Genomic DNA, 57,671 nt, shown 5'->3' with positions numbered 1-57,671 from the left:
TGATGATGATGGTGATGGTCAGGGGATTAATGATATAACCGCGACAGGTAGTTTAAGCTTAACCATTGTTGATAAATATAATCAGGCTGTCGCCCGTAATGAAGTACTGACTATTTGTAAGTCGCCGTATAAATTAACCTTATCTAATACTAGTGGTACATTAAAAACACGTTATGGTATACCTAATGAAAGCCGTTTTAGTGCCAGTAATGCCACTTATTATATTAATCCTAAGGCAACACCAGTGATTTGTTTTGTCAAGCCTAACTTGGTTAATGGTTCTTCATATTACACTGGTCCTGCTAACATTTGGAACCCTAATAAAGGATTTCTTACTCAGTCAGTTACGCCATCGTCTTATGGTTTAAACTTTCCGACTACTGGCGCTCATAATTTGTTTTTTGATTTGGATATTGCAGGTAATAATCAGGCCTTATATTGGAAGGCGGTTTCTCCTAATGGTGATATTAAGGCTAAGATGACCAAATCAACAAAAAATAGCGTTCGTGTCACCCTAACTGGTCCTGCCGTTACAGACTCTTCGCAACAGCGTTCAGATAATCCACGTCGTATCAAAAGGCCATCTTTGCCTCAGACTTTCGAGTTAGTTGGTCGTGATAGAAAAGGTAAAGCGGTCGTCAAGTATGGTTTTGTATTAAAGCAGTGGTTTGTCAATCGTGGTAAGGTTTATTACACTTATTCGAGTACATCGTCGTGGTGTACAAAAATTGGAGATTATAGGGTGCCTAAGGTTAAGGATTTAACTAATACGGTTTGTCAGGATTCAAATTCTTGGGGGTGTCAAGATGCTGTCGGTGTTAAATCATCATCACCTAATAATATATACCAGCGTCATATTGAAGCAGGGTTCTTCTCGGAATGGGGGAGCATGTACACTTACACAGGTGCTGGCTTTGGTAGTAATTCTTATTGGACGAGTGATGCAAATAGTAATAACCCGTTTGTCGTTTTTCTCGCACACGGGTTATGTGTATCACTTTAGTTCGAGCTACTACGGGCATTGCCTTTGCTAGGCAATTATTTTTTAATGTCCTAACGCTATTTTTCATATCTTCAACTCAACAGCTCAATGACTAAGGACTAAAAAATAAGGATAGGTGCAATGGTGCTGACAACTGAGAGAGATTAGTATGGCAAACAGGGTGTTTGGCTGGGTTGTAGTTAGTCAGGAACAAATCACAGTCAGTGCGTTAACAGCGAACGAAGGCGGAATGCAGTTACATTGTGACCATTTTCGTGGTCGCCGCGTGAGTTGGTAAAGAGAGTTCGGTCAAATGCTCTTTACTTGGATGTAATCTGCGTGAAAAATAGCCACCAAACATCAAAACATCCGAAACTAAAAGATCAAAAAATTTGAGGAAAGGGGTTTTTTAAAACCCCAAAATCCTTTATATAAATAATTTTAATTGTTATTAATTATTTATTTCTGATTTTCTGCTGGATTACCCGAATAAGGTAATATATTATTTTTTAAACTGAATGAGAAATCCTTTGTGCTGATCTCGCCAATGATTTTATCGCTATCATAAAGGGCTAATAAAAACTCAGCCATTTGATCAGCAGAATGATATTTAGCAAAACTTTTATCATAATCATATTTATCAACATTATTGGCTTTTTTGCCAAATTCCGTTTGTGTTGCGGCCGGAGCAAGTACTTTTGCTCTTAATTGAGCCTTAGATTGTATCAGTTCTTGAGCAAGCCCTTCAGTGAATGCATTAACATAAAATTTCGTGGCACAATAGGTAACAGCATTTGGCACAATAGTATAGCCACCTCGAGATGATATATTAATCAACTGAGTATTTGCTTGATCTTTATATTTACGTACATAAAGCGTTGATAGAATGGTTAATGCTTCAATATTTAAATGCAGCATTGATTCAATCTTTGTTAAATCTTGATCGTTTACACTGCCATAATGACCAAAACCGGCATTATTAACCCAAGTTTCGATAAAATAATTATCTAATTCATCAAATAAATTATAATTAGACTGTATGTTGGTTAAATCGTAAACTTTTATAATAACTTCAATTTTGGGATTTATCTCTGCAATTTGTTGCTGTAATGATTCTAAATTTTCTTTTCTTCGAGCAATTACGATCAGATTTTTGTTTCTTTTGGCAAATGCGATTGCTGTTGCATAACCTATTCCTGAGCTAGCGCCAGTGATAAGAGTATATTTTTTATTTTCCATTTTTAATCCTTTTGTTACTTAGATTGGTAGCTATATTTTAATGAGTTGACATCACTAGATAATTAGCTGACATAAAAATAGTTATGCAAATTTAATCAGCAAAACTTTGTTTAATGATGATTATATGCTCACTAAATTTCCGTATTTAATTGAAGATCTATATTATATTCATTGATAAAATGACAATAAATAATATAAAAATTGATTTATTAACAACTGAGGGTTACTAATATGGATTTAGTTAAATGTATGGAAGCATTTGTTATAACAGTAAAAACAGGCTCTTTTGCTGCAACGTCAATTTCATTAAATACCTCCCCACAAATGATTGCTAAATATATTCTTTTTTTAGAAAATTATTTGGGTCTGAAATTGCTTAATCGAACGACAAGATCGCAACATTTAACTGAATTTGGCAAACAGTATTATGAACGATGTTTGTTTATTCTAGGTGAAATCAAAAGCACAAAATCATTAGCCCAACAATTTAGCCAAGAGCCTAAAGGAAGGTTAAGGATTAGTGCCCCGATTAGTTATGGTCAATTTAATTTGATTCCAGTAATAAGTCGCTTTATGAAATGTTATCCGAAAGTGAATATTGATATGCAATTAAGCGATCGTTATGTTGACTTAGTTAAAGATGATTTTGATGTGGTGTTTCGAATTGGCTCGTTAAATGATTCAAGTTTAATTGCTCGTAAACTAAGTGACTTACAGCTGATTTTTGCTGCTTCACCAAGCTATTTAGCTCAGAATGGCATACCATCAATACCTGATGATTTGAAGAAACATCAATGCTTAATTTATCAATATGTCACTCCGACCAAAAAAGATAATTTTTGGCCATTTACTATCAATGGTAAGTTAACTAATATCGCTATTTCTGGCGCATTTCAAAGTAATAATACCACTGCATTGGCTACAGCGGCTATTGAGGGATTAGGTATCACGATGTTACCTGAGTCGGTACTAAATGAGTCTATAAAACAAAGTAAGTTGATTCCTATTTTGCAAGATTTTTTACCTCCGCCCAGAGAAGCTCATCTTTTATATACAGCAGATAAGCAAAGGTTACCTAAACTTAATATTTTTATTGAGTTTATGGTTAATGCTCTGTCTTGATAAATATTGCGATACACTTATTAATTGAATTAAATTAGATAAATTAATCACCCAAAATAGAAAAAGCGATCTTATGATCGCTTTTTTATGTCTAATTTAACTTTATAGTTGATTATTTTATTGTTGCAATTGTACTAACTTCTTTACCTAACATGTTGTTTAAGTAAACTAAATCATTTGCAGTTAAAGTACCAACAGAATATTTCAGCTGTAATAAACTCGTTAAATAGTTGTATTTAGCATCAGATAGATTTCGTTTTGAGCTATAAAGTTGTGTGGTGGCATTAAGTACATCAACAATAGTACGCGTACCCACTTGATAACCAGAAGATGTAGCTTCTAATGAACTTTGTGCAGAAACAACCGCTTGTTGATATGCTCTAATCGCACTAATAGATGATGAAATATTGTTATAAGATGAACGAACTTGGTTAATCACACTACGATTAGTACTTTCAAGTTTTTCACTAAAACTGACAAAATTATGCTGTGCTTGTTGAACTTGTGAAACGGTCGCACCACCAGAGAAAAGCGGTAAACTTACGCTTACACCAACTCTATTCTCTCCAGAATATTTTTTACCAGCGGTATGTCGTTGATAATTTGCATTACCATAACTATCAGATTTATTTAAGTTAGTTGATGCATCAAGACTTGCTGTAGGCATAAAACCTGATTGTGCCATTTTTATTTGATCACGAGCAATCTCTTGATTTAACTTCATAGTTAATAAGTTAAGATTGGCTGTTTCAGATTGTTTTAGCAATGTATTAATTTGTGTTGGCGCTTGAGTTTTAAAGGTTTTGGTATCAACACTTGCTAGCTTAGAGTAAAAGCGACCACTAACTTGACGCAATGCTTCAATAGCGTTATTTAAGTCATTTAATGCATTAACTTGTTGTGCTACCGTTAAATCGTAATTTGCTTGTGCATTTTGTACATCTGTAATGGCAACTAAACCAACTTTATGTTGTTGGCGAGTTTGCTCTAATTGACGACCAATTGCTTTTTTCTGTGCATCGATAAAGCTTAATGCATCAAGACATTTAAGTACATTAAAGTAAGCTACAGAAGTGTTTAAAATTAATGTTTGTCCTTGATATTGATAAGAAATATCCGCAATAGTTGCTTGTTTTTTCGTGATATCTAAAGCTTTCCAATTAGAAAAATTAAAGATACTTTGCGATACGGCGACTTGATATAAGCTACCACTTTTAGTTTTAATACCGCTGTTGTCTCGACGCCCATGCGCTACCCCATAAGAAGCACTTAGACCCACTTGCGGGAGTAAACTTGCACGAGAACCTGAAATTGCTGAATAAGCTTTATCTTTTTCAGCCAATGAACTGCGTAAATCTGGATTGGTTTCTTTTGCTTGTTCATAAACTTGAACTAAGTTTTCAGCAAACACAGTTTGACTTAATGCTAAGCCAATTAAAAAGGTTAAAGTTTTTTTCATCAATCTTTCTCTTTAAAAGCAATAAAATAGAATAATATTTTTCAATTGTGTAATTTTAACAGATAATTAGCATATAGAAAGTGCCCATATTGGTTATTCGCACTTTTTATTAAAATTTAGCTTAAAATCGAGAACTTAATATGAAATATAAATCTACCCCAGTAATTTTTAACAAAAAAGATGTGTTTAATTTAACTAAACGAATTTTATATAAAGGTTTTTTCTCGTTGTTTGAATATCGTTTTCAATATCGTAAGTTTGATGGTTCTGTAAGCGAAATGGTTTCGCGTGAAATTCTAGAACGCGGTCATGCTGTGGTGCTTTTAGCTTATGATGATAAACGAGATGAAGTTGTCCTTATAGAACAAATTCGTATCGCAGCTATTGATACTCAAGCTAGCCCATGGATATTAGAATTAATTGCCGGCATGATGGATCATGATAATGAGTCGACTGAAGAAGTAGCAAGACGAGAAGCGATGGAAGAGGCAGGTATTGTTATTGGACAATGTAAGCCGATCATTAGTTATTTAGCTTCACCTGGTGGCTTAACTGAGCAGTTGCATATTTTGGTTGGTCAAGTTGATTCTTCGACCGCAAAAGGTGTACATGGTTTGGCCGAAGAAAACGAAGATATTAAGGTTCATGTAGTAAGTCGTGAACAAGCGTATAAATGGGTTGAAGAAGGAGTAATTAATAATGCCGCTTCAATTATTGCACTACAGTGGTTACAACTTAATCATCTAACACTAAAGAATGAGTGGAAATAAGCAGTTTTTTGTTAAACTAAGCAATTATTACTTTCCTAAAAATAGAATTTATTTTACAATTTAGTATAACATCATGATTTAAAATAAAAATTGTGATGTTGATCACAATATCAATTCTATTACTGGCATGATTTCATATAATAAATGATAGAGGTAGATTTTGGAGTCACTTTTGAAGCTTCAAATACGTAATAAGCATTGTGCAAAAATACTGCATATTACTGATACACATCTGTTTGCTGATGATAATGGCGCACTACTAGGTGTTAAGTCAAATGCCAGTTTTTTATCAGTTATTTCTGAAATTGAGCGCAGTAATAAGAAGTTTGATTTGATTGTTGCAACGGGTGATTTTGTCCAAGATGGTGCTAAAAAATCATATGCACGCTTTGCTGAGCAAATTCAAAAATTTGCTACACCGTGTGTTTGGTTAGCCGGTAATCATGATAACTATAGTTATATGCAAGAGGTATTTTCGAATTATCAACTTGCTGAAAATAAAAGTATATTACTCGGCGATAACTGGTTAATTGTGTTATTAAATAGTCAAGTTGTAGGGCGGGCTTATGGAATGTTGCCTGAATCTGAATTGCAGTTTTTACAAAATACCTTAACTGCACATGCCGATAAAAATGCACTAGTATTTTTGCATCATCATCCGATTTCCTCAGGTTGTGATTGGCTGGATGAGCATATTTTAAAAAATAGTTACAAACTCGAAGAAATCATCAAGCATAATCCTATTATAAAAGGAGTAGGTTGGGGACATATTCATCAACAACAAGATCATATTTGGCATAATTGTCATGCATTTTCGACGCCTTCTACATGTTTTCAATTTAAACCTAATTGTTATGATTTTCAGTTATCTAATGAAGATGCACCTGGGTGGCGAGAAATTGTTCTTAATCAAGATGGGGTGATTGAATCTAAAGTTTTTCGTATCGCGGATAATCAATTTCTACCTGATATATCACAAAAAGGCTATTAAGGGCTCTTTTGCCTGTTAATTATCTAAAATTACCTAGAGTAAAGGGGCAAAAAAGTAGAATAATCTTTCAATCACACGTTGCCAGATTGGTCGTTTATTCCATTTTTGGATATTAATTTCTTCTGACTGTGATAAATATTGTTTTAGTAGCTGTGATAGTGATTTGGCAAATTGAGCGTCATCAATTACAGTAGTGATTTCAAAATTTAACCATAAACTGCGCATATCTAAATTAACCGTTCCAACAAGGCTAAGTTGATTATCAACTAGAACACTTTTTGTATGTAATAAATTATCATTAAATTGATAAAGCTTAACGCCACTATTTAATAATTCTGAAAAGAAAGCGCGACTAGCCCATTTAACCATTAATGAGTCGTTCTTTTTCGGCGTAATGATAATAACTTCAACTCCACGTTGGGCGGCAGTGCAGATTGCATGTAAAATATCATCACTAGGTACTAAATAAGGTGTAGTAAAAATAATTTTTTCTTGAGCAGAATAAATTGCTGTCAATAACACTTGATGGATCATGTTTTCGGTATAACCAGGACCAGAAGGAATAAGCTGCATAATATGTTTCTTTTCTTCTGGTGGTTCAGCAAAATCCGTAATTTGCGGTAGAGCTAAATGTTTCCCTGTTTCAAGTTCCCAATCACTCGCGTATATAGCCCCCATTAAGGTGGTAACCGGTCCATTCATTCTAATCATGATATCAACCCATTCTCCAACATGCTTGTTTTGTTTAAAGAATCTAGGGTCAACAATATTCATACTTCCGGTATAGGATATATAATTATCTATAATGGCTACCTTACGGTGTTGACGCAAATCAAGTCGTCTAAACATAAATCTTAATAGATTAACTTGTAATGCCTCTATAATGATAATACCTGCATCACGCATTCTTTGACAGGCTTTCGATCTAATAAAATGTCTACTTCCTGCTGAATCAATCATTAATCGACAGGTAACGCCTCTTTGTGTAGCTTGTATTAGTGCTTGTTCAACATCATCCGCTTTACCGCCTTCATTCCAGATATAAAATACCATTTCTATATTGGAGTTTGCATTATTGATATCTTCAATAAGACGATTGAAAATGGTGTCGGTATCACTTAATAATTCAATATGATTGCCTTTTATACCGTCAAGTCCTGTTTGATGTTTACAAAGTTGAAAAATAGGCTTACTAACTTGACTGACTTTAGAGGTAAAAATATCAGGAAAAGCGCATAATTGCTTAATAAATTTGGTGATCGTTGGGCGCATTTTTTGCGCACGCTTAGCTCGCTGTTGCCCTAAGTGGGTCTCGCCTAATGCGAAGTAGAGAATAATGCCAATAATAGGTAATATATAAATGACCAACATCCATGCAATCACGTAAGTAGTTGGTCTTCTTTTGAAGACAATACGTAGCGTGGTCGACACAATAAGCAACCAGTAAACGAGAAAAATTAATGTACTTATTAATGCATGGAATGATGTAAATTGCATATTTATCAACTATAAGTTAAGTTTAATTTGCTAATAGGATCTTTGGTACAATCATAATTTTGAAATATTTCTGGCAAAGGTTTTGGATTATTGTGTTTATCTACAGAAACATAGGTAAAAGTAGCATCAGTGATACGAAAACGCTGTGTAGCAATTTCTGAATCGGTTACTTTTTTAATCCAAACTTCAATCTCGATGGTAATCGAGGTAGTGCCAGTTTTTATACAATGAGCATAACAGCATACTACATCGCCAACCATTGCCGGTTTGTGAAAAGTAATACTACTTGCATTAACTGTCACTACTCTTCTTTTGGCAATTTCTTTAGCTAAAATACCTCCAGCTAAGTCCATTTGCGACATGATCCATCCGCCAAAAATATGGCCATGTGGATTAGTGTCTGCCGGCATAGCTAAGGTTCGTAATACTAATTGTCCCTTAGGGATGTTGTCATTTTGTGTCATGTTGATAATACTCCTACCTATATAATTTTATCCGTTGTCAGTGGCCTTACTCATATTTCGGTAAATATAAATACCCGAGATCAAAGACATTATTAAAGATACAGCCGGTAAAATAAATACTTTAAAAATCCAGAAGAAGTCATCTGTTGCATAATATGTTGCAATTAAACTGAAAGTTCCACAGGCAATAAAAAATACAATCCATATTAGATTCAACTTATTCCAGACTGTTATATCAAGCTGTATCTCTTTACCTAACATTTTTTGTATAAGATTTTTCTTGAAAATAAACTGACTAACAGATAAAGCAGTAGCAAATAAAAAGTTAATAATGGTTACTTTCCATTTGATAATATTAGGTTCGCGAGTTAACAATGTCACGCCACCAAAAATCATTACCATCAGATAAGATATCAGCTCAACTTTGTCAATTTTTTTATACATAACAAGAATAATTAAAAAGGATATTGTTGAGGCAATCATTAATGCTTGGACGCCGACAAAAATATCGTAAATTGTTAAAAATATAAAAAATACGATAAGTGGGATAAAATTTAAAAGCTGCTTCATGTGATTATTAACCTGACAGATAAAAGTATGTATTATTCTCAATAAGTAAAAAAGCCTATAAAATAGGCTTATTTTTTAGTATGAAGTTCGGGATGAGCTTTACAGTTACCAGCTTTACAATGTCCGTAAAGATATAAGCTATGAAAAGTGAGGGTAACGCCATATTGTTCTGCAATTTCTTTTTGACGTTGATTAATTGTTTCATCTCGAAATTCAAACACTTCGCCACAATCTAAACAAATTAAATGATCGTGGTGTTTTTGTGAAGCAAGTTCGAAAACAGCTCTGCCACCTTCAAAATTGTGTCGAGTCACAATTCCGGCATCGTCAAATTGATTCAATACTCGATAAACCGTTGCAAGGCCAATTTCTTCACCCATATCAAGTAGTTTTTTATAAAGATCTTCTACAGTAATGTGTTGGCATGAAGGGTCTCGTAATAATTCTAAAATTTTTAATCGTGGTAAGGTAACCTTTAAGCCGGCACTTTTCAGTGCTGCATTATTATCTTTATCATGATTCGTCATATTACATTCCAGTTGAGTTGTTTAATAAAACATATTATAAAAATATGTACGGAAAATAAAATAAATCACTTTGATAGATCAAATATTCATTTCGGTTTTTACTTGTTTCACCCAATTATTAATGCGTTCTTCGGTTAATTCTGGTTGACGATCTTCATCAATGGCTAAACCAACAAAATGATTATCATCAACTAAACTTTTCGATGCTTCAAAGCTGTATCCTTCTGTTGACCAATGACCAACAATTTTTGCTCCTTTAGGTTCGATAATATCGCGAATCGTTCCCATCGCATCACAAAAATATTCAGCGTAATCTTCTTGATCGCCACAGCCAAAAATTGCTACAGTTTTACCATTAAAATCAATTTGTTCCAAATTAGGGAAAAAATCGTCCCAATCAGCTTGAGATTCGCCATAATACCAAGTTGGGATACCAAAAAATAAGCAGTCATATTTTTCGATATGTTCTTTTGTAGTTTTTGCAATATCGAAAAGATCTGCTTTATCTGTACCTAAAATATGTTGGATTTGTTTAGCTACATTCTCTGTATTACCTGTGTCACTACCAAAAAAGATTCCAACTTGTGTCATATTTTTACCTTTACTGTTTTTACAATATCAATATATTTTTGAGTATATCATTGTCGGTAGTTATCAGCAATAATTCTCAATTACTATAAACATAAGTAATTATTTACTACACAATCTTTACATCTTGAATTAAAATTAGCCACTATTTTTGGCAATCAAAGCTTTGGGATTTATTTATGAACTTGCATGAGTATCAATCAAAACACCTATTTAAACAGTATAATTTGCCAGTGCCCGAAGGTTATGTATGTAACTCTATTGATGAAATACAAGAAACCTTGGCTGAACTTTCCTCGCAAACAACGACCAGCGTTTGGGTTGCAAAATGCCAAGTTCATGCTGGGGGACGAGGTAAATCTGGTGGGGTCATTTGTACTAAGGATTTTAATGAAATAAAGCTTTTTGCTGAAAAATGGCTAGGCCAGTATTTAGTCACTTATCAAACAACATCTAAAGGTCAACCCGTTAATCAGATTTTAATTGAGAAGGCCTCCAATATAGCTAAAGAGCTTTATTTGGGTGCAGTAATTGATCGTAGTAGCAAACGCATTGTGGTGATGGCATCGACCGAAGGTGGCGTTGATATTGAAAAAGTTGCTGAAACTTCTCCGCATTTAATTCACAAGATATCGCTTGACCCATTAACAGGACCATGCGGTTATCAAGGTCGTGAACTCGCATTCAAGCTCGGTCTTAGCGGTAAACTCGTCAACCAATTTGCCAAATTATTTGTCAATTTTGCTAATCTTTTTATCAATAATGATGTTTCATTAGCTGAGGTAAATCCTTTAGTTATTACTGATTCACAAGAATTAATTTGTTTAGATGCTAAAGTTGTGTTAGATGATAATGCTATGTTCAGACATCCTGAATTAGCAATATTAAGAGATACTACCCAAGAAGATGAACGTGAATCAATTGCAGCTAAACAAGGTATTAGCTATGTTTCACTGGAAGGTAATATCGGTTGTATGGTTAATGGTGCCGGCCTGGCGATGGCAACAATGGATATGATCAAACTTTATGGTGGTGAGCCAGCGAACTTTTTAGATGTAGGCGGCGGCACAACGAAAGAGCGCGTAGCGGAAGCGTTCAAATTAATTTTATCAGATAAAAATGTCAAAGCCATTTTAGTCAATATTTTTGGTGGTATTGTTCGTTGTGATCTTATTGCTAATGGCATTATTGATGCAATTAAAGAGATAGGTTTGACCGTGCCTGTTGTTGTTCGTCTTGAAGGTAATAATGCTGAGCTAGCAAGAGAGATTTTGGCTAAAAGCGAATTGAATGTTATCACAGCAAAAGGTTTAGTCGATGCAGCCCAACAAATTGTTGCTGTTGCACAATAATAGGATGGGTGGAGAATAATTATTATGTCAATTTTGATTAATAAAGAAACAAAAGTGATTTGTCAGGGATTCACAGGCAGTCAAGGTACTTTCCATTGTGAGCAAGCAATTGCTTATGGAACAAAAATCGTTGGTGGCGTAACGCCAGGTAAAGGCGGTACCATGCATTTAGGCTTACCTGTGTTTAATACGGTTAAAGAAGCTGTTGCCGCAACAGGTGCAACAGCAACGGTGATTTATGTCCCTGCTGCATTTGGAAAAGATTCGATTTTAGAAGCAATTGATGCAGGTATCAAACTAATAGTATGTATTACAGAAGGTATTCCTACTTTAGATATGCTTATCGTGAAACAAAAATTAGTCGAAAATGATGTTGTTATGATAGGGCCTAACTGTCCTGGAATTATTGTTCCTGATGAGTGTAAAATCGGTATTATGCCTGGACATATTCATTTGGCAGGAAAAGTAGGTATTGTTTCTCGTTCAGGGACTTTGACTTATGAAGCGGTAAAACAGACTACCGATATCGGATTAGGCCAATCAGTTTGTGTTGGAATTGGCGGTGATGCTATCCCAGGTAGTGATTTTATCTCCATTCTAAAATTACTTCAGCAAGATCCTAAGACAGAGGCTATTGTTATGATAGGTGAAATTGGCGGTAGTGCTGAAGAAGAAGCCGCTAATTATATCAAACAAAATGTCACTAAGCCTGTTATCGCTTATATTGCTGGTGTTTCGGCACCTGCAGGTAAACGTATGGGCCATGCGGGAGCAATCATTTCAGGAAATAAAGGGACGGCTGCCGATAAAACTAAAGCATTACAAGCCGCAGGAATCATTGTCGTAAATAGTTTGGCGGAAATCGGTGAAACGGTAAAAAAACTTCTTTAGTTTCATTTTTTTGACATTCATCAAGTTTTATTTTTACAATAATATTGTAAAATACAATAAATAACGACAGAAAATTTGTGGGTATTTAAGGATAAAAGGGAGCACGTTATGTTTGATATTGTAGAATTATCAAGACTTCAGTTTGCACTCACCGCAATGTATCATTTTATTTTTGTTCCATTAACGCTAGGTATGGCGTTTATGCTTGCAATTATGGAAACAGTATATGTGGTTAGTGGCAAGCAAGTTTGGAAAGATATGACTAAATTCTGGGGTAAACTATTCGGTATTAATTTTGCCGTTGGTGTTGCTACCGGTTTAACAATGGAGTTCCAATTTGGAACTAACTGGTCTTATTACTCGCATTATGTTGGTGATATATTTGGTGCACCGCTTGCGATTGAAGGATTAATGGCATTTTTCTTAGAATCAACGATGGTTGGTTTATTCTTTTTTGGCTGGGATAGATTAAGTCGTGGTAAACATTTAATGGTTACCTGGTGTGTGGCTTTTGGTTCTAATTTCTCAGCACTTTGGATTTTAGTTGCTAATGGTTGGATGCAATTTCCAATCGGTTCAGACTTTAACCCAATTACCTCTCGTATGGAAATGGCCAGTTTCTTTGAATTAATTACTAATACTGTTGCACAATACAAGTTTGTTCATACTGTTGCAGCAGGATATTTAACCGGTGCAATCTTTGTTTTAAGTATTAGTTCGTATTATCTACTAAAAAAACGAGATTTGCCTTTTGCAAAACGTTCTTTCGCTGTAGCAGCTGTGTTTGGTTTTATTATGTCAATTGTTGTCGCAATCATGGGTGATGAGGCTGGTCATGAGTTGACAACTGTACAACCAGCAAAACTTGCGGCAATTGAAGGTGAATGGGAAACTCAACCTGCACCTGCATCATTTAATGTTATCGCGTTCCCGTCACAAGAGAAGAAAGAAAATTTATTTGCTCTTGAAATTCCTTATATAATGGGAATCATGACTACTCGTTCCTTCGATACCCAAGTTACTGGTTTAAGAGATATCTTAACTAATAATGAAACTCGAATTCGTAATGGTATTCTCGCTTATACGAATTTGGAAAAAATTCAGAAAGGTGATCAGGATCCTACAGTCTTAAAAGCCTTTGAAGATAATAAAGTTGATTTAGGTTATGGTTATTTAGTTAAACGTTATACTGATCGTGATAATTTAACAATTCCGGAAGCGACAGAACAACATATTAAAGCTGCGACCGAAGATTCAATTCCTACCGTATGGCCACTGTTCTGGGCATTTAGAGGTATGGTTGGTTTGGGCTTATTAATGATTTTAGGTACCGGACTTGCTGTATGGACAACCTATAAAGGCCGAATTGGTGAAAAACGTTGGTTATATCGTTTACTTTTATTATCTTTACCATTCCCTTGGTTAGCATGTGAATGTGGTTGGTTTGTTGCTGAATATGGTCGTCAACCATGGGCAATTCAAGATATTCTACCAACAGGTGTCGCTAATTCCTCGCTAACCGCAGGTGAGGTATTATTTACTATGGTGCTAATTTGTGGACTTTATACTCTGTTCTTGGTTGCTGAACTGTTCTTGATGTTTAAGTTTGCACGATTAGGGCCTAGTTCATTAGGTACTGGTAGCTACCATTATGAAAAAACACAATCAATATCGGAATAAGGCATAGGGAGTATATACAATGATTGATTACGAAATTGTACGCGTCATCTGGTGGGTGTTGATTAGTGTTGTTTTAATCGCTTTCGTTATCACTGATGGCTTCGATATGGGGGTAGGAATTTTATTACCTTTTATTGGCAAAACCGATACTGAACGACGAATCATGATAAATGCAATCGCACCACACTGGGATGGTAACCAAGTTTGGTTAATCACCGGTGGTGCAGGTATTTTTGCAGCATGGCCTACGGCTTATGCGGTATCTTTTTCAGGTTTTTATATTGCGATGGTTTTAGTGCTCTGTTCGCTATTCTTTAGACCAATTGGTTTTGATTACCGTAGTAAACTGGAAAATTCTAAATGGCGTAATATGTGGGACATAGCAATCTTTTTCGGTAGTTTTGTGCCAGCACTTGTTTTCGGCGTCGCATTTGGCAATTTATTAGAAGGTGTACCATTTAGATTTGATATTAGTAAACGTGCTTTTTATGATGGTTCATTCTTTGAATTATTGAATCCATTTGCAATATTAGCTGGTATTGTGAGTTTGATGTTAATCGTTGCTCATGGCGGTGCTTGGTTGCAAATGAAAACTTCAGGTGAACTTTACTTAAGAGCAAGAAAAGCAACGCAAATAGCAAGTTTGGTTATGCTAATTGCCTTTGTATTGGCTGGTGTTTGGGTTGCATTCGGTATTCATGGCTATGAAATTACAAGTGCTATAGATCATAATGGAGTATCAAATCCATTAGCTAAAACTGTATCAACAGATTCTTCATGGTTAAATAATTACATGAATTATCCTATTTTATGGGCGGTTCCAGCATTAGGCGTATTATTACCATTATTAACTATTTTCTTTTCTAGTGTGAATAAAAATGGCTTAGTGTTTTTATCTTCTTCACTAACTATTGCTTGTGTATTACTTACCTATGGAATTGCAACATTCCCATTCATTATGCCATCAAGCATTATGCCAAACGCTAGTTTGACTATTTGGGATGCAACTTCTAGTCAATTAACACTTAATATTATGTTTGGTGTTGTGGTAATCTTTTTACCAATTGTTCTTTTCTACACTATCTGGTCTTACATTAAAATGTTTGGGCGTTTAGATAAAAACCATATAGAAAATAATAAACATTCACTTTATTAAGGATTAATTATGTATTACGTTTTATGGTTCATTGGAATAATTGCAGCTTGTATGTTAGCTGTTGTTACTGGACTTTTTGTTGAAAATTCTAGTAATGAAAAAGAAACTAACAATAAATAATATAATAAAATAAAAAATATAAAGGTGGCAAATTGTCACCTTTTTACTTATAAGTCTGAACGATATATAAATAATTCACAAATGATAATTGTTTTCATTTAACTATTTTTATATCATAGTGCAGCGAATTTCATATTCAGATATAATATGGTTAATTTTTTAGGCTAAATTAAATCGAATAATATGAAACAATTCAATTGGAATGCAAGAGTCTATTATGAAGACACAGATGCTGGTGGGGTAGTTTATCATGCTCGGTATCTTGCTTTTTTTGAGCGAGCTAGAACAGAAATGCTTAGGCAACTGGATATTAGTCAACAAAAGTTGCTGCAAGAAGGTATTGCTTTTGTTGTTAAAAAGATGGATATTAGCTACGACTTTCCAGCACGTTTAGATGATATGTTATCTATCAGCACTAAGATTGAACAAATTCGTAAGGCGTCTATTATTTTTAAACAGACAATTTTAAACCAGAATAAGCAAATTATCAGCAGTGCTGATGTGGTGATTGCTTGTGTCAATATGACTAAAATGAAGCCTTGTGCGCTTCCAAAGTCATTATTTTTGGAGTTAATTTAAGTGAATATTATTGATCTATTTTTACAGGCAGGACTTTTAGTACAAGGCGTTATGCTATTGTTACTCATGTTTTCTGTTATGTCTTGGGCTTTTATTTTTCAACGTAGTAGCGTTTTAAGCAAGGCTAAAAAACAAGTTGAGCAATTTGACAATAGTTTTTGGGCGGCTGATGACTTAAATGTGCTCTTTGATAAAGCAAAATTCAATAAAGAAGAGATCTGTGGTACAGAACATATTTTCTATTCGGGATTTAAAGAGTTTTCTCGTTTATATCAAATTAATCCAAATATGCCAGAAGCAGCGTTAGATGGCGCATCTCGTTCAATGCGTTTAGCGATGAATCGTGAATTAGATAATTTAGAATTGCATATACCTTTTTTAGGTACTGTAGGGTCAATTAGCCCATATATTGGTTTATTTGGTACTGTTTGGGGAATTATGCATGCTTTTATTTCACTTGGCGAGGTCAAGCAAGCAACATTGCAAATGGTTGCTCCCGGTATTGCTGAAGCGTTAATTGCGACCGCTATTGGTTTATTTGCCGCGATTCCTGCTGTTTTAGCTTATAACCGATTATCATTGCGTGTAAGTCGAATGGAACAAAGTTATTTGAATTTTATTGATGAGTTTTCATCAATTTTACAACGTCAAGCAGTAGCTGTTAGGAAATAATTATGAGCAGACGTTCACGTTATTCAACCAAATCAGAGATCAATATTGTACCTTTGTTAGATGTATTATTAGTATTGGTGTTGATTTTTATGGCTACAGCCCCAATAATAAGCCAAAGTGTTGAAGTTGATCTTCCAGAAGCAACAGAATCAAAAACTGTTTCGCCTTCTGATAATAAACCTATAATTATCGAAGTATCTGGGGTAGGGGTGTATGCAATTATTATAGATCAGAATCGACAATCGAATATTCCTCAAGAGCAAATTGTTGCGGAAGTTAAGCAGCAAATGTCGCTTAATGATAAAGCTGTTTTTTTAGTTGGTGGTGCGAAACAAGTTCCTTATGAAGAGATTATAAAGGCTTTAAATTTGCTTCAATCAGCAGGTGTCAAATCTGTTGGTTTGATGACTCAACCAATTTAACTTAATAATTATTAAATATAAAAATGTCAGCAATGTCTAGTAAGTTAAACTCAAAATTAAATTTACCGGTTATCATTTCCATTCTTTTACATGGCATATTAATTATTGCCTTGGGATATAAGTTTGTAAGTGATACTGGTGAAAACTATGGTACTATCAATGGTAATTCGATTGATGCTATCATGATTGATCCATCGGTTATGACCGAACAATATCAAAGACAATTGCAGACTAAAACTAATCAACAAAAAGCAGATCAAAAGAGTCAAGAACTTTTAGATAAACAAATAAAAGAACTCACTGAAAAAGCGGAAGCAGAGAAAGCAGCTGCAGAAAAAGCTGCCGCAGAAAAGGCAACTGCAGAGAAAGCCGCCGCTGAAAAGGCAGCTGCAGAGAAAGCTGCCGCTGAAAAAGCCGCTGCAGAAAAGGCAGCAGCAGAGAAAGCCGCCGCTGAAAAGGCAGCAGCAGAAAAAGTCGCTGCTGAGAAAGCTGCTGCTGAAAAAGCCGCAGCAGAAAAAGCCGCCGCTGAAAAGGCCGCAGCAGAAAAAGCTGCCGCTGAAAAGGCAGCTGCAGAGAAAGCTGCCGCTGAAAAGGCCGCAGCAGAAAAAGCAGCAGCAGAGAAAGCTGCCGCTGAAAAAGCAGCAGCAGAAAAAGCTGCTGCCGAAAAAAAAGCCAAACAGAAGGCTGAGCAAGCTAAAAAAGATAAAGCTCTCAACGATCTTTTAGGTGGGCTTACCTCAGGAACACCAAGTTCTGGAGGAGCTGCCAGTCGTAAAGGTGTATCCGATGGTGAGCTAGATAAATATAAATCGTTAGTACAAAATGCAATAAGTAATAAATTTATTAACCCACCAAATGTTTATCGTGGCAAAACTTGTGAATTACGAATTCAGATAGCACCTGATGGACTATTGCTTAATGTCACTTCAAAAGGTGGTGATGCTGATCTATGTAGAGAAGCGCTTGCTGCAACTAAATTAGCGGTTATACCAAAACCAGCAAGTAGTTTTTATAATGAAGTAAAAACCATGAATATCGAATTTCAACCAAAGTAAATAATTTAATAGTTATTTGATTTTTAAAATTTATTTATGTTATGTCATTTATTGATGAATAAATATTCCGCATCTTGATAATCTGATATTGAAAATTTACTAATCACCCCAATATATTCTCTATTCATTCCGAATTAAGTTTTTATGTAAAAGAAGGAGCAGAATATGACAACAATTGTCAGTGTTCGTCGTGAAGGTCAAGTCGTTATTGGTGGCGATGGACAAGTTACATTAGGTGAGCGCATTATTATGAAAGGTAATGCTCGTAAAGTTCGCCGATTGTACAACAACAAAGTGATTGCAGGATTTGCTGGAGGTACTGCTGATGCTTTTACGCTATTTGAATTATTTGAGAGAAAGCTAGAAATGCATCAAGGTCATTTAACTAAGGCTGCTGTAGAGCTAGCTAAAGATTGGCGGACAGATAGAATGCTTCGTAAATTAGAAGCACTACTTGCCGTTGCAGATGAAAGCGCATCGTTGATTATCACCGGTACTGGAGATGTAATTCAACCAGAAGATGATTTGATAGCGATTGGATCTGGTGGACCTTATGCTCAAGCAGCTGCAAGAGCCTTATTGGATAATACCTCATTATCTGCACATGATATTGTGCAAAAATCTCTATCAATAGCGGGTGATATTTGTGTTTACACAAATAACTTCCAAACTATTGAAGAGCTTAATTACTAATTAATCTGATTTAAGAGAAATACTACTATGTCTGAAATGACTCCTCGCGAAATTGTAAGCGAACTAAACCAACATATTATTGGACAAGATAAAGCAAAACGTTCTGTTGCCATTGCTTTACGTAATCGCTGGCGTCGTATGCAACTTGATGAAGCATTACGTCATGAAGTTACGCCAAAAAATATTCTTATGATCGGCCCTACAGGGGTAGGTAAAACTGAAATTGCTAGACGATTAGCTAAATTAGCTCATGCACCTTTTATTAAAGTAGAAGCTACCAAATTTACTGAAGTTGGTTATGTCGGTAAAGAAGTTGACTCGATTATTCGAGATCTTACTGACTCTGCTGTGAAAATGATTCGCCAAGAAGCTATCGAAAAAAATCGTAATCGAGCTGAAGAACTAGCTGAAGAGCGTATTTTAGATGTGCTTGTTCCACCAGCTAAAGATGGTTGGGGGCAAGTTGAAAATAATAATGATTCAACAGCTAGACAAGCATTTAGAAAAAAATTACGTGAAGGTGCACTTGACGATAAAGAAATTGAAATTGAAGTAGCTGGCGTCAATATTGGTGTTGAAATTATGGCTCCTCCAGGTATGGAAGAGATGACTAACCAACTACAGTCGATGTTCCAAAATTTAGGTGGTCAAAAAACTAAAGCGCGTAAAATGAAGATCAAAGATGCCTTCAAACAGCTAATAGAAGATGAGGCTGCGAAGTTGGTTAATCCTGATGATCTTAAACACGAAGCCATTGAAGCTGTTGAGCAAAATGGAATTGTATTTATCGATGAGATCGATAAAGTGTGTAAACGAGGTAATTCATCTGGACCGGATGTTTCTCGTGAAGGTGTGCAACGCGATTTACTACCACTTGTTGAAGGTTGTACCGTTTCAACTAAACATGGTTCAGTAAAAACTGATCATATTTTGTTTATTGCATCGGGCGCGTTCCAAACTGCTAATCCGTCAGATTTAATTCCTGAGTTGCAAGGACGTTTACCAATTCGAGTTGAATTACAAGCGTTAACTAGCGAAGATTTTGAAAGAATTCTAACTGAACCAAATGCATCATTGACAGTCCAATATAAAGCATTAATGGCAACTGAAGGCGTTAATATTGACTTTACACCGGATGGCATTCGTAAAATTGCTGAATCTGCTTGGCAAGTTAATGAACAAAATGAAAATATTGGTGCTCGTCGTTTGCATACAGTGCTTGAACGTTTAATGGAAGATGTCTCTTTCGAGGCCAGTGAATTGGGTGGTCAAACTATCACAATTGATGCTAAATATGTTAGTGATCATCTAGATAAGCTTGTTGCAGATGAAGATTTGAGCAAGTTCATTTTATAATAAAAGATGTTGTTAAATTAAAAGGTGAGTTAGATAACTCACCTTTTTTATCTTTATTATTTAGTTAATGAGAAATTTATTTCTTTAGTAATCCGCCTAATATATCGACTGCTTTAGACTTTAATTTGTCTTTGTCTTTGTCTTTGTCTTTATCCTTGCCATTGCGATTTTCTAATTTATCACGTAGTTTATCTAAACGCTGTTGTAATTTATCACTAAACACATCGGACAGTATTTGAGCTATATCTAACTGATAGCGTAAATTAGAAAACTGACCATATATACGTAGTGGTATAGTCACTTTCTGTAATTTGGCAATGGTGTCGCTTTTACTATTCCAACCACCAAGCAACTTGATATTTAAATTAACATCCAAATCATGATTAAGCATTCCCACTTTGCCTGAACCACTTATTATATCTAAGGTTTCTGAATTGGCATTGAGCGAATTAAGTTCTATATTACCTTGATTTAAATAAGCATTGGTGTTGATTTTATGAAACTCAGTATATTTCTTTTGATTACCCGATTTGTCATTGCCGTTGCCATATTTTGCAGCTGCACTTTCGATAATATTTTGAATATTAATGTTATTCAATTTAGCATTGGTAATGACAATATTCGCATTACCTTTGAGACTTTCTAATAATTTATTTGTTGTTAAGCTATTGGTTTCTAATATCCCTGAAGCATTAAATATACCATCTAGATCATACGCCATATCCATTTGTGTAAAAAATGAATTTAAATTAATATTGTTAATTTTGGTATTAAGTTTAATCTGCGGTGTTTTCTGTTTGCCGTTAGCAGTGCCAGTTGCGGTTATATGTCCGTTAGCAAAATCAAAATTTAAATCTTTAAATGTCGCTATTCCATCCTGATTATCAACGTTTAGTTTAACATTGTTCATGATAATTTTATTTGCTTTAATTTCCTTGATATTTATCGTTGTTTTGCTATCAAATGCATTAAGAATACTTAATTGATTATTATCTTTGGCAACACTAGAAACAACAGGTGAAGTTTGTTGTACGGGAATGTCTTTATTTGATTTTGCATTTTGTTGTAAAAAAGGCGTTAAATCTAATTTTTCTGAACTCAATTGTAAATCGACGTATGGTTTATTATCAAAACGAGTATTGATTTTACTGGTAAAATTATTGTCATTAACGGAAAAAACTAAGTTTTGGCTATTTAATTGCTTAGGGCTTTGTTGATAATTAAATACACCAGTTGCACTTCCTTTGAGTGCTTTGTTTGAACTCGCAATGCCGTTATAGCTGTAATCTAACTTTTTAAGGTCGATAATAGCTTTTTCTGGGAATTGAGTTAAATCGACATTGGCATTAACCGAATAAAATAGATCTTGCTGATTTTTATCAATATTTCCTTTTAATTCGATTGAAAGATTCTTATCGTTTTTTTGTTCTAATAACAAATTGATATTTCTGAAATTTATCAAATCATTATTATATTGTAATGCCACCGTACTATCGGCTATTTCAAATTTATTTAAGCTGAATTTCCAATTAGATACATTCTTTTTATTTTCAGATATATCTGTGTTTGGTTGCGATGAAGGAGTTAGAGTTTGGGTATATTTTTTAGCATTATCACCTTTACTTTCGTCAGTAATATTGATTAATGCTGATTTGATAAATACATTTTTAATCGCTAAATTTTTTGAAAAAAGAGGTAGAAGTTCAACATCAAGTCGCATATTGTCAGCAGTTAATAGCGGTTTTGTTGCACCGGTATCAGATAATTTAACTGCATCAGTTAAGATGCTGACCTGAGGCCAGATATGCCAGCGTAAATCACCTTCGATAGTTAATTCATAACCGGTTTTATCTTTTACTGTTTGAGATATATATCCGCGAAAATGATTTGGATCAACAAACACAATAAGGGAAACAATGCTGATAACAATAACCAAAATTAAGATAAATAGAATAACCAGTATTTTTTTTATCATATGAATGTTCCTATATTAAGGTTATGAATGTTATTAATCTTTATCAATACGACTGGCAACAGCGCCATGTTGGTCTTTATATTTAGCATCTTGTCTTCGATTATATGGCCGTGCGGCTGGGCCACTAAGGGTTTCAAAACTTAGTGCACCAATGGTCATGCCTGGTCTTAGTGCTACTGGGATTTTTCCAGAATTGTAAAATTCTAAAACGATCTGTCCATGCCAGCCTGGATCAATGCGATGGGCAGTAACGTGAACCATAAGTCCTAGACGCGCTAACGATGAACGCCCATCTAACCAACCAACTAAATCATCAGGGATGGTTACCGATTCAAGCGTTACGGCTAAAGCTAACTCGCCAGGATGTAAATAGAAAGCATCACCTTCAGATAGTATCATCTCTTCGCTCATGACACGCTCTAAAACAGCAGAAACTTCTTCTTTTGGACCACTTAAATCAATATAGGGGGTAGTATGTTCTTTAAAAGTACGAAATTGATTACCAAGTCGAACGTCAACAGTTGCACCATTAATACAACTTAGTTCTGGTTGTGGCGTGATTTTTAATTTACCACTATCTAAATATGCTTCAATATCACGGTCACATAATCTCATAAGTTATCCTTAATTCTGCTTTTTAACGTATTCTAGCAGGTTCTTTTGTTGACGTCGATGTTGGTAAATTAAGGTTTGATAACCCAAGCTCGGCCAAAATGATTATAGTAACCAGCTTGTTTACCAGCTTTATCACCAATGCCTAAATAAAGATCAAAATGATGGCCTTTAATTGCACCACCAACATCAAGAGCCACCATCAATCGTACTTCTCGTCTACCACGATACTGACCATCATTATCAAGAAGTGGTACATCCACTAATACGACAGAACCTGTTGGTACTAATAATTTATCTGATGCTACAGAAGCATTAGCAATTAAAGGTACTGCTGCAGATCCTTTTACTTCAGCATTATATTGTGGTTTAAAAAAGACAAATGATCGGTTTTGAATCAATAGCGTTTTAAGTTGTTTTTCACTTTTATTTTTAGCCCAATTTTTAATTGCTTGAATGGACATATCTTCCTTGGCTATTTCTCCCTGCTCAACTAATAAACGCCCGATACTTGAGTAACCGTGACCATTTTTACCACCATAACAGAAGAAAACTAATGGTGTGCCATCTTCAAAATCAATATAGGCACTTCCTTGTACTTCCATTATAAAGTTATCCATTAATGAATTACTGTAAGCAATTTCGAGCCCTTTACCGGTTAATGCTCCATTATAGATTTGTTCACGACTTGGTAAGCGACCTTTGGACTTAGCTGGCATTCTATAAATTGGATATTTAAATTCACCGGTTGGTTGGTGTCTAGCTTTGATTACCGGAGTATAATAACCAGTTAAATGAACATTGCCATATCCATCTTTACCTGCCATTTCATAGCTTTTTAGCCCTACTTTATGGAATTCTGCTGAACCTAGCGAGCGATTAATCCAAGCGTCAACAGCTTTATAAATATGTTCATTTCTCTGATACAGCGAAGGTGATGTTGTTCTTAATTTTTCAACTTGAATAGTATAATCAGAAATATTGACTGGAACGGCTAACTGCGGATGGCTGATATTGAAATCATTGGCTAGTTTTCCATCTCTAAATTGCTTACTTTTTGCATTTGAATCACTTTGACACCCAGTCAATAATGATAGAATTAATAAAATAGATAATATGAAAATATTAGATTTACAGTTGTTTTCTTTCATTTTGAATAATTTATTGTAGTTAGTTATATGATATAGTTGGTTATGCTACACAATTATATTATAAGAGACTATCAATAATTATTAGAATGTCATAAAAAGTTTTGATAACGATTCAGCTTGCGATTTGAGGCTATTAACTTTATAGTCATCTATTCCACATAAAAATAGAAAATTGTAAAAACGATAGGTAATCAATAAGATGAACACTACGTCTTCAAATCAAGATCTTAAGCGAAATCTCTCCAGCCGACACATTCAATTAATAGCAATTAGTGGTGCAATTGGTACGGGTTTATTTATGGGCTCAGGAAAGACGATTAGTCTTGCTGGACCATCTATTATTTTTGTCTACATGATTATTGGGTTTGTTTTATTTTTTGTTATGCGAGCAATGGGCGAAATTTTATTGTCCAATTTGAATTATAAATCTTTCAGTGATTTTGCTAACGATTTATTAGGTCCGTGGGCAGGTTTTTTTACTGGTTGGACCTATTGGTTTTGTTGGGTTATTACTGGAATTGCTGATGTTGTGGCTATCGCAGGATATGCACAGCATTGGTTTCCTGAGCTACAAGCGTGGATCCCGATGCTACTTACTGTCATCGTTCTATTAACCTTGAATTTGTTGACGGTAAAAATGTTTGGTGAAACTGAGTTTTGGTTTTCGATGATTAAAATTGTCGCTATTTTAGCTTTAATTGCTATTGGACTTGTTTTAGTTGTTACCGCCTATCATTCGGAACAAACTAATACTACTGCTGCATTTTCTAATCTTTGGCAATATGGTGGTTTCTTCCCTCATGGTACTATGGGTTTTTTTGCAGGTTTCCAAATTGCAATTTTTGCTTTTGTCGGGATTGAGTTAGTTGGAACGACGGCAGCTGAAACCCTCGATCCGAATAAAAATTTACCTCGAGCGATCAATTCCGTGCCAGCCCGTATTATTTTCTTCTATGTCTTTGCGTTGATTATCATTATGAGCGTAACGCCTTGGCAATTTATTTCACCAAATAAAAGTCCATTTGTTGAGTTGTTTACATTAATTGGCTTACCTGCTGCAGCCAGTGTTATTAACTTTGTGGTACTTACTTCAGCTGCCTCTTCTGCTAATAGTGGTATTTATTCAACCAGTCGAATGTTATTTGGCCTTGCTAAAAAGCAGGATGCACCTGAACCATTTGGTAAATTATCAAGACGTTCTGTTCCTGCTAATGGCTTGCTATTTTCATGTACTTGCTTGTTTGGTGGGGTAGTACTGATTTATTTAGTACCTAATGTTATGGAAGCATTTACCATTGTAACGACTATTTCTGCAATATTATTTATGTTTATTTGGTCGATGATTTTAATTTCTTATATTGCCTATCGTCGTAAAAAAGCTAAATTACATCTAGAATCACAATTTAAGATGCCGGGTGGCGTTTTAATGTGTTTTATTTGCCTTGCTTTTTTTGCTTTTGTGATTGTGTTATTAACTTTTGAAACAGATACTTGCCAAGCACTTATGGCAACACCTATTTGGTTTGTTCTTTTAGGTATTAGTTACTATATTCGATCATTAAAACGGGTATAACTTTTAATTCTTAGTCGGCAGGTTGCCTGCCGATTATCTCCTCATATCTTATTTTTTTGTTTGGTTAGGCCAAATAACACTCGCAATAATACCTAACAATAATATACCTAATACCACATAAAGACTGGTGGTTGGGCTAATACTAATTCCATAACCAAATAGATGTTCAGTTGCATTTAAAGCAAGTTTTGCGGCAATAAAAAATAATAGGCAAATTACTGCTTTACCTAAATGAACAAGATATTGTTGCATTGCCTCTAAAACAAAATACATGGTTCGTAAGCCTAAAATAGCGAATATCATTGCACTATATACAATTAATGGCTCTTGGCTAACCGCAATTACTGCAGGGACCGAATCAAATGCAAACATAACATCACTTAACTCAATCACAACGATACATAAGAAGAGTGGTGTTGCATATAATGCACTTTTGGGCATTTTGCTGGTCAGTTCACTATTCTCTGGTTTGGCTAGTTCTATGTTGAGTTGTTTTTGCGTTAATAAGAAATGGTGCCCGACTATTTTAGGGTAGGAAGGAAAAATACGTTTAGCAATACGATAAGCAAAATGTTCTGAATAATCTTTTATCTCATCATCATTGCCTTGGTTTTTTAGCATCATCAATCCAGTTAAGGCAACCACGACAGAGAAAACCAGCTCCATCCAAGGCCCTAAGGATAATAGACCAGTACCAATAATGACAAAAACAGCTCGGAAGATGATTGCACCAATTACTCCCCAATAAAGTAACCGATGTCGATAATTGTTGGGGATAGCAAACCAAGAAAACAGTGCCATAATAACAAATAAATTATCAACAGAGAGTGCTTTTTCAAGTACATAACCAGTAATAAACAGGCTAGCTATTTCACTACCGTGATGTATATACAGATACAGCGCAAATCCTAACGCCACGAAAATCCAAAATAAAGACCACATAACTGCACTAGTTAAGCTAATGGGCTTATCATTATGATGAGCGTATAAATCAATTATAATCGCAGCTAAAGCCAAAACGATAAACATCAGCACGGTTTCAATGGGAAAGCCTAATGAATGTTGAATCATAGCTATGTTACCTATATTAAGTTATTTTTTTGAAATAAATAGAAAAATATTATGAGTATTGATATTTGGAACATATTTTTAAAAGTGATTGAGTATATATTGATAGGCCAAGCAAAAAAAGATATATTTATCATCTTTACTTAACTATCATTATTCAATACTCATGTGAGCATACGTTCATGACTAATATAAAGGTATCTTTTTTCTTCATTGTTACTTTTTTTTCATGTTTATTACCAGCACAGTCAGTGGAACCATATATCTCATCCTTACCTAAAGGAAGTGATTTATCCATTTTAGTGCAAACTGTTGAGGGAAAACCTAAAACTTTAGCAAAATACAAAAGTGATCAATTTAAACAACCTGCTAGTACGCAAAAAGTAATAACGGCATTAGCTGCACAACTTGAACTTGGCGATAATTTTCGGTTTATTACTGGTATGTATACCAATGGTTCTCTAAATAATAAACAGCTTAGTGGTGATCTTATTATCAAGTTGAGTGGGGATCCAACTTTTAATCGTGCTAGGTTAAAGAATATGATTACCGCTTTACGTCAAAAAGGCGTAGAAAAGATCTCAGGTAATGTTATTTTAGATACTTCTATTTTTGCTAGTCATGATAAAGCAGAAGGTTGGTCATGGAATAATTTAACTGCTTGTTATAATGCCCCTGCATCGGCAGCAACAATTGATGATAACTGCTTTGTTGCAACCATTACTCCAGGTAAAACTGGTTCCAAAGCTTCGATATCAGTATCACCTAATATACCGGTTATGGTTACAGGTGATGTCAGAACAATTGCTGCCAATAGCAAAGATTTAAATGATAGATATTGTGAACTTGATGTTAGTGCTGATAAAAATCGTTACCATTTATCTGGTTGTATCGCGTCGAATGCTGATAAAACACCATTAAAGTTTGCGGTAATTGATCCAACCGAATATTTTTCAACAATTTTAAAAAATGAACTAAAACAACAAAAGATTACTTTTAATGGTCGAGTTGTTGAAAGAAAACAAAAAGCAGCAGGTGGGTTAACATTACTGACTTCAAGCCAATCAGCGCCACTTTCAGAGTTATTAACCGTCATGCTCAAAAAATCAAATAATTTATATGCTGATACTATTTTTAGAACCTTAGGTGCGCATTATTATAATGTGTCTGGAACTTGGCGTAATGGTGGTGATGCGGTAAAACAAATTTTACGTAAAAAAGCCGGAATTGATTTAGAAAATTTAGTTATTGCCGATGGTTCTGGTTTATCACGTCTAAACTTGGTTAGTGCGAATAAATTAATGGAGATTTTGCAATATATTTCTGTACATAATAATCAATTAGCTTTTATTGAAAAATTACCGATTGCTGGCGTAGATGGAACGTTACAAAATCGTAAAAGTTTTAATCAAGCTCCATTTAAAGAAGCAGTTATGGCTAAAACGGGTTATATTCAAGGTAGCTATAATTTAGCTGGGTTTATTCAAAAATCAGATGGTCGTTATATTGCCTTTGTTCAGTTATTATCCGGCTATCGAGCTGATAGTCAAGGTGAGCCCAAAAATGGTGCAATTATGCGATTTGAATCTGAATTTTATAAAAACTTTATTAATTAATATATAGAATTAGTATAAGGGCGATGTTTAATCGCCCTTATATTTTTAGTTAGAAATTATCCGCTAGGAAGCCACCACTTTGATGTTTCCAAAGTTGTGCATAAAGACCATTTTTACTGAGTAATTCTTGATGTGTTCCTTGTTCAATGATTTTACCTTGATCTAACACGATTAATCGATCCATTGCTGCGATCGTTGATAAGCGATGGGCAATAGCAATAACCGTTTTACCTTCCATTAAGGTATATAAACTTTCTTGGATGGCTTGTTCAATTTCAGAATCCAGTGCACTTGTAGCTTCATCTAATAACAGTATTGGTGCATTTTTTAAAATAACACGAGCAATAGCAATCCGTTGACGTTGTCCGCCAGATAATTTAATTCCTCGTTCACCAACAAAAGCATCGTAGCCAGTTCTACCATTAGCATCAACTAAACCTTCAATAAAACTGTCAGCATGGGCTTTTTGGGCAGCGATTATCATCTCTTGTTCAGTAGCATGATTATTTCCGTATAGTAAATTGTCTCTTACTGAACGATGTAACAGAGACGTATCTTGGGTTACCATACCAATTTGAGCACGTAAACTCTCTTGATTTACTTTAGTAATATCCTGACCATCAATGGTGATCTCACCATGTTGTAAATCATAAAATCGCAACAATAAATTGATTAATGTTGATTTGCCAGCTCCAGATCTGCCAACTAAACCAATTTTTTCCCCAGGTTTGATGGTTAAATTTAAATTCTCAATAATTGCATTATTTAGTTTTTCATCGTAACTGAAATCTATCTGTTTAAATTCAATTTTACCTTCAGTTACTTTAAGTGTAGGTGCATTTGGTTGATCAACAACCGTTTTCGCTGCAGAAAATGTATTAATACCATCTTTAACTACGCCAATGTTTTCAAATAATGAAGCCATTTCCCACATAATCCAATGTGAAAATCCATTTAATCTTAGCGCTACTGCGGTTGTGGTTGCAATTGCACCGACACCAACGAAATCATTGCTCCATAACCATAATGATAAGCCGGTAGTGCCCAGTACTAGGAAAATAGACAATAAATGATTAACAATTTCAAAGCTACTGACTAAACGCATTTGCTTATTAACTGTAACCATAAATTCATCCATCGATTCTTGTGCATATTTTGCCTCATTACCTGCATGAGAAAACAGTTTTACCGTCATGATATTTGTGTAAGCATCTGTTACACGGCCAGTCATGGTTGAACGCGCATCTGCTTGCATACTTGCTACTTTACTTAATCGTGGAATGAAGTAATACATAGCAATGCCATAAAAAAAACACCAGACTATAAATGGAACTAATAACCAAAGATCTAATTGACCTATGATTGTTGCCATGGTGATAAATGAAATTAGAACATAAATAAAGATATCAGCGACTAAAAAGCAAGTATCTCTTACAGCAAGTGCAGTTTGCATGACTTTTGCTGATATTCTACCGGCGAATTCATCTTGAAAAAAACGCATGCTTTGATTTAGTACTAATCTGTGCAAATTCCAACGTAAACGCATTGGAAAATTTCCAGCTAAGCATTGATGCTTAATGATGGTTTGTAAGGCAATAATAATCGTGCTAGCTAATATAATGATGGCAAATACGATTAAAGTTGTTTTTTCTTGTTGCCAAAATTGATTTGGTGATGCAGCAGCAAGCCAATCAACAACTTTACCAAGTGCTGCATATAAAAATGCCTCAAATGCACCAGCTAGTGCACTCAATATTATTAATAGTAATAAGAAACAGCGAGTTCCTTGAGTGGATTGCCAAATAAAGCTAAAAAAATCTTTAGCCATTGGTTGTGGTTCATCTTTGGGGTAAGGTGATACCAATTTTTCAAAAAATCGATACATAGTTGACCTAATTAGTTAAAAGGTTATTCACTGATAATTTATCAATGATATAAAAAGTGAGGTTTGTGTTGCTAAATACTTATTGCTGTAGTTGCAAACATAAATCTGAAATTAGTAAATTAAAATCACTTGAATATATACCTATTAAACTGATGTTATGTGTTATGAAAAACGTAACGTTTTGAGGAAAGGGGTTTTTATACTTTCCTCATGTAATAAATTATATCTTGAAAAATTTTAGATTACTAATAATTGTCTTAAAAGACATCTTTGATAACTTGCACTACTCGGCCGACAATGTTGTATTTTTCAAAATGAGCTTTAGGTACTTCAATTGTTGGGTATTGATCATTATTACAGATTAATATCCAATTACCGAGAGTTAAGCGTATTTTTCTTAATAATGTAAAATTTTCATATTCTAATAAATAAATAGCACCATCAATAATTTCGTTTACATCGGTATTAATAATTAAGCCGTTATTATTTTCGATATCAGGCGCCATTAAATCACCTTTAGCCCAGTAAAGAATTAATTTTTTAATATCTAAACCGCGATGAGATGCCCAACCTTCAATTACAGGATAATTCATCACAGGAGGAGTTTCGCGAACATAACGTTGGTTTTGTGCTTCTTCTTTAGTTGGTAACTGTTTTTTATAAACGGGAATACGATAGATATTTTCATTATAGACTTCATCATCATCTTTAGGATTTAAAATTTCTAGCTTATAACCTGTTGCTAACCAGTTAAATGATACGTTACATTTCTCGGCAATCACTTCTAAACGGGTCAATGATGGATAAGTTTTTCCTGACAAATAATCACGAATTACTGTTTCTGACATATCACATTTTTTTGCAAAAGCGGATACAGATAGACCTTGCATTGAAGTATGGAGTCTGTCTTTAAAAGTTTTGACATTTTTATTTTTAATCATATTTATTTTTGTCTCGTTTTTATTTATTCATCCGATTTATGATTATATTGTATTTTTTATGAGTTTTATATAAGTGATTAAATGAATATTCTTAACATTATAGTTTTTAAATATGAATATTCTTTAAAGTTCGTTTTATATTTTGTTATTTTATTGAATCTTCATATAAAAACAAACATTTTTTGTTTTTTTAATAAATTTATTTCGTTGTTTTTTTTGTTGTGTTTCTTTGTTTTTCCGCGAGGTCGTTTTCCGATTTATGGGCTAAAAAAGGCTTTTTTTAGTGAGTAAGTATTGAATAAATATGCTTAAATTACATTTGTGTCATTTTCTGTTTGTTTTGTTAATATTTTATTAACGCTATTTATTATTCGTGTAAATTTGATTATTTTCGCTAAAATCCAAATAAAAACGTTGACTGAGGCGAAAAAAAATGGATAATAAGCTGCGTAAGGATTTTTCATTGTTTTCTTTCCTTATATTCCTTATATTTCATGTTGGCCTGCATAATTTTTATGCAGGTCTTTTTTTTATTTAAAATTAACTTGTCATGAAATCCCAGTTTAAAAAGAGTATAATTAATTCCATTATTTAAAATCTATTTGCTGAGTAACAGAGTCCAAATAGAGATATATCTTTAAAAGAGGTTTTAATTATGTCATTTAGCATCCCACATCTTTTGGTCTTTCTAGCTGTAGTTGTGTTAATTTTTGGAACCAAAAAATTACGCAATTTAGGTTCTGATCTTGGCTCAGCATTAAAAGGTTTCAAAAAAGCAATGAATGATGATGAAGTTGAAACCAAAAATGATAATAAGCTTGATAAGCAATAACAAAATATTGATATGAAAACGCAATTCGATGTCGCCATTGTTGGTGGTGGATTAGTCGGTTTGGCTACAGCCTGTGCATTAAGCAGATACGATTTAACGGTAGCCATTATTGATACTAAAGTTGATGAATGGCAAGATTTTAATGTTGATGACATAGGTATAAGAGCATCGGCAATAAATGGTGCTAGTCAGCGATATTTTTCTCAAATTGGTATTTGGCATGATCTTTGTGCTAGCAATAGAGTTCATTCTTTTAGTGAAATTGGTGTTTGGGAAAAGAATGGTTTAGCTCATCTTTCGGCTTATGCTGAAGATTATGGTTATGAAAATCTTGGCTATATTATAGAAAATAATCTCATCGCTTACCATTTGTATCAACTTGCGGCAGCAACAGATAATATTACTATTTTCAATCAGGTGGCTATAGATAATAATTATACTGATGATTATGCCTTTTTGACCTTAGCAGATAATACGACTTTACAAGCTAAATTAATTATTGGTGCTGATGGTGCTCATTCTTGGTTACGTAGATATGAAAAAATATCAGTATTTGAGCGTAATTATCTTCACCACGCAGTGATTACTACTGTTGAAACACAATACCCTCATCAAGCATGCGCCAGACAGATTTTTTACCCGAATGGTATTGTTGCATTTTTACCGCTTTGGCAAGCTAATAAAAGCTGTTTGGTATGGTCAACTAAACCTGCACAAGCAGAAATTTTAACTTCGCTGACAGAATCTGATTTTTGCCACGAATTGTTCAAATTAGCAGGTGATAAAGTAGGGCAATGTCAGTTGGTTAATCCACGAATGGTCTTTCCATTAAAAGCTCGTTTTGCCAAACAATTTATTAAACACCGATTAGCCTTAATTGGTGATGCAGCTCATACTATTCATCCATTAGCAGGACAAGGCGTTAATTTAGGTTTTCAAGATTCTGCATTGTTGGTGGCTACTATTAAAAAGCTTATTGATGAGCAAAAAGATATTGGTTTAGTGGAAAACTTAAAATCATTCCAGTTTACTCGTCGTAAAGATGCATTAGTGATGCTAACAGCTATGCGAACGATCCAAGATATGTTTAATGGCGATAATGCCTTTAAAAAGATGGTTAGAACGGTTGGTATGAATGCTATTGACAACTTTTCACCAATAAAGAAACAGTTGATCAAATACGCCATGCAAATTTAATTTATTACTCATCCTGTATTTGTGAACACAGGATGAGTAGCTATTATTTGAAAGATATTTGATAAGACGTTGGTATAAATGGTGACGATGGAATTCGTAACGGCCAATAAGGATCTTTCAATAAACCCCGACCAATTCCAACTAAATCAGCATCCCCAGTGCTTAGCACATAATCGGCAACATAAGGATCTTCAAGCATACCAACAGTGATAATCGGTAAATCGGTTACCTGTCTAATTGCTCGGGCTAGATAAACTTGGTAACCAGCATGAAAATCAGGTGTGCGTTCTGGATCCAGTTTTCCATCTCCACCACCACTAACATCTAAAACATCGGCACCAGCTTGAGCTAATCGTTTGGCAATTTGGCAGCCATAATCAATATCATAACCGTTAGTACCGTATTCTTTAGCCGAAAAGCGCACAATTAATGGCATATCTTTTGGCATAACTGATTTTGCAGCTTTAATAACTTGTTCAGCGAATAATAATTTATCTTGACCATATTCATCGGTTCTTAAATTCGTTTTTGGCGAACAGAATTGATGAATCAAATAACCATGAGCACCATGTAATTCAATGGCATCAAAACCTGCTTCCACTGCTCGTTTCGTTGATTGTTTAAATTTTTCGATGATATCGATAATTTCATCTTTGGTTAATTCTCTTGGCATTTGGTATTGCCATTCCGGATTAGCTTCGACATTGCCATCATAGCGAGTTGCAGAACATGAAACTACATCAGACTCACCTAAAGCTTTTCGACCAGCATGGGCAATTTGAATAGCAATTTTACCATTTTGTGCATGAACAGCATCGACAATACCTTTCAGTTGATCGCGTTGTTTATCATTCCATAATCCCAAACAGTTAGGTGTAATTCGCCCATTAGGCGCTACATTGGTCATTTCTAAAATAATTAAGCCGACACCACCAATCGCCCGAGAAACGTAATGAACAAAGTGCCAATCATTAGCTAACCCATCTTTTGCTTGATATTGACACATTGGTGGCATAACGATGCGATTTTTGAGTGATAAATTTTTTACTTTAAATGGCGTATTAAGATAAGATATTTTTGCCATAAGTAACTCCTGTTTTAATAATGGTTCAAATACTAACTAGTTATATTAACAGATAAATAATATATGGTGTTTAATATCTGAAACTTAAAGAGGATAATGGTTAAAAACCCCGTTCCTCAAAATTTTTAGTTTAATTAAGCCTTATGTTTAGGATGGTGAACGGTTCTAAGATAATAGACCCAACAGAGTATACCTAAGAGTCCTAAAACGGTTCCGGAAATAATTATTGCTATCCAACCATAATTGCTATACAAGTAAGTAGAAGCAATAGAGCCTAACATACCACCGATAAAATAACTGACCATGTAACCAGTATTCATACGGCTACGAGCTTCTGGACGAATTTGATAAATAGCATTCATATTGGATACATGGGTAACTTGCACAGCAAAATCTAATAAGATTACACCAAAAATTAAGGCCACGAGAGAATACTTGGCAATAGAAAGCGGTAGCCAAGCAGCAAGTAATAATGTCAAACCAATGGAAGTGGCTAACCAGCCTTTTCCTTGATCTGATAATTTGCCTACGATGGGGGAACCTAATGCGCCTGCTGCACCAGCCAAACCGAACAAACCAATAATAAAGTCAGAATAATGATAAGGAGCATCACTTAATAAGAAGGCCAGAGGTGTCCATAATAATGAAAATAAAGCAAAGGAAATAATCGCTAACAATGACCTGATGCGTAAAACAGCTTCTTGTTTGTACAATGAACCAATTGACAATAACAGTTGGAAATAGTTAATGTCGATGTTGTTTTTATAAGTTGGTAATGATAACCAAAGTAATAAAGTGACTAAGGTCATAATTGACGAGGCAATCCAATAAACATAATGCCAATCGGCTATTGATGAAACAAAACCCGCAAATGTTCTACCTAGTAGAATACCAAGTAACATACCGCTCATTAGTGTGCCGACAATTTTACCTCGATGTTCAGGACGTGATAGCGTTGCAGCAAAAGGAATGAGTACTTGGGCAACGGTCGAAAATAGGCCTGTCATTGCAGTACCTAATATCAACATCCATAAATGCTTTGATATCGCACTAATTATTAGTCCACAGATTGATAATATCATTAATGTAAGTATTAGCTGTTTACGTTCAATTTTATCTCCGAGTGGGGTGATAAATAGTAAACCAACAGCATAACTAAATTGAGCTGCCATAATGATTAAACCTGCATGTTTAACTGCAATATGTAAATCATCAGTTATTGAGTGTAATAGCGGTTGTGCATAATAATTACTGGCAACTGTAATGCCAATGGCAAAAGCCATTAAAAAAACTAACCACGCAGATAGCCCTTGGGATTGTTTGCGACTCATAGTAAAAAGATAAGAAAATAAATAATGACTAATTATATATCAAAAGTTTATTAGATACTGTTAAATAGTGGTGTTTAAGCTAATTGATTCAATAAATTATAAACAGGCGTAGCTAAGCCAATTTTGGTATTCTCCGAGTTAAGTTTATACCAATAACCATTTGAATCCTCCAAACACTTAGTGTTATTTTTTATCTCACAGTAAATTGGGATAATATCTAAGTGAAAATGGCTAAACGTATGACGAAAGGCTATTAACTGTTTAGGTTTGCTGGTTTCAATACCATGCTTTTCCAGCCAGTCAGTTAATGCTTGCTCGCTTGAGAATTGTGGTAAACAATATAAACCCCCCCAAATCCCAGCCGGAGGTCTTTTTTCTAGCCAAATAGCTTTATTATGTTCAAGAATTAGAAAATAGGCCATTTTTTCAGGTATAGATTTTTTAGGTTTTTTGGTTGGATATTGTTGCCAACTGTCATTCTGATAAGCAAGGCATGAATAGTTTAATGGGCACAAATTGCATTTTGGTTTCGAACGTGTACAGACCATTGCGCCAATATCCATCATTGCTTGATTAAATTTTGCAACGTTATGTTTAGGTGTCACTTGTTCACTTAATTGCCAAAGTTGATTCTCAACAATTTTATTCCCTGGCCAACCTTCTATTGCAAAAGATCGGGTTAAAACTCGCTTAACATTGCCATCAAGTATCGGGTAATGTTGATTTTGTGATAGAGATAGAATGGCACCAGCGGTTGAACGCCCAACTCCCGGCAAGGCAATCACATCCTCAAATTTAGTTGGAAATTTGCCATCAAAATTTTCAGCGATAACCTGTGCTGCTTTATGTAAATTGCGTGCCCTAGCATAATAACCTAGCCCCGTCCAAAGATGTAATATGTCGTCAATTGGCGCTTTAGCTAAATCAGTAATTTTAGGAAATTGTGCAATAAAACGCTTAAAGTATGGAATAACCGTTGCTACCTGTGTCTGCTGTAACATGACTTCGGATAACCAAACATGATAGGGGCTTTTTTCAATTTGCCATGGTAGTGATTTTCTACCGTACTGTTCATACCAATCAAGTACAGCATTTGCAAAATTTTTTGTCATGCTAGTCATTACATAATAGCGGTAATTGAATCACTAGGATAACAGCCAAGTACTTTGGTATATAAAGTGATTGCAGCTAATTCTTTAAGCGCGACTTGCATTTCATAATCATGAACATTACCTTGTAGATCAATATAAAACATCTCTTCCCATGGTGTACCATGGATAGGTCGTGATTCAAGTTTTGTCATAACAATATTATGATTACGTAAAACGGATAGGGCATCAACTAGAGCACCTGCTTGTTGGCCAGTTTTCATTAAGATCGTGGTTTTAGCTGGAATTTGTTCGGAAACTTCGATTGGATCGCGCGCTAAAACAATAAAACGGGTAATATTCTCTTTTTGATTAGCAAAATTGTGCTCAAGAACCTGTAAACCGTATAATTCACCCCCGTCTTTGTTACCCATAGCAGCAATATTAGGTTGATTTAATTTAGCAACAGTTTCCATTGCTGATGAAGTGCTATCACAATAAACGATTTTCCAATGTGGATAATTTTCTAGGAAATTACTGCATTGTTGGAAAGGTTGCGGGTGGCTATAAATGGTATCTATTTGCTCAAGTTTAGCACTAGGAATGGCTAAAACGCAGTGATCAATCGGTAATGATAGTTCACCAATAATATGTAAATTGGTTTTTTGTAACAAATCATAAACTTCATTGATAGAGCCGGAACTAGAATTCTCTATTGGCAAAATTCCATAATCAACAACTTTTGATTCGATCTTTTCAAACACATCTTTAAACGTACTGCAGCTTGATTCAGTTAACTGATCAAAGTGGGTACTCGCATAACGGCGGGCTGCTGAATGTGAATATGATCCTTTGGGTCCTAAAAAGGCAATATTTGCTGAGGAAATAGCCCCTTGATTCAATTTTTCTTGTAAAAGTTTCTGTTGTAATAGCACTGAATCTTCAATAATAATTTGATACAGGCGCTTAATTAAAATATCATCAAGATTGTATTGTTTACCTTGTTCGATTAATGCCTTAATGAGTGAGCGTTCACGAGCTAAATCACGCAAAGGTATGTTAGCCGCTATTTTTGTTTGAATAACTTCGGTTGAAACTTGACGTCTTTCAGCAAGGATTTCAATTAATTTTTGATCGAGTCGGTTAATTTTGTCGCGTAAAGGCAATAAAGGATTGGTAGTCATATTCATTAATATAATAAAAAATAGATGGGCAATATTATAGCAAGCTAAAAAATAAAGGCACTATTAAAGTGCCTTTTTATTACTTTTGAATTATTAATTAATATTCTTCTTCAACTACTGCATTTTTTATACTGTCAAATGCACGGCGAGATTCGCCTTTATGTTGGATTTTATTCAGTTGTTTTTCAAGTTTAGCAACTAAGTCATTAATTGCAGCATACATATCTGAGTGTTTAGCGGAAGCAACTAGTGGCGAACCTTTGGTTGCAATTGTCGCATCAACAATAAATCCATCAGGTTCTTTAGATAAAATAAAGTGAGGGTTAATTAACAGTGCTCTCCATTTATCTAATTTCGAAAACTTATCTTCTAGATAGCTACGAATTGCAGGGGTAATATCCATTTGTTTACTGGTAATACTTAAAGTCATAATTGACCTCCACTATGTTTACTTACAAATTGAGCTAATATAATTATTCTATTGATTACATTGACAAATTTTTTGCAATTCGTCAATAGGTTATTTCAATTTGATTAAACTTTTTGTGAACTTTGTCTAAAATAATGAATCTCTAGTTAAGATTAACCTTTGTGAAACTGCTTTTAAACTATTTTTTATTATATACTGTAGTTTATTTGTGTTAATTTGAAGTATAAGTTGTGTTATTTAATGAGGAATATGTGAACTATTTAAATAATGTTAAGATTGTTTTAGTTGAAACTTCCCATACTGGTAATATGGGTTCTGCAGCTCGTGCAATGAAAACCATGGGATTAACTAATCTCTGTTTGGTTAATCCGATAATAAAGCCAGACTCTCAGTCTATTTCTCTGGCAGCTGGAGCCAGTGATATTATCAAACAGGCACAAATATTTTCCTCTTTAGAAGAAGCTGTTGCCGATTGTTCTTTAGTTATTGGTACTAGTGCTCGGCCACGAAGCCTACAATGGCCAAATTTAACACCAAAAGAGTGCGGGGATAAAATAATTGCCGAAGCTTCTCATCATGCTCAAGTGGCTTTAGTTTTTGGTCGGGAACGAGTTGGGTTAACTAACGATGAATTACAAAAATGCCACTTCCATGTCGGTATACCTGCTAATCCTGACTATAGCTCTTTAAATTTAGCAATGTCAGTACAAGTTCTTTGTTACGAAATCAGGATGTCGATGTTGTCTGCTCAAGACTCATTATCACAATTAGTTGATCAGAATGTAAATGACATACAATATCCTAAAGATCAAGATATTGAACGATTTTATCAGCATTTAGAGCAAACCTTATTACAAACAGGTTTTATTAATCCTAATCATCCGGGACAAATTATGGGGCGTTTACGAAGATTATTTACTCGTGCCCGTATTGAACAACAAGAACTGAATATATTAAGGGGAATTTTAACCTCAATAGATAAAAAATAGTTAATCTATCCCCTAGTAATTTTTTATTAAATCTAGGGGATTTTAGGTTTATTGCATTAACTTTTTTTACGCCAAGTTGTGCCGTTAGCACCGTCTTCTAAAATAATATTCATTTGATTGAGTTTATCTCGTGCCTCATCAGCTAAAGCCCAATTTTTACTAGCACGAGCATCATTACGTTGTTTAATTAAAGCTTCAATGAGTTGTGTTTCACTATCATCCTGATTACTACCTTGTAAAAATTTAACTGGATCTTGTTCAAGTAAACCAAGTACAGAAGATAAATAGCGTAACTCAGTAGCAAGTTCATTGGCTAGTTGCATATCATTTTCTGCTTTAGCTTTATTTATCTCTCGAGCTAAGTCAAACAAGGTTGAATATGCTTCTGGAGTATTGAAATCATCATTCATTGCCTGACAAAATTGTCGATAATAATCACTATCGGGTGTGTTATGTGGATAATGAGTATCAGTATCACGTAAAGCAGTATAAAGTCTTTCTAAAGCAGTTCTAGCTTGCTTTAAATTTTCCTCACTATAATTAAGTTGGCTACGATAATGACCTGATAATAAAAAGTAACGCACAGTTTCTGCATCATAATGCTCTAATACATCACGAATGGTGAAAAAATTATTAAGTGATTTAGACATCTTTTCTTGGTCAATCATCACCATACCTGAGTGCATCCAGTAATTTACATATTGACCATTATGGGCACAGGTTGATTGGGCGATTTCATTTTCATGATGTGGGAACATCAAGTCAGATCCGCCACCATGGATATCAAAATGATTGCCTAACTGATGACTATTCATAGCCGAGCATTCAATATGCCAACCTGGTCGGCCTTTACCCCATGGAGAATCCCAACTCGGTTCGTTAGGTTTTGACATTTTCCAAAGCACAAAATCCATTGGATTGCGTTTTACATCAACGACATCAACGCGAGCGCCTGCTTGTAACTGTTCTAAATTTTGACGTGATAAAATGCCGTAGTTAGGATCACTATCGACAGAAAACATAACATCACCATTATCAGCGATATAAGCATGCTCTTTTTTGATTAACTCTTCTACAAGCTCGATAATTTGCGACATATGACGAGTTGCACGAGGCTCTACATCAGGTCGTTTTATATTCAGTGCGTCAAAATCGGCATACATCTCTTTTAACATGCGATCTGTTAATTCATCACAGGTTTCGCCTTTTTCAAGCGCACGTTTAATGATTTTGTCATCAACATCGGTAATATTACGCACATAAGTCAGATCGTAACCTAAAAAACGTAAATAGCGAGTAACAACATCAAATGCAACAAAAGTACGACCATGGCCAATGTGGCAAAGATCATAAATGGTAACGCCACAGACATATAGTCCAACTTTATTAGCTGTAATAGGTTGAAATATCTCTTTTTCTCGAGTTAGTGTATTAAAGATTTTTAACATTATAAATTACTGCTCATGTCAGATTGTGATTAATCGTTAATATAACAAAAATCAGAGTATGGCGGAATGACTTTTGCTAATCTTAAAGATTAAAAACAGTACAAATAGTGATTGTATTAAAATTGTTTATGGTTTAATCAGTGCAGATTAAAATTGTTAGAAGAGGATTTGATTGAATCTGATATAAAATGACGAGTAAATGTCCTCGTCATTTTATTAAATAATTCTATTTTATTAACCGATAAATATAAATCAATAAAATAGCGCCAAGAACCGAAATAAATAAACTTGGGAAGTTAAAACCAGTTACACTACCCCAACCGAAGAATGTACTAATGTAACCACCAACTAATGCACCTGCCACACCAAGTAGAATGGTTTTAAGCACACCAACTTGTCCTAATGGCATAAAAAACTTAGCAATCCATCCAGCAATTAATCCTAGAATAATCCAGCTTAAAATACCCATGATAGTTTCCTTCGTCTAATTAAGTTAAAAGTTACTTTTTGTATAGCTTAAAACATATTGAAGATGAAAATAATCGTTGTGAAAGATATAACTAATTAATAAAACGTAATATTTACAGCTTTAAAAAAATTGTTATCAAAGAATGAAGAAAAATGATTAATACTAAGAACTGTGTGTAGCGATAAATGTATGTCACAGCATTACCTACAATAGCCTTCCATACAAATATTGAGTGTAGTTTACAATTATTTTTTCAAATATTCTAGAAATTTTTAGTATTGCTTAAGTGAAGATTAATATCATTATTTACAAGGAGCGATAATATAATCGCTCCCATTAAGTCATTATTCAAAAATAGTTTTGTGTAAAACTTTGATCACATCTTCTGCATCATTACTTCTTGCTAGTAAGCAAAGATTATGCGTACTAGCACCATAACAACATAGTCGAATAATAAAATCATCTAAAGCACCGAAAACTTCTTTTGCTATACCTTTAGTTGAGGTCAGATTATTACCAATTATAGCAATCAACGCTAAATCTTCTTCAACTTCAACATGGCAAACCGTTGATAACTCATCAAATAACGCTTTAGTTAATAAGCTGTTACCATTGGTATTTGTGCCTGTGGTATCAATGGTTAATGCAATGCTGACTTCAGAGGTTGTCACTAAATCGACCGAGATATTGTGTTTAGCCAATATAGTAAATACATTAGCTAAAAAGCCTTGTGCATGTAGCATATTTAAACTGGTTAAAGTCAATAATGTCTGTTGACGACGAAGTGCTAATGCTCTGAACGAAGGTAATGAAGATTTAATACTATGAGTATTATAGACAATAGTTCCTCCGTCTTGTGGTGCTTTGCTTGATCCAACAAATACCGGAATATTGCTACGCACCGCTGGTACTAGTGTTGCTGGGTGTAAAACTTTAGCGCCAAAAGTAGCCATTTCAGCGGCTTCGGCAAACGATATTTCATCAATACGTTTTGCAGCAGAGGTAATCCGAGGATCAGTGGTATAAATACCAGCAACATCGGTCCAGATATCAATTTGGGTAGCATTTAATGCTTCGCCAAGTAAAGCCGCTGTATAATCGCTTCCGCCTCGGCCTAAGGTTGTGGTTTTACCTGAACTTTCACTGCCAATAAATCCTTGAGTAACGACGATAGTTGCTGGATTGAGGGATTTTAAATGTGCACAACAGAGTTGTTTGATTTCATCAATTTTCGGTACTGCTTTACCAAATTTATCATCGGTGCGCATTACTTTACGGACATCAAACCAAATGGCATTTTTTTGTTGATGTTTTAGTATCTCAACAAACAGTTTTGATGACATTATTTCACCATGGCTAACTAATTCATCGGTTAATGCCGGTGAGGTTGCTAAACTTGCGGCTTCAGATAATGAAGCAATATTGGCAATAATTTGGTCGATTTCAGTGCGTAGAGCTTGATTTTCAGGTAGATTTTCTAAGATATTATATTGAATTGATTGAATTTTGGCGATGTGTTTTGCTCTGACATTAGCATCACGACCCTCAGCTAATGCTACCAATAAATTGGTTATACCTGCTGAGGCAGATAATACGACAACTTTGACATTAGGATTAGCTAGAACAATATTGGCACTGTTGACCATTGCTGGATAATCTGCAACGCTAGTACCACCAAATTTAGCAATTATAAATGATGTTTCCATGGATTCCTCATATTAAAAATTCTTATTTTTAACAGAGATAGAGCGGGCATGCCTTACTACCGTTTAAAAAACACATACCGTGAAGCGCTCCACCTGTTAGGGTGACAACCCAAGGGATTCAGCCCTTGTAGCCGATTCAATTGCTTTCTGGAATAACAATCGAACCTCGGCATTACACCCCCTTAATCATCTTTTTACGGTTCCAGTTCCTAAAATGATCTACCTGAGTAATGCGCCTCTTCTTTTTTTTGTAATATTGGTTACAAAATCAGTGTTATATAGGATTAACGATTTAACCAAGTGTGTCAATAGCTTAAATATTAAAAAAAATTATTGGTCTGGCTTAAAATAAATTCTTTTTTATAAGCTTCGCTCAAATAATTCAATAATAGTTTGATACAGTTTCTTAACCGAACAATCTTTAGTTGGAGTGCTAAAAATCGTATCATCACCAGCAATAGAGCCTAAAATTCCCTCTGATTTACCAATTGAATCTAAAAGTCTAGCAATTAGTTGAGCTGCGCCAGGACTGGTACGGATAACGACCATTGAACTATTGTAATCAATATCCAATACTAAATTCTTCAGTGGACTACTAGTGGTTGGTACGCTCATTTCGGCTGGTAAGCAGTAGACCATTTCAGATTTTGCATTGCGAGTTCTTACTGCGCCAAATTTGGTTAACATTCTGGATACTTTGGACTGATTTATATTATCAAACCCTTGTTCCTGTAAGGCCTGTACGATACCTATCTGAGAACTAAACTTTTCTTGTAATAACATTTCTTTAAAAGTTTTAGTGAGATCATTTTGTTTCATACTGTTCCTTTAAATTAAATTTATGACCTATTACGCCAGTAGTGTTTATTAATCATATTAACTCGTTATCTAAAATTACCTAATTATCATCTTAAATAACGTCATTATTGGCCATTAAGGTAATGTTGCTATTATCAATCTTACCAGCGCTGTTAAAAGATTAATTTACATAATTATGCATGATATTTGCATAAAATTAAAGATTAGATTTGCTAGCATTTTTAGGTCGAAAAGCTTGAACAACATGATTATGAGTTTCGATATAAGGGCCATCTAATAAATCAATACAATATGGAACACTTGCAAAAATACCTGTAACAATAGTATTTCCTTGTTCATCTTTCACGCCTTCAAGGGTTTCTTTGATTGATTTAGGCCTGCCTGGTAAGTTTAAAATTAAACATTGCTTTCTAATGACACCCACTTGTCTGGATAAAATTGCCGTAGGAACAAAATGCAAACTAATTTGCCGCATTTGTTCGCCAAAACCTGGCATTAATCGGTCAGCAATTGCTAAGGTTGCATCTGGAGTAACATCTCTAATTGCTGGCCCAGTACCGCCAGTAGTTAATATTAGATGGCATTGCAACTTATCTACTAATTCGCATAAAGTTTCTTCAATGATTAGTTGTTCATCAGGAATAATACGTTGTTCGGTAATAAATGGTGTTTTTAAGGCTGTTTGTAACCATGATAACAGCGCTGGAATACCTTCATCTTGATAAACGCCTTGTGATGCTCTATCCGATACTGAAACCAAACCAATTTTGATCATAACCTGTAATCCTTAATCTTATATTCATCTAATCATTATATTGTTAGCATTAAAAATTGAATTAATCTTAAAATCATAACAATATTGTCGATCGGTCAAACATGATATCATATTATATAAATAACAAATTATGGAATTAGGATTCATTTTATGTCATCAACGCCCGCACTAGAGCTCATAGCGCTCAAGAAAAAATATAAAAATGGTGTAGAAGCATTAAAAGGAATTAATTTAACCGTGCAAGCAGGGGATTTTTACGCTTTGCTCGGTCCTAATGGTGCAGGTAAATCAACCACCATTGGTATAATTAGTTCTTTAGTTACCAAAACCTCTGGGCAGGTTAAAATCTTTGGATATGATTTAGACAGTGATGTTGTTAATGCAAAAAGGCAATTAGGTCTGGTGCCGCAGGAGTTCAACTTTAATCAATTTGAAGAAGTTTTACAAATTGTTACCAACCAAGGTGGTTACTATGGCTTGCCACGCAAATTAGCTTTACAACGAGCAGAAAAATATCTACGTATTTTGGATTTGTGGGATAAACGTCATAGTCGAGCCTGTATGTTATCTGGCGGAATGAAAAGACGGCTGATGATAGCTAGAGCACTTATCCATGAACCAAAATTACTCATTCTTGATGAACCAACCGCAGGGGTTGATATTGAAGTACGCCGTTCTATGTGGGATTTTCTACGAGAAATTAATCGTCAAGGTATTACCATTATATTAACGACTCACTATTTGGAAGAAGCTGAAATGCTATGTCGCCACATAGGTATTATTCAGCGTGGTGAATTAGTTGCTAATTCATCAATGCGTGATTTGTTAGCTAAAAGTCAGTCTGAAACCATTGTTATTGATTATGTTCCGACCGCTACACCTATTGCGCTAAATGGTTATACTTTTACGGATGTTGAGTCAGGAATGTTAGAGGTTAAAGTAGATAAACAACATGGATTAAATCAACTATTTGAACAACTCAATCAACAAGATATTAAAGTGATTAGTGTTCGTAATAAAGCCAATCGATTAGAAGAATTATTTGTAGATTTATTACATAACGATACAAAAGCTAAAGGAGCTATTGATGAATAATTTATATTGGATTGCCTTAAAAAGTATTTGGCGTAAAGAAGTTACCCGATTTTTAAGGATTTGGATCCAAACATTGATTCCTCCAGTTATTACTATGTCACTTTATTTTGTTATTTTTGGTAATTTGATTGGTTCTCGAGTTGGAGACATGGGTGGTTTTAGCTATATGGCATTTATTGTCCCCGGTCTAATTATGATGTCGGTAATTACAAACTCTTATACTAACGTTTGTTCTTCATTTTTTAGTGCTAAATTTCAACGAAATATTGAGGAGCTATTAGTTGCACCAGTACCTACTCATATTATTATTTTGGGATATGTCGGTGGTGGCGTCATGCGTGGCTTATTAACAGGCGTTTTAGTTACTATTGTATCGCTATTGTTTGTAAGATACCAAGTTTATTCATGGCCTTTTGTCATTTTTACCTTATTACTAACCTCAATTTTGTTTTCATTAGCAGGGTTATTAAATGCTGTATTTGCCAAGACATTTGATGATATTAGCATTATTCCGACCTTTGTACTGACTCCGTTAACTTATTTGGGGGGCGTTTTTTATTCAATCACCATGTTACCCACTTTTTGGCAATGGGTTTCTAAACTTAATCCAATTGTTTATATGATTAATGGTTTTCGTTATGGCTTTTTAGGTGTTAGTGATGTGTCATTGATAATTACTTTTTCAATGTTATTACTGTTTGTCAGTATATTATATCTGTTAGCGTGGAAGTTTATTGAAAGTGGCAGAGGGCTTAGAAGTTAATTAAATCAGAATAGCGAATCAAAATAAACCGCCGACCAATGTCGGCGGAAAAGTATTATTTAGCACCGGCAACCGCTTCTTTAGCCATTTCAGTGATTTTAGCAAAATCACCTTTAGCTATTGCATCGGTAGGGATAAACCAAGTTCCACCAACACATAGTACATTATCAAGAGCTAGATAATCGCGATAGTTTTTCGGATTTACACCGCCAGTTGGGCAAAACTTCATATAACCACAAGGACCAGCAAAAGCTTTTAACGCCGCAACACCGCCATTGATTTCTGCTGGGAAGAATTTTAATGCAGTCAAACCATATTCTTGAGCGGTTAATAATTCTGAAATTGTTGCTATTCCTGGAATAACAGGAACTGTCCCTTCAACTGCTGCTTTTAAAATTGAATCTGTAATCCCTGGTGTAATAATAAATTCAACACCAGCTTCAGTTACTTGTTTAAGTTGTTCAACAGTGGTTACTGTTCCTGCACCAACTACAGCTTCAGGCACTTCCTTGATGATTTTTTTAATGGCATCAAGTGCACATTCAGTTCTTAATGTAACCTCTAGAACTTTAACTCCTCCAGCAATTAATGCTTTTGCTAATGGAACAGCATCTTCTAAACGTTCAATAACAATAACCGGTACAACAGGGCCTAATGTTAAGATTTCCTCAGCGGTTTTTTTCCAACTCTTCATATGTGTTACCTATACTTTATTTACTTCTATACAGCAATAAGCCCTCAACGTAGTGAGGGCTTATTTTTACTCATAAATACCTAATTTCTTTTCTAAATAATGAATGTTTGTGCCACCTTTCATGAAGCCTTCATCATTCATAATTTCTATATGAAGTTCGATATTGGTTTTTATTCCATCGATAACCAGTTCTGCTAATGCATTTTTCATGCGGGCAATAGCAACTTCTCGAGTCTCTCCATAAGCGATTAACTTACCAATCATTGAATCATAATAAGGTGGTACCGCATAACCAGCATAAATATGAGATTCCCAACGAATACCAAACCCACCTGGTGCATGGAAGCGAGTGATTTTACCTGGAGATGGCATAAACGTTTTTGGATCTTCAGCATTTATTCGACATTCAATGGCATGACCTTTAATTTCAATATCGCTTTGCTTGATAGATAAAGGTTGCCCAGCAGCAATAAGAATCTGCTCACGAATTAGATCAACGCCTGTCACCATTTCAGTAACTGGATGTTCTACTTGAATACGGGTATTCATTTCAATGAAATAGAATTCACCGTTTTCAAATAAAAATTCAAAAGTACCTGCACCACGATAACCAATTTCAATACATGCATTTACACAACGTTCGCCGATAAATTTACGCATTTCTGGTGTGATGCCAACAGCCGGTGCTTCTTCAACGACTTTTTGATGGCGTCGTTGCATTGAACAGTCACGTTCGCCTAAGTAAACGGCATGACCTTGGCCATCAGATAGCACTTGAATTTCAATATGACGTGGATTTTCAAGGAATTTTTCCATATAAACCATGTCATTATTAAACGCTGTTTTCGCTTCAAGTTTAGTCATTTTGATTGATTGTTCGAGGTCTTTTTCTTCTCGAACAATACGCATTCCGCGGCCACCGCCACCGCCAGATGCTTTAATAATCACTGGATAACCAATTTTTTTCGCAATCTGTTTATTGGTGTCCATATTGCTACCAAGTGGACCATCAGAACCAGGAACACAAGGTACACCAGCTTTTTTCATTGCTTCAATTGCAGATACTTTATCGCCCATTAAGCGGATAGTATCTGGTTTTGGACCAATAAATATAAAGCCAGAACGTTCGACTTGTTCCGCAAAGTCTGCATTTTCAGATAAAAAACCATATCCTGGATGAATAGCTGCTGCGCCTGTTACTTCGGCGGCAGAAATTAAGGCTGGGATATTAAGATAACTTTTGGCAGAAGCTGCTGGACCAATGCAAACCGTTTCGTCTGCAAGTAAAACATGTTTTAAATCTTTATCTGCCGAAGAGTGAACAGCGACAGTTTTAATTCCAAGTTCTTTACATGCTCGTAAGATGCGAAGAGCAATCTCTCCGCGGTTAGCAATAAGAATTTTATCAAGCATATTCAATCTCTTAATCGTCTAAGTTAATAAATAATTTCTGATTATTCAATAATGAATAGCGGTTGATCGAATTCAACTGGTTGACCATTTTCAACTAAGATAGCTTTAATAGTCCCTGCTTTTTCTGATTCAATTTGGTTCATCATTTTCATCGCTTCAACAATGCAAAGCACATCACCAACATTTACCGATTGGCCGACTTCAACAAATGCTTTCGATTCCGGACTAGGGGTACGATAAAATGTACCAACCATTGGTGATTTTATTGTTATACCATTAATTGTATTGGTATCTGCGATGACTTCTGCTTCAACCGTTGGGGCAACCACAACTGGAGTTGGTTGAGGAATTTGAATATTTTGCACTGGCGCAGAATAGTTTGCGGCAGGCATAGCTCGACTAATCCGAACTGATTCTTCACCTTCAGAAATTTCAAGTTCAGAAATACCTGACTCTTCTACTAATTCAATTAACTTTTTAATTTTGCGTATATCCATGAATTACACCGTGTTTATTTGAAATAAATAAAAATTATTTTAATGTATACTTAATACTTTAAAAGTTACCTTTTAATACGATACTAAGTTTGTAACTCAACATTAACGCGGAAGGATACACTGTAAATCGTAATTTGTCATTATATATCTCCTTTACAAACACTTGTTATACTATTTTCTAGGTATTATTTTAGAATTGCGATACAATAGTAACCCTTAATTATAATTGAGGCTGGCTGTGGTTTTTATCTGCTAAATAATCTCTTATTTATCGGATAAAATTTAGAAATATATATTCTGTAGATGCCTTAGTTTGCTTCTAAATACTCAAATATATACAAACAAGATTAATTCTAGGAAGAGTTTTTATTATGTTCAAAAAAGTTCGCGGCTTGTTTTCAAATGATTTATCGATTGATTTAGGTACAGCCAATACGCTTATTTATGTTAAAGGGCAAGGCATTGTACTTAACGAACCTTCAGTTGTTGCCATTCGTCAAGATCGCTCTGGAACACCTAAAAGTGTTGCTGCAGTTGGCCATGCTGCGAAACAGATGCTAGGACGAACACCTGGTAATATTGCAGCGATTAGACCAATGAAAGATGGTGTAATTGCAGACTTTTCCGTAACTGAGAAAATGTTACAGTACTTTATCCGACAAGTTCATAGTCATAGTTTTTTAAGACCAAGTCCGCGTGTACTTGTTTGTGTACCTGTAGGTGCTACTCAAGTTGAACGCAGGGCTATTCGTGAATCAGCATTAGGTGCTGGCGCACGTGAAGTTTATTTAATTGAAGAACCAATGGCTGCGGCTATTGGCGCTGATTTACCTGTTTCAGCACCGACTGGCTCAATGGTGGTTGATATCGGTGGTGGTACAACTGAAGTCGCCGTTATTTCGTTAAATGGTGTGGTTTATTCTGCGTCGGCACGTATTGGTGGTGACCGCTTTGATGAAGCAATTATCAATTATGTTCGTCGTAATTATGGTGCATTAATTGGTGAAGCAACTGCTGAGAAAATTAAGCACTTTATCGGTAGTGCTTATCCTGGTGATGAAGTACTTGAAATTGAGGTGCGTGGTCGTAATTTAGCTGAAGGTGTACCACGTAGCTTTACCTTAAATTCAAATGAAATATTAGAAGCATTGCAAGAGCCATTAAGTGGCATTGTCAGCGCGGTTAAAGTAGCACTTGAGCAATGTCCGCCAGAACTTGCTTCAGATATTTCTGAACATGGTATGGTATTAACTGGTGGTGGTGCATTATTACGTAATATTGATAAATTGTTATCCGCTGAAACTGGTATCCATGTTGTTGTCGCTGAAGATCCACTAACTTGTGTAGCGCGTGGTGGTGGTAAAGCACTTGATATGGTTGATATGCATGGTGGTGATCTCTTTAGTGAAGAATAACATTAAATAATTACTAATAAGTAACCAACTATTTCATTTTAACCGCCGACATTGTCGGCGGAGTCATATATTAGAATAGTTAGCTAATAAGTATATAACAGGTAAATACTGAACAATGAAATTACTTTTTTCTAAGCGTTCGCCTCTGAGTGTACAATTATTTATTGCGCTAACACTCGCTCTGGTGCTAATCGTATTAGATATTAATTATCGTCCTTTTAAAGAGGTTCGTTATTATTTAGATACCATAATTTCACCACTTTATAATGTTTCAAATGCGCCAAAATCATCATTTGACTCCCTTTATGAAATGTCAAAAACACAAGAAGCATTAATTAATGAAAATACCAAATTGCAAGAAACATTAATGCAACAGAAAAGTGATCTACTATTACTTGAACATTTAAAACATGAAAACGATCGCCTTAGAGGATTATTAGGCTCACCGTTAAGGCATGATGAACATAAAATGGCTGCTCAAGTTTTACTGGCTGATACCGATCCTTATGTTTATCAAGTTGTTATCAATAAGGGGAAAAATAATGGTGTTTATGTTGGCCAACCAGTTGTAGATGAGAAAGGAATTGTTGGACAAATTTATCAAACAGCCCAATCAACCAGCCGTGCGATATTAGTCTGTGATTATCAACATGCAATCCCTGTACAAGTACTAAGAAACGATATTTCTATGGTGGCAGTTGGTAATGGATGTAGTAATGATTTAACCCTTGATTTTTTACCTAACAATGTTGATATCAAAGTTGGTGATGTTTTAGTTACTTCGGGACTTGATGGTCGCTTCCCTGAAGGCTATCCAGTGGCAGTGGTAAGCTCTGTGAAACTTGATATTAGTGATTCAACCCCAATTATTTCTGCTACACCTACAGCGGATTTAAAACGTTTACGTTATTTATTATTACTATGGGGCGAGCAAGGAGTAAAACATGAGGGGGAATAATCGATTTAGTATTTTGATTATCTGGTTAACACTGTTGATTGGTTTATGTGTGCAGATTATTCCATGGTCAGCTGATTATAATATACTTAAACCGCATTTATTAATGTTAATTATGGCTTATTGGTTAATAGCACTTCCTCATCGTATTGGAATGGGCATGGCTTTTATACTAGGCATAGTCTTGGACCTATTTTCCGGATCTATTCTCGGTATTCATGCGTTTATTTTTTCCTGTATGGCTTACTTGCTACTATTTAAATTTCAATTAATTCGTAATTTAGCGCTCTGGCAGCAAGCAATTGTCATCTTTGCTGTATCACTTTGTTACAATTTTTTAGTATTTATGTTTCAGGTTACTATTTATCACACCATAACGATTTCGCCTTTAATTTTAGTATCTAGTTGTGTTGATGGGCTACTATGGATAGTGATTTATCTATTCTTACGAATAATAAGACGGAACTTTGCTATCAATTAAAAAGGAATCATTATGTCTGTTGAATTATTAATGAATGTGACACCTTCAGAGACTCGTGTTGCTTATATTGAAGACGGTATTTTACAAGAGATCCATGTTGACCGTGAGTCACGTCGCGGAATTGTTGGCAATATTTACAAAGGAAAGGTAATTCGTATTTTACCGGGTATGCAAGCCGCTTTTGTGGATATTGGGCTTGAAAAAGCTGCTTTTTTGCATGCTTCAGATATTATGCCACATACTGAATGTGTCTCCGATAGCGATCAAGAGCAATTTCAAGTTAAAGATATTTCTGAACTGGTTCGCCAAGGTCAAGATTTAATGGTGCAAGTGGTTAAAGATCCTTTAGGAACTAAAGGTGCAAGGTTGACTACTGACATAACTTTACCTTCACGGTATTTAGTTTTAATGCCAGGACCAAATTCGACTCATGTTGCTACATCGCAACGAATAGAATCTGAAGAAGAGCGAGAACGGCTGAAAAAAATCGTTGAACAGTATGTCTCTGATGAAGGCGGTTTTATTGTTAGAACCGCGGCAGAAGGGGCAAACGCCCATGAGCTTGAACAAGATGCTAATTTTTTAAAACGGCTATGGACAAAAATTCAAGAAAGAATGGCTCGTCCGGTTAGTAAAAATTTAGTATATGGAGAGCTAGCTTTATCGCAACGAGTATTACGAGATTTCGTTGGTGATCCAATCGAACGTATATTAGTTGACTCGAAATTAACTTATGACTTGTTAGTTGAATTTACTCAGGAATTTATGCCTGAAGTAACTAGTAAACTAACCCATTATCGTGGCAATATTCCAATTTTCGATCTTTATGATATTGAAAATGAAATTCAAAGAGCACTAGATAGAAAAGTTAAATTAAAATCTGGTGGTTATTTGATTATCGACCAAACCGAAGCCATGACTACCATTGATATCAATACTGGTGCATTTGTCGGTCATCGTAATTTAGAAGAAACCATTTTCAATACCAATATCGAAGCAACGATTGCAATTGCTCGCCAATTAAGATTACGTAATTTAGGTGGCATTATTATTATCGATTTTATCGATATGCAAGAAGATATTCACCGTGAGCGGGTATTACAATCATTACAAGATTTTTTAGCTAAAGATCGAGCACGAACATCCGTTAATACTTTCTCTGGTTTAGGGTTAGTTGAAATGACACGTAAGCGTACACGTGAAAGTATTGGCCATATTCTTTGTGAAGAATGTCCCTCTTGTAAAGGTCGTGGTATTGTTAAATCTGTCGAGACAGTATGTAATGAAATATTGCGTGAGATTGTCCGTGTTTATAAAGCTCATCGCTCGGAGTACTTCTTAGTTTATGCATCAGCCGCAGTAGCTAATGCATTAACCAATGATGAGTCTCATGCTTTAGCCGAAGTTGAAGTCTTTGTGGGTAAACGAGTTGAAGTAAAAGTTGAACCACTTTATATACAAGAACAGTATGATGTTGTACTTATGTAATTAGTTTAATTGTATTAACCATAAAACTAAGTAAAATCTATTGATAAGTGATAGTCAGAAACAAATTTTTTTATTTTTATAATCAGTAAATTAAGGAATTTATGAAAGTAACTCAAGTGAGTGAAAGGTTACTCCACCCAAATAACTTAAATCAACAAAATATAGGGAATTTACTTGATATGTTAAGTTCAAGAAAAATTGATTTTGGTGATTTATATTTTCTATCCGGTTATTATGAAAGTTGGTCACTTGAAGATAGTATAATCAAAAATGCTTCTTTCCATCGTGATCAAGGTGTAGGTGTGCGAGCAATTATTGGTGAAAAAACAGGTTTTGCTTATACCGATCAATTATCATTAGCTCGCTTAGAACAAAGTGTACTGGCTGCTAATTCAATTACTAAACAGCAAACGCCTATAGCAGTTACACCATTTAAAACTGCGGAAAATATTACGCTCTATCCTTCGATAAATCCAATAAACAGTTTTGCTCAAGAACAAAAGATTGCCATATTACAGCAAGTGGATAAATTAGCTCGATCGCTCGATTCAAGAGTAATCGAAGTATCGGCAAGCTTAATTGGTAGTTATGAAGATATCTTAATTGCGGCTACTGATGGTACTTTATGTGCGGATGTTCGTCCATTAGTTCGCTTATCGGTATCAGTTCTTGTAGAACAAGATGGTAAACGTGAACGAGGTAGCAGTGGTGGCGGTGGCAGATTTGGTTATGACTATTTTTTAACGACTAACGTTAAAACAGGTGAAAGCCATATTGATAGTTATACTCGCGAAGCGGTGCGCCAAGCTTTAGTATTGCTTTCAGCTAAGCCTGCACCGGCAGGCACTATGCCAGTGGTGTTAGGCGCAGGTTGGCCCGGCGTATTACTACATGAGGCAGTAGGTCATGGATTAGAAGGTGACTTTAATCGTAAAAATAGTTCGGTATTTTCCGGTAAAATTGGTCAACAAGTTACCTCAGAATTTTGTACGATAGTTGATGATGGTACCATCGCTAATCGTCGAGGTTCGCTTTCTATTGATGATGAAGGTACACCTAGCCAAAAAACGGTATTAATTGAAAATGGCATTTTAAAAGGTTATATGTTTGATAAGCTTAATGCAAAATTAATGAATTGTCTTTCGACTGGTAATGGTCGTCGTGAAGGTTACGCATACTTACCAATGCCTAGAATGACAAATACCTATATGCTTGCAGGGACATCGAGCTTTGATGATATTATTCAAAGTGTTGATTATGGTTTATATGCCCCTAACTTTGCTGGTGGGCAAGTTGATATAACTTCGGGTAAATTTGTTTTTTCAACTTCAGAAGCTTATTTAATTGAAAAAGGTAAAATTACTACGCCGGTTAAAGGTGCAACACTCATTGGATCTGGTATTGAAACTATGCAACAGATTTCAATGGTAGGGAATGATTTAGAATTAGATTCAGGTGTTGGCGTTTGTGGTAAAGCAGGGCAAAGTGTACCGGTTGGTGTTGGACAACCGACTTTAAAAGTGAATAATTTAACAGTAGGTGGTACTATTAACCACTAACAATAATACATTAATGAGAAATTAAGCTAAATGGATACAATCATTACACTCTATCAAGCATTTGTTCATATGGATCTTGCAACACTCTCAAATCCAGATGTGTTATGGATATTATATGGCATGCTTTTTGTTATCATTTTATTAGAAAATGGTGTATTACCGGCAGCCTTTTTACCGGGAGACAGTTTACTGTTTCTAACCGGTGTATTGATTAGTCTTGATGTTTTTCATTTTGGTCTAATAAACTTAATTCTAATTGCGGGCGCCGCATTTGGTACATGGCTTGGTTATGCGCAGGGGCGCTGGCTTGGCAATACTAAAATTGTGCAAAATTGGATGGCACATTTGCCCGAAAAATATCATCGTAAATCAGAAGTTTTATTTCATAAATACGGATTACAAGCCTTATTTATTGGACGATTTATTGCATTTGTGCGTACTTTATTACCGATGATGGCGGGATTATCGGGTTTACATAGTCGCAAGTTTCATATCTATAACTGGATTAGTGCGACATTATGGATTTTCTTAATTGTTACATTAGGTTATCTATTCGGCTTATCGCCGGTTTTCAAAACCTATGAAAAGCAAATCATGTCGTTGCTTATGTTAATTCCGGTAATTTTATTGCTATTAGGTTTACTTTTTACAATTTGGCTAGCATTTAAACGTTGGTTGAATAATAAAAAGCAAGTGAAACAAGATACAACAGAAAAGTAAAAGAGCGAAATTAACCGATAAGCCGGGTTCTGTCGTGGACAATCATTCCTCTAGGCTAATACTCACGCATTAGCTCAAGCAGTCTACCCGGATTCAACGCGGGCCGCGCCAATGAATCCCTATTTGACCTTGCTCCGAGTGGAGTTTACCGTGCCACAACTGTTACCAGTTGCGCGGTGCGCTCTTACCGCACCCTTTCACCCTTACCTGATCTTATTACTAAGCCATCGGCGGTATACTCTCTGTTGCACTAGTCGTGAATTTTAGCTCTCGCCAAAACCCCCCAGGCGTTACCTGGCACTCTGCCCTATGGAGCCCGGACTTTCCTCCCCTCTGTTTGTCTCCCTTTTGCAAAGGACTACAACAAAGCAGCGATTGTCTGGTTAATTTCGGCAAAGAGTATAACCTAATCGTTATTTTTGTCCAGAACAGAATAAGTATTATGGCTGCAATCTGTGCAAAAGTATTAATTTAAGCATAATTAAATTAGTGTTTGCTGAATAAGCCGTGTAGTCAGAGAAAATAAAGCAAAAAGCACATCAATGTGATGTGCCTTACTTAATACGTAATGAGAATTACCATTTTTTCTGTTTATTATTTTGATCATAGTTAAACCAAGTCACCACACCTTGGTTAACAATAACTTCTAATGTACCTTCAAGAATATTGTAATTGGTTTCACCTAATAAAACGTGACTAGTTGAACTTTTTTTCAGATATTTATAAGTCCATTTAGTTTCATTACTATTGATAACTGTTTTAGCTGTTGGTTCACCAAATATATGTAAAAGCTGTGCTTCAGTAGTTGATCCTTCCACTATTTTATTCACCTTTTCGTGATTAAGAGGAGTACCTTGTTCATAATAATTTTTTTGTGAACATGCTGCTAATGCCAATATTGAAAAAAGAACGATCAAGATTTTACTAAGGTTTTTCATGGGTTATTGCCTATTAATTATGATTTTTAACAAAAGATAGCTAATCATAACATAGCTTTACAGTTGTAGAAAATGACGAAATCAAAGATTTCAACAATAGCAATTAACAGCAATTATTAACATAAAAAGATAAAATGAATATATGGAAACATATAATGTTTCTTGATGTTTCCAATTGTTTTTAAAATGGATAAGATATTTATATCTATTTATTGTTTTATGCGGTATCGTCTCGTTTTTTTCTTAATACTCGTTTAATTGGTTGTTTTGTCATGGAATTAATATAACGACTAGGCCAAATTTGCGAAGGTTTCAAATTAAGTGCTTTGGCTATAATCGTTTCTCCTTTGGTCCATGGTCTCACCAATGCATTGCTTAATGTTGATGAACTTAAACCTGATTTGCGAGATAGTTCTGCTAGAGTTGTGCCTTTCTTTTTTAATGCTGCAATTATATCTGCTTTGTGCCAGTCGTTAGATTTTATTTCCATTTTTTCTTCCTTCTTAGTTTATAACATTAAATATCTATGTTATGCTTTCATGTTATCAAAACCAGTAAGTTTATAATTTAACTTTTAACATCATTAATAAGTTGTTTCTTATTATTGTAACAAAGTTTCTTTAATTTCTATAACTTTTTTCTTGTTTCTTAAAAGTAGGGTAATTAAAATGAAAGAATGGTTTTCTCCCAAAGAATTGTTAAGCATTGCTGGAATGCCTTCAACAACACAAGGGATTAACCGTAAAGCAAGAGCTGAAAAGTGGACTTCTCGAAAACGATCTGGTGTTCGTGGTAAAGCACTTGAATATCATATAAGTAGTTTATCGATAGATGTGAAAAAAGCTTTATGTCTTGAAGAAGAAAGTGCGACTTATGTGGTTTCGCCGATTGATCCACTACAACTTTGGATAACTGCATTTGAGCAGTTATCTACTGAAGAACGAACAATTGTCAGTTCATGGCTAATGCGTAATGGTATTAAAGATTTCATTACCTTTATTAATAAACATAAAAAAGATAATTAGTGTTATTGTATAAGCTGATATATACTTTAACGTCAGAAAATTTTAGTTGCTACTATGGAATAACCAATGGAAAATCAGTTTCAATTAACGAATAGTAAAGAGATTATTATTTATTTAGCTCAACAGTTTCCGAATTGTTTTACAATTGAAGGGGAAGCCAAACCTTTAAAAATTGGCATCTTTCAAGATATTCTTTCTCGTCTTGAAAATAGTGAAGTACTAAGTAAAACGAAACTCCGTGTTGCATTAAGAGGTTACACAATGGGGTGG

General features: G+C 34.9%; 59 protein-coding genes, 1 other RNA gene and 1 riboswitch (2 of these 61 cut by a window edge). Of the genes, 31 read left to right on the top strand and 29 right to left on the bottom strand.

Translation table 11 applies throughout. From position 1 onward, the window contains the following. On the top strand, positions 1-1,003 hold the 3' portion of the coding sequence (locus H3T80_RS06175) for a hypothetical protein (protein ID WP_198200753.1). The gene continues 500 nt to the left of window position 1, outside the view; 1,003 of the gene's 1,503 nt are visible here — the last part of the coding sequence; its start codon lies beyond the left edge, outside the window; the stop codon is at positions 1,001-1,003. A gap of 148 nt (positions 1,004-1,151) precedes the next feature. Beyond that, positions 1,152-1,280 (top strand): hypothetical protein, encoded by a 129-nt coding sequence (locus H3T80_RS12235; protein ID WP_255547856.1) that lies wholly within the window; start codon positions 1,152-1,154, stop codon positions 1,278-1,280. A 161-nt stretch (positions 1,281-1,441) separates the two neighbouring features. Here H3T80_RS12235 and H3T80_RS06170 read toward each other — a convergent pair whose 3' ends face one another. Then, on the bottom strand, positions 1,442-2,221 hold the full coding sequence (locus tag H3T80_RS06170) for an SDR family oxidoreductase (RefSeq protein ID WP_198200751.1): 780 nt from the start codon (positions 2,219-2,221) through the stop codon (positions 1,442-1,444). A 231-nt stretch (positions 2,222-2,452) separates the two neighbouring features. Between H3T80_RS06170 and H3T80_RS06165 the strand changes: the two genes are divergently transcribed. Continuing rightward, positions 2,453-3,343, top strand: coding sequence for a LysR substrate-binding domain-containing protein (locus tag H3T80_RS06165; RefSeq protein WP_198200749.1), 891 nt, complete (start codon positions 2,453-2,455; stop codon positions 3,341-3,343). Between the two features lie 112 nt (positions 3,344-3,455). Here the strand turns inward: H3T80_RS06165 and tolC are convergent, their stop codons facing one another. Then, positions 3,456-4,802 (bottom strand): outer membrane channel protein TolC, encoded by a 1,347-nt coding sequence (tolC, locus tag H3T80_RS06160; RefSeq protein ID WP_198200747.1) that lies wholly within the window; start codon positions 4,800-4,802, stop codon positions 3,456-3,458. Between the two features lie 140 nt (positions 4,803-4,942). Here tolC and nudF point away from each other — a divergent pair, with 140 nt between their 5' ends. Beyond that, complete coding sequence (gene nudF, locus H3T80_RS06155) at positions 4,943-5,572, top strand: ADP-ribose diphosphatase (protein WP_110447250.1); 630 nt, start codon at positions 4,943-4,945, stop codon at positions 5,570-5,572. A gap of 172 nt (positions 5,573-5,744) precedes the next feature. Next, positions 5,745-6,563 carry a 3',5'-cyclic-AMP phosphodiesterase gene (gene cpdA, locus H3T80_RS06150; protein WP_198200745.1) on the top strand — a complete coding sequence of 273 codons (819 nt, stop codon included), beginning with the start codon at positions 5,745-5,747 and terminating at the stop codon, positions 6,561-6,563. 33 nt (positions 6,564-6,596) lie between these two features. Here cpdA and cls read toward each other — a convergent pair whose 3' ends face one another. The 5 genes from cls to fldA all read right to left on the bottom strand — a co-directional run bounded on the left by cls (position 6,597) and on the right by fldA (position 10,212). Continuing rightward, positions 6,597-8,060, bottom strand: a complete 1,464-nt coding sequence (gene cls / locus H3T80_RS06145; RefSeq protein ID WP_198200743.1) for a cardiolipin synthase — start codon at positions 8,058-8,060, stop codon at positions 6,597-6,599. Between the two features lie 5 nt (positions 8,061-8,065). Then, complete coding sequence (gene yciA / locus H3T80_RS06140; RefSeq protein WP_198200741.1) at positions 8,066-8,524, bottom strand: acyl-CoA thioester hydrolase YciA; 459 nt, start codon at positions 8,522-8,524, stop codon at positions 8,066-8,068. Between the two features lie 27 nt (positions 8,525-8,551). Beyond that, on the bottom strand, positions 8,552-9,094 hold the full coding sequence (locus H3T80_RS06135) for an inner membrane-spanning protein YciB (RefSeq protein WP_110447254.1): 543 nt from the start codon (positions 9,092-9,094) through the stop codon (positions 8,552-8,554). A 68-nt stretch (positions 9,095-9,162) separates the two neighbouring features. Further along, positions 9,163-9,621 (bottom strand): ferric iron uptake transcriptional regulator, encoded by a 459-nt coding sequence (gene fur, locus H3T80_RS06130; protein ID WP_086364310.1) that lies wholly within the window; start codon positions 9,619-9,621, stop codon positions 9,163-9,165. 78 nt (positions 9,622-9,699) lie between these two features. Then, complete coding sequence (gene fldA / locus H3T80_RS06125; protein ID WP_198200739.1) at positions 9,700-10,212, bottom strand: flavodoxin FldA; 513 nt, start codon at positions 10,210-10,212, stop codon at positions 9,700-9,702. Positions 10,213-10,388: 176 nt separating this feature from the next. Here fldA and sucC point away from each other — a divergent pair, with 176 nt between their 5' ends. From sucC to hslU, 11 genes are all read left to right on the top strand, one after another. Next, a complete protein-coding gene (sucC, locus tag H3T80_RS06120; RefSeq protein ID WP_198200737.1) occupies positions 10,389-11,561 on the top strand; it encodes an ADP-forming succinate--CoA ligase subunit beta in 1,173 nt (390 codons plus the stop codon). A 24-nt stretch (positions 11,562-11,585) separates the two neighbouring features. Next, positions 11,586-12,452, top strand: a complete 867-nt coding sequence (sucD, locus tag H3T80_RS06115; protein WP_198200735.1) for a succinate--CoA ligase subunit alpha — start codon at positions 11,586-11,588, stop codon at positions 12,450-12,452. 108 nt (positions 12,453-12,560) lie between these two features. Continuing rightward, positions 12,561-14,132, top strand: a complete 1,572-nt coding sequence (locus H3T80_RS06110; protein ID WP_110447258.1) for a cytochrome ubiquinol oxidase subunit I — start codon at positions 12,561-12,563, stop codon at positions 14,130-14,132. A gap of 19 nt (positions 14,133-14,151) precedes the next feature. Then, positions 14,152-15,288 (top strand): cytochrome d ubiquinol oxidase subunit II, encoded by a 1,137-nt coding sequence (cydB, locus tag H3T80_RS06105; RefSeq protein WP_198200733.1) that lies wholly within the window; start codon positions 14,152-14,154, stop codon positions 15,286-15,288. Positions 15,289-15,297: 9 nt separating this feature from the next. Then, complete coding sequence (locus tag H3T80_RS06100; protein WP_198200731.1) at positions 15,298-15,408, top strand: cytochrome bd oxidase small subunit, CydX/CbdX family; 111 nt, start codon at positions 15,298-15,300, stop codon at positions 15,406-15,408. Between the two features lie 183 nt (positions 15,409-15,591). Then, on the top strand, positions 15,592-15,987 hold the full coding sequence (ybgC, locus tag H3T80_RS06095; RefSeq protein ID WP_198200729.1) for a tol-pal system-associated acyl-CoA thioesterase: 396 nt from the start codon (positions 15,592-15,594) through the stop codon (positions 15,985-15,987). 51 nt (positions 15,988-16,038) lie between these two features. Further along, positions 16,039-16,659 carry a protein TolQ gene (gene tolQ / locus H3T80_RS06090; protein ID WP_232350151.1) on the top strand — a complete coding sequence of 207 codons (621 nt, stop codon included), beginning with the start codon at positions 16,039-16,041 and terminating at the stop codon, positions 16,657-16,659. Between the two features lie 2 nt (positions 16,660-16,661). Next, positions 16,662-17,081 carry a colicin uptake protein TolR gene (gene tolR, locus H3T80_RS06085; protein WP_086364301.1) on the top strand — a complete coding sequence of 140 codons (420 nt, stop codon included), beginning with the start codon at positions 16,662-16,664 and terminating at the stop codon, positions 17,079-17,081. A 32-nt stretch (positions 17,082-17,113) separates the two neighbouring features. After that, the gene (gene tolA / locus H3T80_RS06080) at positions 17,114-18,136 is read left to right on the top strand and encodes a cell envelope integrity protein TolA (protein WP_232350100.1); all 1,023 of its coding nucleotides are present in this window, start codon (positions 17,114-17,116) and stop codon (positions 18,134-18,136) included. 165 nt (positions 18,137-18,301) lie between these two features. Then, positions 18,302-18,829, top strand: a complete 528-nt coding sequence (gene hslV, locus H3T80_RS06075; protein ID WP_025316169.1) for an ATP-dependent protease subunit HslV — start codon at positions 18,302-18,304, stop codon at positions 18,827-18,829. Positions 18,830-18,856: 27 nt separating this feature from the next. After that, positions 18,857-20,185 (top strand): HslU--HslV peptidase ATPase subunit, encoded by a 1,329-nt coding sequence (gene hslU, locus H3T80_RS06070; protein ID WP_198200725.1) that lies wholly within the window; start codon positions 18,857-18,859, stop codon positions 20,183-20,185. Between the two features lie 76 nt (positions 20,186-20,261). On the opposite strand, the gene asmA is transcribed toward hslU, so the two are convergent. From asmA to mltA, 3 genes are all read right to left on the bottom strand, one after another. Continuing rightward, positions 20,262-22,160 (bottom strand): outer membrane assembly protein AsmA, encoded by a 1,899-nt coding sequence (gene asmA / locus H3T80_RS06065; RefSeq protein WP_198200723.1) that lies wholly within the window; start codon positions 22,158-22,160, stop codon positions 20,262-20,264. 33 nt (positions 22,161-22,193) lie between these two features. After that, positions 22,194-22,775 carry a dCTP deaminase gene (gene dcd, locus H3T80_RS06060; protein ID WP_065650757.1) on the bottom strand — a complete coding sequence of 194 codons (582 nt, stop codon included), beginning with the start codon at positions 22,773-22,775 and terminating at the stop codon, positions 22,194-22,196. Positions 22,776-22,843: 68 nt separating this feature from the next. Further along, positions 22,844-23,923: a murein transglycosylase A gene (gene mltA / locus H3T80_RS06055; protein ID WP_198200720.1), complete on the bottom strand. Its 1,080-nt coding sequence runs from the start codon at positions 23,921-23,923 to the stop codon at positions 22,844-22,846. A gap of 199 nt (positions 23,924-24,122) precedes the next feature. Here mltA and cycA point away from each other — a divergent pair, with 199 nt between their 5' ends. Next, entirely contained in the window at positions 24,123-25,496 is a 1,374-nt protein-coding gene (gene cycA / locus H3T80_RS06050) for a D-serine/D-alanine/glycine transporter (RefSeq protein WP_198200712.1), read from the top strand. Between the two features lie 48 nt (positions 25,497-25,544). Here the strand turns inward: cycA and H3T80_RS06045 are convergent, their stop codons facing one another. Continuing rightward, the gene (locus H3T80_RS06045) at positions 25,545-26,567 is read right to left on the bottom strand and encodes a TerC/Alx family metal homeostasis membrane protein (RefSeq protein ID WP_198200706.1); all 1,023 of its coding nucleotides are present in this window, start codon (positions 26,565-26,567) and stop codon (positions 25,545-25,547) included. 179 nt (positions 26,568-26,746) lie between these two features. Here H3T80_RS06045 and dacB point away from each other — a divergent pair, with 179 nt between their 5' ends. After that, positions 26,747-28,180 carry a serine-type D-Ala-D-Ala carboxypeptidase gene (gene dacB, locus H3T80_RS06040; RefSeq protein ID WP_198200697.1) on the top strand — a complete coding sequence of 478 codons (1,434 nt, stop codon included), beginning with the start codon at positions 26,747-26,749 and terminating at the stop codon, positions 28,178-28,180. 49 nt (positions 28,181-28,229) lie between these two features. Here dacB and H3T80_RS06035 read toward each other — a convergent pair whose 3' ends face one another. After that, positions 28,230-30,065, bottom strand: coding sequence for an ABC transporter ATP-binding protein (locus H3T80_RS06035; RefSeq protein ID WP_198200695.1), 1,836 nt, complete (start codon positions 30,063-30,065; stop codon positions 28,230-28,232). A gap of 257 nt (positions 30,066-30,322) precedes the next feature. Beyond that, entirely contained in the window at positions 30,323-31,006 is a 684-nt protein-coding gene (locus H3T80_RS06030) for a LexA family transcriptional regulator (protein ID WP_110447271.1), read from the bottom strand. A gap of 655 nt (positions 31,007-31,661) precedes the next feature. Here H3T80_RS06030 and tatA point away from each other — a divergent pair. Both tatA and H3T80_RS06020 read left to right on the top strand, forming a co-directional pair. Further along, positions 31,662-31,838: a Sec-independent protein translocase subunit TatA gene (tatA, locus tag H3T80_RS06025; protein ID WP_081300038.1), complete on the top strand. Its 177-nt coding sequence runs from the start codon at positions 31,662-31,664 to the stop codon at positions 31,836-31,838. A 12-nt stretch (positions 31,839-31,850) separates the two neighbouring features. Beyond that, complete coding sequence (locus H3T80_RS06020; protein ID WP_198200693.1) at positions 31,851-33,035, top strand: FAD-dependent monooxygenase; 1,185 nt, start codon at positions 31,851-31,853, stop codon at positions 33,033-33,035. A 43-nt stretch (positions 33,036-33,078) separates the two neighbouring features. On the opposite strand, the gene H3T80_RS06015 is transcribed toward H3T80_RS06020, so the two are convergent. The 5 genes from H3T80_RS06015 to raiA form a co-directional block, all read right to left on the bottom strand. Next, positions 33,079-34,119, bottom strand: coding sequence for an NADH:flavin oxidoreductase/NADH oxidase (locus tag H3T80_RS06015; protein WP_198200691.1), 1,041 nt, complete (start codon positions 34,117-34,119; stop codon positions 33,079-33,081). Positions 34,120-34,253: 134 nt separating this feature from the next. Next, the gene (locus tag H3T80_RS06010) at positions 34,254-35,450 is read right to left on the bottom strand and encodes an MFS transporter (protein WP_198200689.1); all 1,197 of its coding nucleotides are present in this window, start codon (positions 35,448-35,450) and stop codon (positions 34,254-34,256) included. 74 nt (positions 35,451-35,524) lie between these two features. Continuing rightward, positions 35,525-36,562 carry an A/G-specific adenine glycosylase gene (mutY, locus tag H3T80_RS06005; protein WP_198200687.1) on the bottom strand — a complete coding sequence of 346 codons (1,038 nt, stop codon included), beginning with the start codon at positions 36,560-36,562 and terminating at the stop codon, positions 35,525-35,527. Between the two features lie 8 nt (positions 36,563-36,570). After that, positions 36,571-37,722, bottom strand: a complete 1,152-nt coding sequence (gene pheA, locus H3T80_RS06000; protein ID WP_198200686.1) for a bifunctional chorismate mutase/prephenate dehydratase — start codon at positions 37,720-37,722, stop codon at positions 36,571-36,573. Between the two features lie 97 nt (positions 37,723-37,819). Next, positions 37,820-38,152 (bottom strand): ribosome-associated translation inhibitor RaiA, encoded by a 333-nt coding sequence (gene raiA / locus H3T80_RS05995; protein ID WP_198200685.1) that lies wholly within the window; start codon positions 38,150-38,152, stop codon positions 37,820-37,822. 308 nt (positions 38,153-38,460) lie between these two features. On the opposite strand from raiA, the gene trmJ reads away from it, so the two are divergent. Then, a complete protein-coding gene (trmJ, locus tag H3T80_RS05990) occupies positions 38,461-39,141 on the top strand; it encodes a tRNA (cytosine(32)/uridine(32)-2'-O)-methyltransferase TrmJ (RefSeq protein ID WP_232350150.1) in 681 nt (226 codons plus the stop codon). A gap of 56 nt (positions 39,142-39,197) precedes the next feature. On the opposite strand, the gene cysS is transcribed toward trmJ, so the two are convergent. From cysS to mog, 5 genes are all read right to left on the bottom strand, one after another. Beyond that, positions 39,198-40,589 carry a cysteine--tRNA ligase gene (cysS, locus tag H3T80_RS05985; protein ID WP_198200684.1) on the bottom strand — a complete coding sequence of 464 codons (1,392 nt, stop codon included), beginning with the start codon at positions 40,587-40,589 and terminating at the stop codon, positions 39,198-39,200. A gap of 226 nt (positions 40,590-40,815) precedes the next feature. Then, positions 40,816-41,058, bottom strand: coding sequence for a GlsB/YeaQ/YmgE family stress response membrane protein (locus H3T80_RS05980; protein ID WP_065578554.1), 243 nt, complete (start codon positions 41,056-41,058; stop codon positions 40,816-40,818). A 344-nt stretch (positions 41,059-41,402) separates the two neighbouring features. Next, a complete protein-coding gene (lysC, locus tag H3T80_RS05975) occupies positions 41,403-42,764 on the bottom strand; it encodes a lysine-sensitive aspartokinase 3 (RefSeq protein WP_198200683.1) in 1,362 nt (453 codons plus the stop codon). Positions 42,765-42,838: 74 nt separating this feature from the next. Then, a riboswitch (Lysine riboswitch) is annotated at positions 42,839-43,013 on the bottom strand. A gap of 111 nt (positions 43,014-43,124) precedes the next feature. After that, entirely contained in the window at positions 43,125-43,583 is a 459-nt protein-coding gene (gene argR / locus H3T80_RS05970; RefSeq protein ID WP_034905059.1) for a transcriptional regulator ArgR, read from the bottom strand. 196 nt (positions 43,584-43,779) lie between these two features. Beyond that, a complete protein-coding gene (gene mog, locus H3T80_RS05965) occupies positions 43,780-44,358 on the bottom strand; it encodes a molybdopterin adenylyltransferase (protein ID WP_198200682.1) in 579 nt (192 codons plus the stop codon). Between the two features lie 150 nt (positions 44,359-44,508). On the opposite strand from mog, the gene H3T80_RS05960 reads away from it, so the two are divergent. Both H3T80_RS05960 and H3T80_RS05955 read left to right on the top strand, forming a co-directional pair. Next, entirely contained in the window at positions 44,509-45,453 is a 945-nt protein-coding gene (locus H3T80_RS05960; protein ID WP_198200680.1) for an ABC transporter ATP-binding protein, read from the top strand. Further along, positions 45,446-46,216: an ABC transporter permease gene (locus tag H3T80_RS05955; protein WP_086363041.1), complete on the top strand. Its 771-nt coding sequence runs from the start codon at positions 45,446-45,448 to the stop codon at positions 46,214-46,216. The genes H3T80_RS05960 and H3T80_RS05955 overlap by 8 nt, the downstream gene beginning before the upstream one ends. Before the next feature lie 55 nt (positions 46,217-46,271). Here H3T80_RS05955 and H3T80_RS05950 read toward each other — a convergent pair whose 3' ends face one another. The 3 genes from H3T80_RS05950 to accB all read right to left on the bottom strand — a co-directional run bounded on the left by H3T80_RS05950 (position 46,272) and on the right by accB (position 48,820). Beyond that, entirely contained in the window at positions 46,272-46,910 is a 639-nt protein-coding gene (locus tag H3T80_RS05950; RefSeq protein ID WP_110447283.1) for a bifunctional 4-hydroxy-2-oxoglutarate aldolase/2-dehydro-3-deoxy-phosphogluconate aldolase, read from the bottom strand. A 66-nt stretch (positions 46,911-46,976) separates the two neighbouring features. Then, positions 46,977-48,323 carry an acetyl-CoA carboxylase biotin carboxylase subunit gene (gene accC, locus H3T80_RS05945; RefSeq protein WP_110447284.1) on the bottom strand — a complete coding sequence of 449 codons (1,347 nt, stop codon included), beginning with the start codon at positions 48,321-48,323 and terminating at the stop codon, positions 46,977-46,979. Positions 48,324-48,364: 41 nt separating this feature from the next. Then, the gene (accB, locus tag H3T80_RS05940) at positions 48,365-48,820 is read right to left on the bottom strand and encodes an acetyl-CoA carboxylase biotin carboxyl carrier protein (protein WP_198200678.1); all 456 of its coding nucleotides are present in this window, start codon (positions 48,818-48,820) and stop codon (positions 48,365-48,367) included. Between the two features lie 371 nt (positions 48,821-49,191). Between accB and H3T80_RS05935 the strand changes: the two genes are divergently transcribed. The 6 genes from H3T80_RS05935 (at position 49,192) to H3T80_RS05910 (ending at position 55,438) form a co-directional block, all read left to right on the top strand. Next, positions 49,192-50,235, top strand: coding sequence for a rod shape-determining protein (locus H3T80_RS05935; RefSeq protein ID WP_065562215.1), 1,044 nt, complete (start codon positions 49,192-49,194; stop codon positions 50,233-50,235). Positions 50,236-50,350: 115 nt separating this feature from the next. Continuing rightward, entirely contained in the window at positions 50,351-51,193 is an 843-nt protein-coding gene (gene mreC, locus H3T80_RS05930) for a rod shape-determining protein MreC (protein ID WP_110447286.1), read from the top strand. Then, positions 51,180-51,671: a rod shape-determining protein MreD gene (gene mreD / locus H3T80_RS05925; RefSeq protein ID WP_198200676.1), complete on the top strand. Its 492-nt coding sequence runs from the start codon at positions 51,180-51,182 to the stop codon at positions 51,669-51,671. Before mreC ends, mreD begins: the two co-directional genes overlap by 14 nt. Positions 51,672-51,683: 12 nt before the next feature. Beyond that, on the top strand, positions 51,684-53,159 hold the full coding sequence (gene rng, locus H3T80_RS05920) for a ribonuclease G (protein ID WP_065578564.1): 1,476 nt from the start codon (positions 51,684-51,686) through the stop codon (positions 53,157-53,159). 101 nt (positions 53,160-53,260) lie between these two features. Then, entirely contained in the window at positions 53,261-54,718 is a 1,458-nt protein-coding gene (tldD, locus tag H3T80_RS05915) for a metalloprotease TldD (protein ID WP_198200674.1), read from the top strand. A 30-nt stretch (positions 54,719-54,748) separates the two neighbouring features. Continuing rightward, complete coding sequence (locus tag H3T80_RS05910; protein WP_110447290.1) at positions 54,749-55,438, top strand: DedA family protein; 690 nt, start codon at positions 54,749-54,751, stop codon at positions 55,436-55,438. 2 nt (positions 55,439-55,440) lie between these two features. Here H3T80_RS05910 and rnpB read toward each other — a convergent pair. The 3 genes from rnpB to H3T80_RS05895 all read right to left on the bottom strand — a co-directional run bounded on the left by rnpB (position 55,441) and on the right by H3T80_RS05895 (position 56,866). Beyond that, positions 55,441-55,829: RNase P RNA component class A (gene rnpB / locus H3T80_RS05905), an RNA gene on the bottom strand. A 184-nt stretch (positions 55,830-56,013) separates the two neighbouring features. Next, positions 56,014-56,376 carry an outer membrane protein assembly factor BamE gene (gene bamE, locus H3T80_RS05900; protein ID WP_110447291.1) on the bottom strand — a complete coding sequence of 121 codons (363 nt, stop codon included), beginning with the start codon at positions 56,374-56,376 and terminating at the stop codon, positions 56,014-56,016. A gap of 217 nt (positions 56,377-56,593) precedes the next feature. Continuing rightward, positions 56,594-56,866 carry a helix-turn-helix transcriptional regulator gene (locus tag H3T80_RS05895; RefSeq protein ID WP_110447292.1) on the bottom strand — a complete coding sequence of 91 codons (273 nt, stop codon included), beginning with the start codon at positions 56,864-56,866 and terminating at the stop codon, positions 56,594-56,596. Between the two features lie 178 nt (positions 56,867-57,044). Between H3T80_RS05895 and H3T80_RS05890 the strand changes: the two genes are divergently transcribed. After that, positions 57,045-57,401, top strand: a complete 357-nt coding sequence (locus H3T80_RS05890) for a DNA-binding protein (protein WP_110447293.1) — start codon at positions 57,045-57,047, stop codon at positions 57,399-57,401. Positions 57,402-57,467: 66 nt separating this feature from the next. After that, positions 57,468-57,671, top strand: partial view of an RNA chaperone ProQ gene (proQ, locus tag H3T80_RS05885; protein ID WP_110447294.1) — the 5' end (the start) only. The gene runs 333 nt beyond the window's last position; 204 of the gene's 537 nt are visible here — the first part of the coding sequence; its start codon is at positions 57,468-57,470; the stop codon falls past the right edge of the window.

Origin of the sequence: Gilliamella sp. W8145 (genome assembly GCF_016101145.1) — a bacterium.
In the GTDB taxonomy this organism is placed as follows: domain Bacteria; phylum Pseudomonadota; class Gammaproteobacteria; order Enterobacterales; family Orbaceae; genus Gilliamella; species Gilliamella apis_A.
This window is presented reverse-complemented; position numbering and strand designations above follow the sequence as displayed.

Excerpts from the sequence above, each read along its gene's own strand:
- H3T80_RS12235 (WP_255547856.1), top strand. The coding sequence starts at position 1,152 with ATGGCAAACAGGGTGTTTGGCTGGGTTGTAGTTAGTCAGGAACAAATC.
- H3T80_RS06170 (WP_198200751.1), bottom strand. The coding sequence starts at position 2,221 with ATGGAAAATAAAAAATATACTCTTATCACTGGCGCTAGCTCAGGAATA.
- H3T80_RS06165 (WP_198200749.1), top strand. The coding sequence starts at position 2,453 with ATGGATTTAGTTAAATGTATGGAAGCATTTGTTATAACAGTAAAAACA.
- tolC (WP_198200747.1), bottom strand. The coding sequence starts at position 4,802 with ATGAAAAAAACTTTAACCTTTTTAATTGGCTTAGCATTAAGTCAAACT.
- nudF (WP_110447250.1), top strand. The coding sequence starts at position 4,943 with ATGAAATATAAATCTACCCCAGTAATTTTTAACAAAAAAGATGTGTTT.
- cls (WP_198200743.1), bottom strand. The coding sequence starts at position 8,060 with ATGCAATTTACATCATTCCATGCATTAATAAGTACATTAATTTTTCTC.
- yciA (WP_198200741.1), bottom strand. The coding sequence starts at position 8,524 with ATGACACAAAATGACAACATCCCTAAGGGACAATTAGTATTACGAACC.
- H3T80_RS06135 (WP_110447254.1), bottom strand. The coding sequence starts at position 9,094 with ATGAAGCAGCTTTTAAATTTTATCCCACTTATCGTATTTTTTATATTT.
- fur (WP_086364310.1), bottom strand. The coding sequence starts at position 9,621 with ATGACGAATCATGATAAAGATAATAATGCAGCACTGAAAAGTGCCGGC.
- fldA (WP_198200739.1), bottom strand. The coding sequence starts at position 10,212 with ATGACACAAGTTGGAATCTTTTTTGGTAGTGACACAGGTAATACAGAG.
- sucC (WP_198200737.1), top strand. The coding sequence starts at position 10,389 with ATGAACTTGCATGAGTATCAATCAAAACACCTATTTAAACAGTATAAT.
- sucD (WP_198200735.1), top strand. The coding sequence starts at position 11,586 with ATGTCAATTTTGATTAATAAAGAAACAAAAGTGATTTGTCAGGGATTC.
- H3T80_RS06110 (WP_110447258.1), top strand. The coding sequence starts at position 12,561 with ATGTTTGATATTGTAGAATTATCAAGACTTCAGTTTGCACTCACCGCA.
- cydB (WP_198200733.1), top strand. The coding sequence starts at position 14,152 with ATGATTGATTACGAAATTGTACGCGTCATCTGGTGGGTGTTGATTAGT.
- H3T80_RS06100 (WP_198200731.1), top strand. The coding sequence starts at position 15,298 with ATGTATTACGTTTTATGGTTCATTGGAATAATTGCAGCTTGTATGTTA.
- ybgC (WP_198200729.1), top strand. The coding sequence starts at position 15,592 with ATGAAACAATTCAATTGGAATGCAAGAGTCTATTATGAAGACACAGAT.
- tolQ (WP_232350151.1), top strand. The coding sequence starts at position 16,039 with ATGCTATTGTTACTCATGTTTTCTGTTATGTCTTGGGCTTTTATTTTT.
- tolR (WP_086364301.1), top strand. The coding sequence starts at position 16,662 with ATGAGCAGACGTTCACGTTATTCAACCAAATCAGAGATCAATATTGTA.
- tolA (WP_232350100.1), top strand. The coding sequence starts at position 17,114 with ATGTCTAGTAAGTTAAACTCAAAATTAAATTTACCGGTTATCATTTCC.
- hslV (WP_025316169.1), top strand. The coding sequence starts at position 18,302 with ATGACAACAATTGTCAGTGTTCGTCGTGAAGGTCAAGTCGTTATTGGT.
- hslU (WP_198200725.1), top strand. The coding sequence starts at position 18,857 with ATGTCTGAAATGACTCCTCGCGAAATTGTAAGCGAACTAAACCAACAT.
- asmA (WP_198200723.1), bottom strand. The coding sequence starts at position 22,160 with ATGATAAAAAAAATACTGGTTATTCTATTTATCTTAATTTTGGTTATT.
- dcd (WP_065650757.1), bottom strand. The coding sequence starts at position 22,775 with ATGAGATTATGTGACCGTGATATTGAAGCATATTTAGATAGTGGTAAA.
- mltA (WP_198200720.1), bottom strand. The coding sequence starts at position 23,923 with ATGAAAGAAAACAACTGTAAATCTAATATTTTCATATTATCTATTTTA.
- cycA (WP_198200712.1), top strand. The coding sequence starts at position 24,123 with ATGAACACTACGTCTTCAAATCAAGATCTTAAGCGAAATCTCTCCAGC.
- H3T80_RS06045 (WP_198200706.1), bottom strand. The coding sequence starts at position 26,567 with ATGATTCAACATTCATTAGGCTTTCCCATTGAAACCGTGCTGATGTTT.
- dacB (WP_198200697.1), top strand. The coding sequence starts at position 26,747 with ATGACTAATATAAAGGTATCTTTTTTCTTCATTGTTACTTTTTTTTCA.
- H3T80_RS06035 (WP_198200695.1), bottom strand. The coding sequence starts at position 30,065 with ATGTATCGATTTTTTGAAAAATTGGTATCACCTTACCCCAAAGATGAA.
- H3T80_RS06030 (WP_110447271.1), bottom strand. The coding sequence starts at position 31,006 with ATGATTAAAAATAAAAATGTCAAAACTTTTAAAGACAGACTCCATACT.
- tatA (WP_081300038.1), top strand. The coding sequence starts at position 31,662 with ATGTCATTTAGCATCCCACATCTTTTGGTCTTTCTAGCTGTAGTTGTG.
- H3T80_RS06020 (WP_198200693.1), top strand. The coding sequence starts at position 31,851 with ATGAAAACGCAATTCGATGTCGCCATTGTTGGTGGTGGATTAGTCGGT.
- H3T80_RS06015 (WP_198200691.1), bottom strand. The coding sequence starts at position 34,119 with ATGGCAAAAATATCTTATCTTAATACGCCATTTAAAGTAAAAAATTTA.
- H3T80_RS06010 (WP_198200689.1), bottom strand. The coding sequence starts at position 35,450 with ATGAGTCGCAAACAATCCCAAGGGCTATCTGCGTGGTTAGTTTTTTTA.
- mutY (WP_198200687.1), bottom strand. The coding sequence starts at position 36,562 with ATGACAAAAAATTTTGCAAATGCTGTACTTGATTGGTATGAACAGTAC.
- pheA (WP_198200686.1), bottom strand. The coding sequence starts at position 37,722 with ATGACTACCAATCCTTTATTGCCTTTACGCGACAAAATTAACCGACTC.
- raiA (WP_198200685.1), bottom strand. The coding sequence starts at position 38,152 with ATGACTTTAAGTATTACCAGTAAACAAATGGATATTACCCCTGCAATT.
- trmJ (WP_232350150.1), top strand. The coding sequence starts at position 38,461 with ATGGGTTCTGCAGCTCGTGCAATGAAAACCATGGGATTAACTAATCTC.
- cysS (WP_198200684.1), bottom strand. The coding sequence starts at position 40,589 with ATGTTAAAAATCTTTAATACACTAACTCGAGAAAAAGAGATATTTCAA.
- H3T80_RS05980 (WP_065578554.1), bottom strand. The coding sequence starts at position 41,058 with ATGGGTATTTTAAGCTGGATTATTCTAGGATTAATTGCTGGATGGATT.
- lysC (WP_198200683.1), bottom strand. The coding sequence starts at position 42,764 with ATGGAAACATCATTTATAATTGCTAAATTTGGTGGTACTAGCGTTGCA.
- argR (WP_034905059.1), bottom strand. The coding sequence starts at position 43,583 with ATGAAACAAAATGATCTCACTAAAACTTTTAAAGAAATGTTATTACAA.
- mog (WP_198200682.1), bottom strand. The coding sequence starts at position 44,358 with ATGATCAAAATTGGTTTGGTTTCAGTATCGGATAGAGCATCACAAGGC.
- H3T80_RS05960 (WP_198200680.1), top strand. The coding sequence starts at position 44,509 with ATGTCATCAACGCCCGCACTAGAGCTCATAGCGCTCAAGAAAAAATAT.
- H3T80_RS05955 (WP_086363041.1), top strand. The coding sequence starts at position 45,446 with ATGAATAATTTATATTGGATTGCCTTAAAAAGTATTTGGCGTAAAGAA.
- H3T80_RS05950 (WP_110447283.1), bottom strand. The coding sequence starts at position 46,910 with ATGAAGAGTTGGAAAAAAACCGCTGAGGAAATCTTAACATTAGGCCCT.
- accC (WP_110447284.1), bottom strand. The coding sequence starts at position 48,323 with ATGCTTGATAAAATTCTTATTGCTAACCGCGGAGAGATTGCTCTTCGC.
- accB (WP_198200678.1), bottom strand. The coding sequence starts at position 48,820 with ATGGATATACGCAAAATTAAAAAGTTAATTGAATTAGTAGAAGAGTCA.
- H3T80_RS05935 (WP_065562215.1), top strand. The coding sequence starts at position 49,192 with ATGTTCAAAAAAGTTCGCGGCTTGTTTTCAAATGATTTATCGATTGAT.
- mreC (WP_110447286.1), top strand. The coding sequence starts at position 50,351 with ATGAAATTACTTTTTTCTAAGCGTTCGCCTCTGAGTGTACAATTATTT.
- mreD (WP_198200676.1), top strand. The coding sequence starts at position 51,180 with ATGAGGGGGAATAATCGATTTAGTATTTTGATTATCTGGTTAACACTG.
- rng (WP_065578564.1), top strand. The coding sequence starts at position 51,684 with ATGTCTGTTGAATTATTAATGAATGTGACACCTTCAGAGACTCGTGTT.
- tldD (WP_198200674.1), top strand. The coding sequence starts at position 53,261 with ATGAAAGTAACTCAAGTGAGTGAAAGGTTACTCCACCCAAATAACTTA.
- H3T80_RS05910 (WP_110447290.1), top strand. The coding sequence starts at position 54,749 with ATGGATACAATCATTACACTCTATCAAGCATTTGTTCATATGGATCTT.
- bamE (WP_110447291.1), bottom strand. The coding sequence starts at position 56,376 with ATGAAAAACCTTAGTAAAATCTTGATCGTTCTTTTTTCAATATTGGCA.
- H3T80_RS05895 (WP_110447292.1), bottom strand. The coding sequence starts at position 56,866 with ATGGAAATAAAATCTAACGACTGGCACAAAGCAGATATAATTGCAGCA.
- H3T80_RS05890 (WP_110447293.1), top strand. The coding sequence starts at position 57,045 with ATGAAAGAATGGTTTTCTCCCAAAGAATTGTTAAGCATTGCTGGAATG.